Source organism: Kitasatospora sp. A2-31 (assembly GCF_022288725.1).
In the GTDB taxonomy this organism is placed as follows: Bacteria; Actinomycetota; Actinomycetes; order Streptomycetales; family Streptomycetaceae; genus Kitasatospora.
In genome coordinates, this window is record NZ_JAKNTA010000001.1 from 114,375 (window position 1) to 169,560 (window position 55,186).

A 55,186-nucleotide genomic window follows, 5' to 3' on the forward strand; every position below is an offset into this window, starting at 1 on the left:
CCGTGGCGGTCGTACTCGCGCCAGCGGGACCGGCCGGCGGCGGTCGCGGGCAGCCGCTCGACGTGCGACAGGCCCGGACGCCAGGCCGGGTAGAGGTCGATGTCGGTCAGCACGTCCCAGACCGCGCCCGGCGGCTGGGGCAGGTCCAGACCGCCCTCGGTGACGTGCTCCACCGGCAGGCGCCGCCCGAGCGCCGAGGCCGCCAGCACCGCGGTGCCGAAGGCGGCGGCGACCGCGCCGGCACCGATCCACAGCCATCTGTTCATCCGTCCGGCTCCTCACGCCCGCCGCCCGGCCCCGTCTCCATCATCACGCCGCCCGGGCGGGCGGGCACGACGTGGCCGGGCCCGGCCGGCGCGGGGCGGGGGCCGGCCACGTCGCGCAGCGCGTCCGGATAACCGCTGGATCGCCGGGCCGCCCTCCCCCAGACTGTCCCGGTGCCCGGCCGCCGGGCGCTTCAAAGCCCGTAGGCTGGGCAGGTAGGGACCATGGGGCGAGCCGTTCCATGGGAGACGAGAGGTTCGACAGTCGGCAGCCGGACCGCCGGCGCCCCGGCAGGCCAGCCGGGGCGTGGTGCGGCCCGCCGCCGACCGGAGGGAGACGCTGGGTGATCGAGCTGGAAGATGTTCCCGAGTTGATCGACCCGGTCATGGTCTGCGCCTTCGAAGGCTGGAACGACGCCGGAGACGCCGCCTCCGCGGCCCTGGCGCATCTGGACGACACCTGGGGCGGCAAGGTGTTCGCCGCCCTGGACGCGGAGGACTACTACGACTTCCAGGTCAACCGGCCCACGGTGTGGCTGGACGGCGGTGTCCGCCGGATCACCTGGCCCACCACCCGGCTCTCGGTGATCCGGGTGACCGAGCCGAAGACCCGGGACGTCGTCCTGGTCCGCGGCATCGAGCCGAGCATGCGCTGGCGCTCGTTCTGCAACGAGCTGCTCGGCTTCGCCCACGAGCTGGGCGTCGAGCTGGTGGTGATCCTGGGCGCGCTGCTCGGCGACACCCCGCACAGCCGCCCGGTGCCGGTCAGCGGCGTCACCTCCGACCCGGACCTCGCCCGGCGGCTGGACCTGGAGGAGAGCCGCTACGAGGGCCCGACCGGGATCGTCGGCGTGCTGCAGGAGGCCTGCACCCACGCCGGGGTCCCGGCCGTGACGCTCTGGGCCGCGGTGCCGCACTACGTCGCGCAGCCGCCGAACCCGAAGGCGACGCTGGCGCTGGTCAACAAGCTGGAGGACCTGCTGGACCTGCGGATCCCGCCGGGCGAGCTGGGCGAGGACGCGCGCGCCTGGCAACTGGGCGTGGACCAGCTGGCCGCCGAGGACAGCGAGGTGGCCGAGTACGTCCAGCAGCTGGAGGAGGCGCAGGACACGGCGGAGCTGCCGGAGGCCTCGGGCGATGCGATCGCCCGGGAGTTCGAGCGGTACCTGCGGCGGCGGGAGAACGTCGGCCCGACGGGCGAGAAGCCGGTGGCCGGGCACGCCACGGCCGAGCGGCCGAGCGAGCCGGAGCCGCCGACCGCGCGGGAGAGCCAGGAGGGCGCCGAGGAGGAGTGATCCTCCATGCGGTGTCCCGGACTCCCGGAGTTCCCGAGTCCCGGAGTTCCCGAGTCCCGGAGCACCGGAGCAGTGCGCGTGCCGGAGCAGCACGCCGAAGGGGCGTCAGGACCAGTGGTCCCGGCGCCCCTTCGGCGTCGTGTGCGGGTGTCCGCGGCGACCCGGTGTCAGAGCGCGACGCCGAGCAGCGCGTCGACCGTGCGCGAGACCAGGCCGGGCGCGCCGGTGTCCTCCCCGCCCCCGGCCTCCTGCCGTGCGGCCCAGGCGTCCACCGCGGCCAGCGCGGCGGGCGCGTCCAGATCCTCGGCGAGGGCGGCGCGGACCTCGGCGAGCACCGCCTCGGCCGGCGGGCCGTCCGGCCGGGAGACCGCGGCCCGCCAGCGGGCGAGCCGCTCGACGGCCTCGTCGAGGGTGGCCTTGGTCCACTCCCAGTCCTCGCGGTAGTGGTGCGAGAGCAGGGCCAGGCGGATCGCCGCCGGGTCGACGCCCTCGCGACGCAGCGCGGAGACGAAGACCAGGTTGCCGCGGGACTTGGACATCTTGTGCCCGTCCAGGCCGACCATGCCGGCGTGCACGTAGGCCTTGGCGTACGGGTGGTCGCCGGTGGCCACCTGGGCGTGCGCGGCGCCCATCTCGTGGTGCGGGAACGAGAGGTCGCTGCCGCCGCCCTGGATGTCGAAGGACATGCCGAGGAACTTCAGCGCGATCGCGACGCACTCGATGTGCCAGCCGGGGCGGCCGTGGCCGAGCTCGGTGTCCCAGGCGGGCTCGCCCGGACGGGCGGACAGCCAGAGCAGGGCGTCCAGCGGGTTGCGCTTGCCGGGGCGGTCCGGGTCGCCGCCGCGCTCGGCGAAGACCGGGCGCATGGCCTCGCGGGTGAGGCCGGAGACGGCGCCGAACCGCGGGTCGGCGTCGACCGAGAAGTAGATGTCGCCGTCCAGCTCGTAGGCGGCCCCGGCGGCCAGCAGCTTCTGGACCAGCGGCACGATCCACGGGATCGACTCGACGGCGCCGATGTAGTGGGCCGGCGGGAGCAGCCGCAGGGCGGTCATGTCCTCGCGGAAGAGCGCGGTCTCCCGCTCGGCCAGCGCCGTCCAGTCCTGGCCGGTGGCCACGGCGCGCTCCAGCAGCGGGTCGTCCACGTCGGTGACGTTCTGGACGTACAGGACGTCGTGACCGGCGTCCTTCCACACCCGCTGCACCAGGTCGAAGGCGTTGTAGGTGGCGGCGTGGCCCATGTGGGTCGCGTCGTAGGGGGTGATGCCGCAGACGTAGATCCGGGCGGTGCCGTCCTGCGGCACGACCTCCCGGACACCGCCCGCTGCGGTGTCGAAGATACGAAGGGGGAGCCCCTGACCAGGCAGGGCGGGAACCTCGGAGGCGGGCCAGGCATGCATGGGACCGACTTTAACCTTGCGAACATTTGAAAGCCTAACCAGTGCGCAAGATCGACCGGATTCGTTGTCCGATCGGTTCCCGACGGATAAGGACCGGCCATTGACGGATTTCTGGCGACTCTCGGGAATAACCCGACGGTGTGCCAGATACACGGATGAGCGCCCGGCCGGCCCTGCCGCCGACCGGGCGCCCGGCCCCCTCGGGGACGCGGCCGGAGCCGCTACAGCCGCTGCCAGAGGGCCGGCACGTTCGGCGGCTCCCAGCCGGTGATGGCGGTGTGCCCCTGGAGGCACCGGTAGGAGACGCCGGCGTAGGTGACGCGGTCGCCCGCGGTGTAGAGCGTGCCCGCCGCCCAGGTGCCGCCCGGCTGGCCGGTCGGCGTGGCGGTGGGCGTGGTGGTGGGCGTGGCGGTCGGGGTCGTGGTGGGGGTCGCGGTGGGGCTGCCGGTCGGGCCGGGCGTCTGGGGCACGTTCAGCACGAAGTCGTAGGTGCCCTCCTTCCCCGAGCCGATCTGGCGGACGTTCATCAGCAGCCGCGCGTCGTAGATGGTGTCGGTGCTGTTGCGCGGCTCGCCGGGGAAGTAGAGCTGGGTGGTGAGCACCGGACGGCCGGGCGCCTGGAGCTTGACGTGGATGTGCCGGGTACGGCCCGGGTAGAGGCCGGGGACGATCGTGGTGAGGCTGAAGGCGCCCCGGGCGTCGGTGAACTGGTGGCCGCGGAAGGCGAAGCCGGTGTTGTCGTACGCGCCGTTCACGTCGGCCTGCCAGAAGTCCAGCAGCACACCGGGAATCGGCAGGCAGGCCCGGCCGAAGACATAGCCGCTGACGGTGAGCCGGGTGCCCGGGGTGCCGTCGGTGACCAGCGAGGTCCGCAGCGGGGAGTCGGGCTTGAAGTAGGGGCCCTCGGTCTGCTCGACGGTGGGGCCGTCGCCGTCGTGGCAGGCGGGGGTGAGGCCGGGCGCCTCTCCGGTGCCGGCCCGGTCGCGGGCCAGGGCGACACCGCCGCCGATCAGCAGCGGGGCGGTGCCGAGCACCGCGGCGGCCTTGAGGACGGACTTGCGGCTGATCCGGCGGTCGATCAGGCCCTCCCGCCCGGGGGCGGGCTCTTCGGACGCGGTCATGCGCCGACTCCTTCGGTGTGGGGTGGGGGCTGTGCGGAACGCCGCGCCGGGCCGTGCGGAGCACGGCGCGCGGACGGTGCGGTGGACGGGGGTGGCCCTTGTCATGGTGGGGGCATGACAAGGGCCGGGCCGGCGGTCGCCCGCGCGGAACGGACCGCTCGCCGGCGGCCAGCAGTCAACCTACGGGGCGTCCGGACCGGCCGCGATGGACGCGATCCGGGGATCGTGGTGATTTCCTCCGACCCCCGCCCGGAACTCCCCCGGCGTCATCCCGGTCTCCCGCCGGAAGAAGCGGCAGAAGTACGCCGGGTCGCCGAAGCCGGCCTCCCGGGCGACCTGGCGGACGGTCAGGTCGGTGCAGGCGAGCAGCCGTTTGGCCTCCAGGGTCTGCTGCTGGCGGATCAGCCGACCGGGCGTGCGGCCGGTCGCCTGCTTGACCAGGGTCTGCAGGTGCCCGGGCGAGACGCCCAACTCCTGGGCGCAGGAGGCCACCGAGCGCCACCCCCGGCCCGGCTCGGCGATCAAGCGGGTGAAGGCGGAGGCCAGTTCGGCCGACCGTCCGGGCGCCGCGCCGTCCGCACCGGGAAGGGCTGCGCGCAGCGCCCGGACGATCAGGATGTGCAGGCTGGCCCGCAGCACACCCGGGTAGCCGGGCTCGCAGCTGCGGTACTCGTGCTCCATGTCGGCCAGCAGGGTGCCGATCGGCCCGGCCCGGTCGCCGAGCGGCAGCCCCGGCCGGACGGCCAGCGAACGCAGGGCGGCGAGGTCCTGCGGGTGCCCGAGCAGGAAGTCCTCGTTGAAGAGGACCACCCGGCCGGTCAGACCCTCGGCGTCGGCCCAGTGGTGCACCTGGCCGGGTGCGATGACGCACAACTGCGGCGGATGCAGCGGGAGGTGGACCAGGTCCAGCACGTGGGCGCCGCGGCCGCCGGTGACGTGGACGATCTCGAAGAAGGAGTGCCGGTGGGGGAAGCCCGCGCGGGAGAGCGGGCCGATGGCCTCGAAACTGCCGATCGCGAAGGGCAGCAGGTGCGGCAGGGGGACCTGCAGGCGGTGCAGCGGCAGGTCCAGGTGGGGGGTGGTCCGTCGCTCGTCCATCGGAGCAGTGTGCGGCCGGAGCACCACGCAGGTCCAGACCAATGCCGGCGGCCGGGGACGCGACGGCGGTGCTCCCCCCGGCCGGCGGCTCGCCCGCCGGCCGGATCGGCAGGGTGGGATCGGCAGGGTCAGATCGGCAGGGTCAGATCGGCGGCCAGGGGATGGCCGGCCAGTCCTCGGAGGGCAGCGGGTGGCGCCCGGTGCCGCGTAGCTCGGCCACCCGCTCCCGGGCGGCCGCGAGCTCGGCAGCGGTCAGGTGCGGCGCGAGCCGCTCGCCGAGGTCGGCCGCCAGCCGCCCGGCCAGCCCCGCCAGCATCTCCAGGGCCTCCGCCGGCAGCGGCTGCCCGGCCCAGCCCCAGAGCAGGGTGCGCAGCTTGCCCTCGGTGTTAAAGGTGACCCCGTGGTCGATGCCGTAGATCCGGCCGTCGGCGGCGCAGATCAGGTGACCGCCCTTGCGGTCGGCGTTGTTGAGGACGGCGTCCAGCACGGCCAGCCGCCGCAGCCGCCGGTCGTCGGGGTGCACCAGCAGCGCGGTGCGTCCGCCGCCGACCTCCGCGCGGGTGATCGGCAGCCAGCCCTCCTCCGGCCCCTGCGGGTCCTGGAGGGCGAGCAGCGGGGCGGCACCGGGGTCGGGCTCGATCCAGAGCTGGACCATGCCGGGCCCGTGCGGGCCGTCCCGCAGCACGGTCGGCGGGACCAGCGCCCAACCGGTGGCGGCGGCGAGCTCGTACGCGGCGACCTCACGGCCGGCCAGGGTGCCGTCCGGGAAGTCCCACAGCGGGCGCTCGCCGGCCACCGGCTTGTAGACCGCCTGCGCGGTCCGGCCGTCCAGCGCGACGCTGCAGTACAGGGCGGCGTTGGAGGCGTCGGCCAGCCGGCCGTGCACCGTCAGCTCCCCCTCGCGCAGCAGGCGCAGCGCGGTGGGCGCGTCGGCGGCCAGCGCGGCGGCCGCCGCCGGGTCCGCCTGCGGCGGGGTCTCGGTGTTCAGCGCCGGTAGCCGTTCGCGCGCGGGCACAGGTGGCCCTCCGGGTCGAGCGGCAGGTTGCAGAACGGGCAGGGCTTGCGGCCCGCGGCGACCAGGTCCAGCGCCCGCTTGGCGAACACCCGGGCCATCGCGCCGGTCAGCCGCACCCGCAGCATGTCGGGGCCGTCCTCGGTGTCCTCGAAGACGGACTCGGCGTCCTCCTCGTCCTCGTCCTCGATCACCGCCTGGGCCTCGACCACCAGGCAGCTGTCGATGCTGTCCCACGCCAGCGCCATGGTGCCGACCCGGAACTCCTGTTCCAGGGGCAGGTCCAGCGGCGCGGTGTCCAGCAGGTCGGCCGGCGCGGTGGCGGGGATGGCCGCGTCGCCGCCGCTGCGCCGCAGCGCCTCGTCCAGCACCTCCTCGATCCGCTCGGCGAGCGCGGCGACCTGGGTCTTCTCCAGCAGCACGCTGGTGATCCGCCCCCGGGCGCTGGCCTGCAGGTAGAACGCCCGGGCGCCGGGCTGGCCGACGGTGCCGGCCACGAACCGTTCGGGCTGGTCGTAGAAGAAGACCTGACGGGGCACGCTTCTCGCTCCGGATCGTCGATCGTGGTGGTCGATCGGGGTAGGAATCGGACGGGTCGGGCATCGATGGGGCTCGTAAGTCACCCTACGACCTTCGGGCCCGGCCCGGGGAGCCGAAGCCGGGGAGCCGGGCGGGCGAGCCGGGTCGCTCAGGCCGCGCCGGTCGCGCCGCCGACCACCGCGTCCCCGGCCGGAGTACCGCCGCCCCCGGCGGAGCGGCCGCCCGGCTTCGGGGCGAGCGGGGAGAGATCGCCGGTGTCGCCCATCCTCAGCACGAAGGGCCGCTGCGGGGTGTAGCGGATCGCGGTGACCGAGCACGGCTCGACGCTGATCCGCTGGAAGTGGTCGAGGTGCAGGCCCAGCGCATCGGCCACCACGGCCTTGATCACGTCGCCGTGCGAGCAGGCGATCCAGACCGCGTCCTCGCCGTGCTCGGCGGCGATCTTCGCGTTCCACTCGCGGACCGCGCCCACCGTACGGTGGCTCAGCTCGCGCAGCGACTCGCCGCCGGGGAAGGCCGCGGCCGCGGCGTGGTCCTGGACGGTGCGCCAGAGCGGCTCCTTGGCCAGCTCGGCCAGCGGCCGGCCGGTCCAGTCGCCGTAGTGGCACTCGCCGAGGCGCTCGTCCCCGGCGGGCGGGCCGAGTTCGGGCCGGGCGGCGAGCAGCGGCTCCAGCGTCTGCCGGCAGCGCTCCAGGGGGCTGCTCACGGCCTGGACCAGCGGGATCCCGGCGAGCCGGTCGGCCAGCGCGGCGGCCTGGGCGCGGCCGGTGTCGTCGAGGTCCACCCCGGGCGTCCAACCGGCCAGGATCCCGGCGGTGTTCGCGGTCGAGCGGCCGTGGCGGACGAGCAGCAGGGTGGGCATGGGGCCCAGCCTACGGCCTCCCGGGCGGCGGCGTGCTGCCCCGCCCTCCGGGGTCCCGTCCCCGGCCTCCGGGGTGGCGGCTCAGGGCCTCGCGGGTGGCGGCTCAGGGCCTCCGGGAGTGGCGGCTTCCGGCCCCGGGCCGGGAGTAGGTCCTGCCGTCCCGGCCGCGGAGGGGCCACAATGGCCCGCGTGATCGTCCATTGCGCAATCTACCGCGACGGCCGCCGGACCGAGTGCCCCGAGGGCCACGCCGGCGCCCTCGCCGCCGCGCGCGCGGCCGGCCGGGGCTCCTTCGTGTGGATAGGCCTCTTCGAGCCGAGCGCCGAGGAACTGGAGCAGGTGGGCCGGGAGTTCGGCCTGCACCCGCTGGCGGTGGAGGACGCGGTCCGCGCGCACCAGCGCCCGAAGGTGGAGGCCTACCAGGGCTCGCTGTTCGTGGCGCTCAAGACGCTGGGCTACCACCCCGGCGGCCACGCGGTGACCGGCGGCGAGGTGATGGTCTTCGTCGGCGAGGACTTCGTGATGACGGTCCGCCACGGCGCCGACAGCCCGCTCGGCGAGCTGCGGACCGAGCTGGAGCAGCAGCCGGAGGTGCTGAAGTACGGGCCGAGCGCCGTCCTGCACGCGGTCTGCGACGCGGTCGTGGACGGGTACGTGGACGTGGCGGTCGGCCTCCAGGCGGACCTGGACGAGCTGGAGGCGGACGTGTTCGCCCCCGGCCGGGTCGGCCGCGACACGGCCGGCCGGATCTACGGCTACAAGCGCCAGCTGGTGGCCGTCCGCCGGGCCACCGGCCCGCTGCTGGAGCCGATGCTGCGGCTGGAGGGCGGCGGCGTGCCGTTCGTCCGCCCCGAGGCGCTGCCGTACCTGCGGGCGGTCGCCGACCACCTGGCCCGGGCCAACGACCAGGTGGACGCCATGGACCGGCTGCTGTCGGACATCCTGAGCGCCAACCTGGCACAGGTCAGCGTCCAGCAGAACAACGACATGCGGAAGATCTCGGCGTGGGCGGCGCTGGCCGCGGTACCGACCATGATCGCGGGCGTGTACGGCATGAACTTCGAGCACATGCCGGAGCTGCACCAGCCATGGGGGTACCCGGCGGCGGTGGCGCTGATGGTGCTGGTCTGCGTGGCGCTGCACCGGGTGTTCAAGCGCCACGACTGGCTGTAGGGGCCGGGCCGGCGCCGGGCCCGGGCCCGGCGGGGCCGGAACCCCCGCGGGGCCGGACCCCGTTCGCACGGCCCGGGCCCCGCGGGGCGTCCCTCCCGGTCAGGCGAGCCCGGCGCGCTCCAGGGCCTCGACGCCGGTGCGCAGCGCGAGCACCCGCTCCTCCAGCGTGAAGCCGGCCGGCGCCAGGGTGAGCGTGGTGACGCCCGCGTCGGCGTAGGCCTGCATCCGGTCGGCGATCCGCGCGGTGTCGCCGAGCAGCGAGGTGGCGTCGATCAGGTCGTGCGGAACGGCGGCCGCGGCACCCGCGTAGTCCTTGGCCAGGTACTTCTCCTGGATCTCGTCCGCCGCCTGCTCGTAGCCCATCCGCCGGGCGAGCTGGTTGTAGAAGTTCTTCTCCCGGCTGCCCATGCCCCCGATGTAGAGCGCCGCGTAGGAGCGCAGCGCGTCGGCGCCGGCCTTGGTGTCCTCGCCGACGGCGATGTTCACGGTCGGGCAGAGGTCGAAGCCGTCCAGGCCCTGCCCGGCCTTCGCCCGGCCGGCCTTCAGCGGGTCGAGCGAGAGCGCGGCGTGCTCGGGCGAGAAGAAGATGCCCAGCCAGCCGTCGGCGATCTCGCCGGTCTGCTCCAGGTTCTTCGGGCCGATCGCCGCGATGTACAGCGGGATGTGCTCGCGCACCGGGTGGACGGTCAGCTTGATCGGCTTGCCCGGACCTCCCGGCAGCGGCAGGGTCCAGTGCTCCCCCTCGTGGACCAGCCGCTCGCGCGACATCGCCTTGCGGATGATCTCCACGTACTCGCGGGTGCGGGCCAGCGGCTTGTCGAACTTCACCCCGTACCAGCCCTCGGAGACCTGCGGGCCGGAGACGCCGAGGCCGAGCCGGAACCGACCGCCGGAGAGGGTGTCCAGGGTGGCGGCGGTCATCGCGGTCATGGCCGGCGTCCGGGCCGGGATCTGGAAGATCGCGGAGCCGACGTCGATCCGCTCCGTCCGGGCGGCGACGAAGGAGAGCACGGTGGCGGCGTCCGAGCCGTAGGCCTCGGCGGCCCAGCAGACCGAGTAGCCGAGCCGGTCGGCCTCCTGCGCGACGGCGACGTTGTCGGCGTCCATGCCGAGTCCCCAGTAGCCGAGGTTGATACCGAGTCGCATCTGCCATGCCTTCCAGTCGGGTTGCTCGCGAGGGTAGCCGTGCTCGCGGCGGTCACGCTACTGGCCGGTAGGTGTGGCCCGGCGCGCAGTGATCGTCCTGCGGGTCTGCACACCAGCCCGGGCCCCGGCCGCTACGCTCAGCCGACGTGGGGACGCCTGTCCCCACCTGCGCGTTCGCCGGGCGGGCCGGTCCCCCCGACGGCCCGCCGTCCCGGCCAGCGAAGGGACCCGTCCGATGGAAAAGCGTCACCTCGGCCGTACCGGGCTGCAGGTCTCCCGGCTCGGCCTCGGCACCATGACCTGGGGCCGGGACACCGACGAGCACGAGGCCGCGGAGCAGCTCAAGGAGTTCGTCGACGCCGGCGGCAACCTGGTCGACACCGCCGACGTGTACGCGGACGGCGGCGCCGAGTACCTGCTCTCCCGGCTCACCGACAGCCTGATCCCCCGCTCCGAGCTGGTGATCGCCACCAAGGCGGGCAGCGTCCCGGAGTCCGGCCGCCGCTTCGACGGCTCGCGCGGCCACCTGCTCGCGGCGCTGGACGCCTCGCTGCGCCGGCTCGGCACCGACTACGTCGACCTCTGGCAGGTGCACGCCTTCGACCCGGCGACCCCGGCCGAGGAGACCCTCAGCGCCCTGGACATCGCCGTCGCCTCCGGGCGCGCCCGGTACGTCGGGGTCTGCGACTACAGCGGCTGGCAGCTCGCCCAGGCCGCCACCTGGCAGCGCGCCCACCACGGGCGGGTGCCGCTGGCCGGCGCGCAGCTGGAGTACTCGCTGCTCCAGCGCGGCATCGAACGGGAGGCCCTGCCGGCCGCCCGGGACGCCGGGGTGGGTCTGCTCGCCTCGTCGCCGCTCGGGCGCGGCGTGCTCACCGGGAAGTACCGGCACGGCGTCCCGCAGGACTCGCGCGGCGCCTCGCCGTACCTCTCCGGCTTCGTCCAGCCGTACCTCGGGGAGCGCTCGCGCCGGATCGTGGACGCGGTCGCCACCGCCGCCGACGGCCTGGCCAGCAGCCCGCTCGCCGTGGCACTCGCCTGGGTGCGGGACCGGCCCGGGGTCGCCTCGGCGCTGGTCGGGGCGCGGACGGTCGGGCAGCTGCAGGCGGCGCTGTCAGTGGAGGCGCTTACCCTTCCGGGTGAGATCCGCGGTGCGCTCGACGACATCTCGGCGCCGGTCCACCGCTACCCGGACGAGGGGTGGAGCGAGCTGTAGGCGCGCGCCGGCCCGTGGTGCGGGTGCCCGATCTGCCCCTGAACGACCCGACCGACCCGACCGACCCGACCCGACCACTACCGACCCGGGCAGAACGACCGGACACGACGTGACCTGACCCGCCCGGCCGACCAGCCCGACCGACCGACCGGTGCCGCCGCCCGCAGCGGCCGGACCGACCCGACCATGCCGACGGCACCCCGGCGCGCCGGCAGCCCACGGCTGCCCCGCGACCGGCGCCGGCCGGCGCCCAGCAGTGGAGTGACCTTTCTTGGAGCGAACGATGAGTGCCACGGAGAACAGCGCTTCGGAGGAGAACTCGACTGCCCCCGACGCGGCCGGGGCCCCCGGCGGCGGATCCGGCGGCGCTCTCTCCGGCGCCGAGAAGGCCGCCGCGGTGGCCGCCCTGGCCGAGCGGATCCGGACCATCGGACAGCAGGACGGCGACCGGGCACCGCGGAAGCCGCAGTCCCCGCGGCCGAGCCCCGAGGGTGACCGCGCGGCCGAGGCCGAGGCTCCGGGCGCGCAGGCCGACCACGGGGCTCCGGGCGGCCAGGACGCTCCGGCCGGGGACGCGGGCGCCTCGGCGCCGGCTCCCGCCGCCAGGCCGGCCCCGGTCCTGGCCCAGACCGACGAGCAGCGCGCGCAGGCGCTCGAGGACACCGCCGAGGTGCTGGCCGCCGGCGGCGCGCCCACGGACCTCGCGCCCGCCGCCGTGGCCGCGTTCGGCGACGGCGCCGCCGAACAGCTGCGCGCGGACCCGTGGGCCGTGCTGTCCCTGCCCGGCGTCCGCCCCGAGCACGCGGACGGCTTCGCACGCGGCCTGCTCGGGCCCGCCGCCGGTCCGGGCGACCAGCGCCGGGCCCAGGCGCTGGTGCCGTGGCTGCTGGAGCAGTCCGCCCTGCGCGGCCACTCCGCCGTCGAGATCGGCGAGGTGACGGCCGGTCTCGACCGCCTCGGCCTGCCCGACGCCGGCGCGGCCCTGCAGGCCGCCGTGCTCGACGGCCGGGCGATGCCGTTCCAGGAGGAGCTCACCGGCCCCGAGGCCCACGCGGCGGGCGGCGACGAGGACGAGCCGCCGACCCGTACCGTCCTCGCACTGGAGCGGCTCGCCCTGGCGGAGGAGAGCCTCGCGGACGGCCTGGTCCGGCTGATGTCGACCTTCGTCCCCGGCGAGGACCGGGACGAGACCGTGAGCGGGAGCGAGGGCGGGAGCGAGGGCGGGAGCGAGGGCGGGAGCGAGGGCGGGAGCGAGGGCGGGACGGCGACGGCCGAGGCCGAGGCCGAGGCCGACGTGGACACCGGCGCCACCGAGGGCACCGCCACCGCCGACAGCGCCGAGCCCACCGCGCCGGCCGACCCCGGGCCCTCGGCCTGGGAGGCGGCCGCCGCCGCGGCGCCCACCACCTCCGCCACCGCCCTGATCCGGGCCGCCGCCGCGCACCCCCTGATCACCCACACCGGCGGCGAGGCCGCCCGGGCCGAGCCGGCCGCGCTGGTACGAGCCGCCGCCGGCCTGGGGCTCCGCGCCTGGGCCGCCACCTGGACCGACCAGGGCCGGGACAGCCTCGCCGCGCTCGCCGACGGCCCGCTGCAGGTCGTCACCGTCGCCGAGCTGCTGGCCGGTACGGCCGGCCCAGGGCGCTCCCCGGACGGCACGCTCGCGCTGGACCTGCTGGTCGTCCTGGACGCCCCGCTCCTGGACGTCGAGCTGGCCGCGACCCTGCTGGAATCCCTTGCCGACGGCACCCGGCTGGTCCTCAGCGGCGACCCGGGCCAGCTCTGGTCCGCCGGCCCCGGCCGGTTCTTCGCCGACCTGCTGACCGCCAAGGTCTGCCCCGCGGTCGCCTCCCGGACCCCGGACTTCGGTCCCATCGGCGAGCTGGTCTCGGGCGTCGGCATCGGCGAGCTCCAGCCGGTCGAGGCGCCGGACAAGGAGGTGGTCATCCTGACCGCCAAGGACGGCGCCGAGGCCGTCCACCGGGCGATCCAGCTGCTCACCGACTCGATCCCGCGCGCGCTCGGCATCCCCGCCGAGCAGGTGGTGCTGCTCACCGCCGGCCACGGTGGCGCCGCCGGCACCCGGGCGCTCAACGCGGCCGCCAAGGCCCGGCTCAACCCCGGCCCGGGCCGCTTCGGCGGCTTCGACCCGGGCGACCGGGTGGTGGACTCGCCGGCCCCCGGCACCACTCGCCCGGCGCGCGTCCTCGACGGCGACGCCGCCGGCCTGCACCTGGAGTACGCGGACGGCACCCGCCGCACCGTCCCGCCCGCCGAGGCCGCCCGGCTGCGACACGGCTGGGCGCTGACCGTCCACCAGGCGGTCGGTCGCCGCTGGCCGGGCGCCGTCGTGGTGGTGCCGGGCGACGCGGGCGCGGCACTGACCCGGCAGTGGGTCTACACCGCGTTCGGCCGCGCCGAGCGCCACCTCTCGGTGGTCCACGCCGCCGGACCGGCCCTGCCGCAGGCCGTCGCCGAGCGCCCGGCCCCGCCCCGGACCACCCGGCTGCGCGCCATCCTGGCCGAGAACGCCGCGCAGACCTACTGACGGCTGCCCCGTCCCACCCCGGGCGCCGACGGCGGGGCAGCCCACCCGACCCGCCGTCGGCGCCCGGGTGCCAGGTGGTGTCCGGTCGATCCCGTCGGATCGGCGCGCGGCTCCCCAGCCCTCGGCCGGGAGGTGCCGCCACTGCGCGCCCGGGCGGGCGTGCGCCCGGATCGTCGTCGCGCCGGGCGTACTCGCCCGCTTCAGGTGTGTGTCCGGACGGGGGCACCGCGACCGAGGGCTGGGGCAGCGGATGCCCGGCGTCGGGCTCCCGGCAGGATCGACCGGACAAGGCCTAAGCTGCGGCCCGGGCCCCCGGAGCAGGGGCCGCCCGGCGCACGAAGCGCAGCCAGGCAAGACCAGGCAAGACCAGCGAAGTCCAGGCAAGGGGAGAGCATGACCACTCTGGAGAACCGGCCCCGCACGGCCCTGCTCGTCATCGACGTGCAGAACGACGTCGTCGCGGCTGCGTACGAGCGCGACACCGTCGTCGCCAACATCGCCGCCCTGGTGGACCGGGCCCGGCAGGAGCAGGTGCCGGTCGTCTGGGTCCGGCACTCCGACGAGGAGCTGGTCCTCGGCAGCGACGGCTGGCAGATCGTGCCCGAGCTGGTGCCCGCCGCGGGGGAGGCGATCGTGGAGAAGCTCTTCCGCGACTCCTTCGAGGCCACCTCGCTGGAGGCCGAGCTCGCGGCCCTCGGGGCCGGGCGCCTCGTCGTCTGCGGCGCGCAGACGGACTTCTGCGTCCGCTCGACCCTCCACGGCGCGCTCGCCCGCGGTTACGACGCGCTGCTGGTCAGCGACGCGCACACGACGGAGGACCTGACCGCCTGGGGCGCGCCGGCGCCGGCGCAGGTCATCGCGCACACCAACATGTACTGGTCCACCCAGCGGGCGCCCGGGCGCACCGCCGGGACCGCCGAGACCAAGAACGTGGACTTCGCCGCGGCACCCTGACCTCCGCCGCGGGGCGCCGAGGGCCCCGGGTTCCCGCGCCGCCGCGTGCGCCCCGCTCGCACGGAGCGGAACGGCCGAAACCATGCGCCCGCGGAAGCGGCCCGGCGGCCCCGGGGCCGCCGGGCGCACTGCCCGCCGAACGCCTCGGAGGCGGCCGCGAACGGCGCGGGGCGGCGGCGGGACGAGGTCCCGCCGCCGCCCCGGGCTGCGCTCAGTCGTCGAGGTCCTCGTCGTCGTAGACCTCGCTGACGTCGAACCGGCAGATCAGCAGCCGCGGATCGGCGTGCTCGAAGGGCTCCGGCAGCCACTCCCCCGGCTCGCTCGGCTCGGCCGCGGCGACCCAGAGCGTCGAGTCCGCCTCCTCCAGACCGAACTCCTCGCTCCGGGCGGCGATCTCGTCCGGTTCGTACTCGCCGAACAGCACGCCGATCGCCGCGTTCACGCCGCCGGTCTCGCCCCCGCCGGGGGTCAGCGAGTCGTCCAGCCGCTCGGCCTGGGCGCGCAGCCGCTTCGGGTCCACCACGTGGTAGTCGCGACGGATCAGCACGCTGATCGCCTCGGGCTGTTCGGGGCCCTGGAACCCGCCCGGGCCCTCGTCTCCGGGCACCTCGAAGGGGGTGACCTCGTCGTAGGCCTCGTAGAGGAGTTGGTCGTACGCGATGGCCGCCGTCGCGAGCTGCTCGTAGGCGGCGAACACGGCGGGATCATCCGCCGTGCTGGGGCTTGACACCGCTTCCAGATGACGGTCGATGGCGGCCTTGACCGCCTCGGCGGCGGCGCGTACCTCGGCAAGGGTGGGCTGCGCGGCATCAGACATGGTGCAGACGCTATCTCCCCGCGGTGTCGGTACGCACAGTGGTTGTCACCTACACCCGCGATTTCACCGCAACTTCCGCCCCGATGTCCGATCCGGGTGGTTCTGTGCCCGCGCACGCCCCGCGCACGGCCCCCTCGGCACACCCCGCACCTGTCAGCACCCCGGGCACCCCCGCCGCCGCGCGGTGGCACGGCCGGGCCGGCCGGGTGCCGCTTGGCGCACCGTGATCCGGGTATTCCGTCAGCAGGAGAAACGGATCTGATGCCGTGTCATCGCTCCGGCCGGGCTGCGGGTGGGACCGTGCCGCGGCCGGCGCGCGAGCCCGGCCGAAAATACCCGGGCCCGTTGTCGGAGGCAGGCCGTAGGCTTGCCTCCAGGTGTCCTTCAGGAGGAGCGTCTTGACCCCAGCGAAGCCCGTCCGGCAGCCGGAGTACGAGTACCAGTCGCTGCGCATGCCGCGCGGCACCTCACGCAACGCGGCCCGCCAACTGCTCACCGACCATGCCGAGTACGGGCATTGGGAGCTGGACCGGCTGAGGCTGTTCCCGGACGGCAGCCGGACGGTGCGGCTGCGCCGCCGGATCATCCGCCAGGTGCGGAGCTGGTGACGGGCCTCGCCCCCACCACCCGGGCCGCACTCACCCCACGCCGCAGGCGTCGAGGTCGGCCCGGCCGCACCGACCGCTGAGCACCCGCCGAACGCGCGCGCCCGCGGCCGTCGGACCAGACGACGGCCGCGGGCGCGCGGCGTTCACCGCCGCCCGGGCCGGCTCCTCCAGCCGGCCCGGGCGGCCTCAGCGGCTCAGCGCACTCCGGCGCGGGCCCGCCGGTACAGGACGCCGCCTCCGACCAGCAGGGCGACGCCGGCCGCACCGAGCAGCTCGGTGCCGCCCGCGCCGGTCGAGGCCAGCTGGCTCCCGGTGGCCTCCGGCGCGACCGCCGCGGGGCTCGCGGTGTGGGCCGCGGCCGGGACGGCCTGGCTGCTCGGGGTGACCGCCGGGGTGGCCGGCGCGGTGGACGGGCCGCCCGTCCGCGGGTTGCCCGGGGTGGTCTCACCACCGCCGGGGGACTGCGACGGCGGCGTGGTCGGAGTGGCCGGGGTCGAGTGGGTGGGCGGCGGCGGGCTGGGGGTGCCGTGCTCCTCCGGGCAGTCGTCCGCGGGCTTGCCCGGCGGGTTGGGGGCCGGGGTGCCCTCGTTCGCGCAGGTGTTCCCGAAGGCCGGGTTGCCGACGCCGACCACGTTCACCGAGTTGCCGCAGGCGTTCACCGGCACGTGGACCGGCGCCTGGACGCTGTTGCCGGAGGCCACGCCCGGCGAACCGGCCGCCGTCCCGGAGGCGGAGGAACCGGAGGCTGCGCTCTTGCCGCCGCCGTGCCCGCCCTCGTGACCGCCCTCGTGACCGCCGCCGGCCCGGCCGTCGATGTTGGCGCAGCGGTTGCCGTAGGCCGGATTGAGCACCCCGACGACGTCGGCGGTGTTGCCGCAGGCGTTGATCGGCACCTCGACCGGCACCTGCACCGAGTTCCCGGAGGCCACACCCGGCGACCCGGCAGCCCCGCCCTGCGCCTCCGCACCCGCGTGGGCGTAGCCGGCGGTCGAGGCCAGGACGCTGCCGGTGGCCACGACCGTGAGGAGCCCCTTCTTGGCTACATTCCTCATATATTCCCCTGACGTATCGAGACGAGGTAAGACCTACCGAAAGTCGGAATTTCCGAATAACTGGCCCGGCCTTTGAGTGCACAGGCTTAACGAAGCGCCTGCGGCCGGGTTGAGCCGAACGAACCAGCTTCACCCGATCGAGCGACTTCATCGACCGGCCTCGAACAGACAAGCGCCCCCGGTGCGGCGCGTCCGCCACCCGGGGGCCAAGCGAGTCGACCCGACAACCGGCCGGTCAGCCGGCCGGGAGGTCAACCCCGCGCTCAACGGCGCCCGGCGGGATTCCGCGGGCGCCCGGGGAGCGGCGCGCCTCGTGCGCGGCTCAGAAGTTGGCGCAGTGGTTGCCGAACGCCGGGTTCAGCACGCCGATCACGCTGACGGTGTTGCCGCAGACGTTCACGGGGATGTGCACGGGGATCTGCACCTGGTTGCCCGCGACGACGCCCGGGGAGCCCGCGGCCACACCCTCGGCGGCGGCACCGCCGTGAGCGGACGCGACACCGGCGGCGGCCAGCACCAGACCACTGGTGACGGCGGTGACGGCGGCGATCTTCTTGACCTTCATCATTCCTCCTGTATGGACAACGCAACCCGTTCGGCGGGCTGCACAGGAATGAACGAGGGTGTGGCAAACGGGGTACGGACCGGATTCCCCATTCACCCGCAACGGTGAAGGTGCGCACATACGCTCGAAGCTGGATCCCCGGGAGAATCGTTTCTCTCGATCTCTGTTCCGCCGTCCCAAATCATTAGCTCCGACAATGCGGACGGCCCGCCCCCGGCACTCCGGGAGCGGGCCGCGGGCGACGTCTCAGCAGGCGTCGATGAACCGGTCCAGCACCCGGACGCCGAACTTCAGCCCGTCCACGGGCACCCGCTCGTCCACGCCGTGGAACATCCCGGCGAAGTCCAGCTCCGGCGGGAGCTGCAGCGGCGCGAACCCGAAGCAGCGGATGCCGAGGTCCTGGAAGGACTTGGCGTCCGTCCCCCCGGAGAGGCAGTAGGGCACCGCGCGAGCGATCGGGTCCTCGGCCCGCAGCGCGGTCTGCATCGCCTCGACCAGGGCGCCGTCGAAGCTGGTCTCGATCGCCTTGTCCGAGTGCACGCTCTCCCGCTTCACCCGCGGGCCGAGCACGCTGTCCAGCTCGGCCAGGAACTCCTCCTCGTAGCCGGGCAGGAAGCGTCCGTCCACGTGCGCGGTCGCCTGGCCGGGGATCACGTTGACCTTGTAACCGGCGCCGAGCATGGTCGGCTGGGCGGTGTTGCGCAGCGTGGTGCCGATCATCTTGGCGATGCCGCCGAGGACGCGCAGGGTCTCGTCCATGTTCTCCGGGTCGAGCTCGACGCCGAGGGCGTCGGACAGCTCGTCCAGGAACGCGCGGACCGTCTTGGTGATCCGCAGCGGGAACTGGTGGCGCCCGAGCCGGGCGACCGCCTCGCACAGCTCGGTGATGGCGTTGTCGTCGTTCTCCATCGACCCGTGCCCGGCCCGGCCCTCGACCGTGAGCCGCATCCAGTGCATGCCCTTCTCGGCCGTCTCGATCAGGTAGAGCCGGGCCCGGTCGTTCACGGTGAAGGAGAAGCCGCCGACCTCGCCGATCGCCTCGGTCACGCCCTCGAACAGCCCGGGGTGCTTGTCCACCAGGAAGCGCGCGCCGAACGTGCCACCGGCCTCCTCGTCCGCCAGGAAGGCCAGCACCAGGTCGCGCGGGGGCTTGCGCCCGGTGCGCAGCCGGTCGCGGACGACGGCCAGCGTCATCGCGTCCATGTCCTTCATGTCGACCGCGCCGCGCCCCCAGACGCAGCCGTCGGCGATCTCCCCGGCGAACGGGTCGTACGTCCAGTCCGCCGCGTTGGCCGGCACCACGTCGGTGTGCCCGTGGATCAGCAGGCCCGGACGCGACCGGTCCTCGCCCTCGATCCGGACCACGGTCGAGGCGCGTCCCTTGGCCGACTCGAAGATCTGCGGTTCGAGGCCGAACTCCGCGAGCTGCTCGGCCACGTACTCGGCGGCCTTCCGCTCCCCCGGGCCGGAGCCGTCGCCGTAGTTGCTGGTGTCGATCCGGATCAGATCGCGGCAGATCTCGGCGACCTCCGACTCAGCCGTCACCTTCGGCGCCGCAGCCCGCCCCGTCGTCGACTCGCTCCGCTCGCTCACGGTCACTCCTCGTCTCTGGCCCGCACCGACGCACCAGCGCGCCACCCCCGGGACCTGCACCCGGGCCGTACGAGCACGTCCGCCCATCCTCCCCCAGCCCCCTGGCCGGATCCACCCCGCACATCCTGCGGAAACCGGGGGAAACCCGCTGGTCACACCCCCGCCACGGATCGACCCCGCCCCCGGCCACCGGCCCGGCTCCCCCGCCCGGAGGCGTTTTGGGACCACAAGCCGATCTTTGCTACAGTTACATCTGTCAGCGCGGCCGACGAGGCCGAAGAGACAACACCCGGTCCGGGTGGCGGAATGGCAGACGCGCTAGCTTGAGGTGCTAGTGCCCTTTATCGGGCGTGGGGGTTCAAGTCCCCCCTCGGACACAGATGACATCCCCTCGGGGCTCCCAGGAGCGCCGAGGGGATTCGTCGTTTTCACGGCCTGCCCGGCCCTGCACGGCCCTGCCGGCTGCTCGGGGCTGTGGCTCGGGACCGGTCCGCCGCCGTGGGAGGCGGCGGGGCGTCAGCGGGCAGCCCAGACCGGGCAGGCCGGGCGGTGGTGGCGGGTGCGGATGACGGTGCCGCCGAGGGCGCGGTGCTCGGTGGTGGCGGCGTCGCAGCAGCGGGGCGGCGGGGCGACCGCTTGCCGGGAGGGTGGCGACGGCGCGACGGCCGTGCGGGGGGCGGCGGCCGGGGCCGGGGTGGGCGGGCGGCGGCGCCGGCGGCGGCGGGGCGTGGAGGTGGTCACGGGGCGAGGTTGCCCCGGCCGCGGCGGATGAATCCGGGTGTCACTCGGACGAGGGACACCCGCGGCGGCCGGGCCGCGCGGCCACAGGCCGGGGAGGGACCCTCAGAAGGTGATCGTCCGCCCCTCGGCGGCCGCCTGGCGGGCGGTGTACGCGACACCGTGGACCTTGAGGCCGCTGGGATCGAGCAGGGTGATCGACCCGCCGTGATTGCCGAGTTCGAAGCCGTTGCCGCCGTGCACGACGAGCGTGGCGCCGGCCTCCAGCGGGCCGGCGGGCAGCGCGAGCCGGTGCTTGGCCCGGTCGGCGAGGTGCCAGCCGGTCAGGTCGACCGGGGCCGCCGACGTGTTGAGCACGGTGACGGTCTCGTCCTCGGGCGCCGGGCCCACCGGGTTGACCACGGCGGCGACGATGCGCAGCGGGGCGTCCTGGCCGGTCGGGTCGGTCGGCCGGGGCGCAGTGCCCGGCAGCGTGTGGCCGGTGACGTCGTCGGTGTGCCACGCCTGGGACTGGAAGGCGAGGAAGACCGCGACCCAGCGGTCCTCGGCGGGCAGGTGGATCAGCAGACCGCCGTCCTGGAAGACGCCGTCGTCGGAGCGGAAGCGGCCGCTGTTGCCCTGGTTCATGTGGACGTCGTGGACGCCGTTGCCCGGCAGGAAGCCGAAGACCTTGTCGGGGACCGTCGGCTCGGGGCCGAAGCGCTGGCCGATCAGGTACACGGCGGCGGGGTCGGCGATGGCCCGCTGCACGTAGTGGTCGAGCAGGTCGGCCAGGTCGTTGTCGGCGCCGGGCAGGTCGGGCGGCAGGGTGCGCAGGGCGGCCGGGTCGAAGAGGTTGCCGCGGATGAAGTCCAGGCTCGCCGTGCCCGGCTTCGAGGAGAGGTCGGTCCAGCCGCTGCCGGCGTCCGGGAGCTGCGCGGTGAGCGGGTGTCTGAAGTCGTCGACGACGACGTAGAGCAGGTCCGAGGGGGCCTGCTGCGACTGGACGTTGACCGCCGCCCGGTAGTCGGTGCCGTGCGCGTCACGCAGGTGGATCTGGTAGTGCGGGGTGTCGGTGGCGCCTTCGCGGCGGCGGTCGACGGCGGTGGCGGCGAGCACGCCGTAGTTCTTCAGGGGCATGGGTGAGGTCCTTCGGCCGGTCCGGTGGGCCCCGGTGGCCCGGGAGCCCCCTCCGTGGTGCGGAACCCCTCCGTTATGCCGCACCGGCGGGCCCGGCCATGCGGGAATCGACTGATGTTCACCGCCTGTCCGCCGAACGGACCTACCGGACCGCAGGCCCTGCCGACGGAGCTGCTGCGAGGCTGCGAGGTGAGCCGCCGGGAGGGGCGGCCTCCTCCGGGAACGCCCGGAGAGCCGCGCGTACGCGGTGGTGCGCGCCCCGGCGGGACCGGGCGTCAGGCCTGCGCGGCGGGCCGGGTGTCCTGCGTCGCCCCGGGTACCCGGCGGGTGTCGCCCAGGGCGCTCTCGATGCCCTGCACCATCCGCCAGAGCGGGGCCCGCCGGCTGGCGACCAGCACCACGACGTCGTCCGCCGCCCCGGTCTCCGGTGCGGCCTCGGCGGGCCGGTCGCTCCAGGTGCCGGTGACGAAGGCCATGGCGGTGTCCACCTCGGCGACCCAGTCGCTCTCGCCGCCCGAGCGCAGCCAGGTGCGCAGCGCGTGGTTGTGCGCGGAGACCACCGCGGCGGCGATCACGTCGGCGCGCAGCGCGCCGTCCGGCCGGTCGGCGAACCGGCCGCGCAGGTAGTGCGCGAGCGTGTGCTCGTAGCGCCAGACCACCGACAGCTCGTACGCGCGCAGGCCGGGCACCTTGCGGGTGAGGCGGTAGCGCTGCACCGAGAAGGACGGCTGCTCGGCGTACATCCGCAGGACGAGCCGGGCGGCGCCGCAGGCGTGCCGCACCGGGTCCTCCTCGCCGCTGCCGGACTCCAGGAACTCGGTCATCTCGGCCAGGCTGCGCTCGTGGTCGGGGAAGACCACGTCCTCCTTGGCCGGGAAGTACCGGAAGAAGGAGCGCCGGCCGACCCCGGCCAGGGAGACGATGTCGTCGATGGTGGTCTGTTCGAAGCCGCGTTCCAGGAAGAGCTCGAAGGCGGCGGCGACCAGCGCCTCACGCATCGCCGGCTTCGGCGGCCCGTCGTTCATGGGCTGGTCCTGCTCTTCCTTCTCGCTCATTCCCGGAACATAGCATCGGCCTCGAACAGCCGGACTGGCGTGCGGTACCGCCCTACGGCAGGTTGCGGGCCATCACGATGCGCTGGATCTGGTTGGTGCCCTCGTAGATCTGCGTGATCTTCGCGTCCCGCATCATCCGCTCCAGCGGGTAGTCCCGGGTGTACCCGTACCCGCCCAGCAACTGCACCGCGTCCGTCGTGATCTCCATCGCCGCGTCCGACGCGAAGCACTTCGCCGCCGCCCCGAAGAACGTCAGGTCCCCGTCCGAACGCTGCGACCTCGCCGCCGCCGCGTACGTCAGCTGCCGCGCCGCCTCCAGCTTCATCGCCATGTCCGCCAGCATGAACTGCACCCCCTGGAAGTCCCCGATCGGCTTCCCGAACTGCTTGCGCTCCCGCACATAGCCCTTCGCGTAGTCCAACGCCCCCTGCGCGATCCCCAACGCCTGCGCCGCGATCGTCACCCGCGTGTGGTCCAGCGTCCGCATCGCCGTCGCGAACCCCGTCCCCTCCGCACCGATCATCCGGTCCGCCGGAATCCGCACGTTGTCGAAGTACACCTCACGCGTCGGCGACCCCTTGATCCCCAACTTCCTCTCCGGCGCCCCGAACGACACCCCCGCATCGCCCTTCTCCACCACGAACGCCGAGATCCCCCTCGACCGGGCCTGCGGATCCGTCACCGCCATCACCGTGTAGAACTCCGACACCCCGGCATTGGTGATCCACCGCTTCACCCCGTTCAACACCCAGAAGTCCCCGTCCCGCACCGCCCGGGTCTTCATCCCCGCCGCGTCCGAACCCGCCTCCGGCTCCGACAGGCAGTACGAGAACATCCCCTCACCCCGGGCCAGCGCCCCCAGGTACTTCGCCTTCAACTCCTCCGACCCCGACAGCTGCACCGGCAGCGAACCCAGCTTGTTCACCGCCGGGATCAACGACGACGAGGCGCACACCCGCGCCACCTCCTCGATCACGATCACCGTCGCCAGCGCGTCCGCCCCCGCACCACCGAACTCCTCCGGCACGTGCACCGCGTGCAGGTCATTGCCCTGCAACGCGTCCAACGCCTCCTGCGGGAACCGACCCTGCTCGTCCACCTCCGCCGCGAACGGAGCGATCTTCGCCTCGGCCAGCGAACGCACCGCCTCACGGAGCATCTCGTGCTCCTCGGAGATCCGGAAGAGATCGAAGTCCTGGCTCATGATCGGCACTCCTGTTTCACGACGGTACTCAGTACCCTTCATTATGCATGGGCGCAGCAAAAAGGGAACTCAGTGCCTTCACATGGCGGCACTGAGTTCCCTATCCTCTTTCTGCCGAAGCCGGTCCGAGCGCAGGGAGATGACACCGTGGTCCACTCAGCCATCGACGCCGCCACCGAGGGCACTCCGCTGTACTTCCAGCGCTGCGCCTGGTGCAGCAACCCGACCTTCCAGCGGCTGCTCTGCCCCACCTGCGGCTCCACCGACCTGCGGCTGGAGCGCAGCGAGGGCACCGGCGTCGTGCGCCGGTGCGCCGTGGAGCAGGCCCGTACGCCGCTGGCGCGGCAGAAGTCGCTGATCCGGATGGCCGAGGGGTTCGACGTCTGGTGCATCGTCAACGGGCTGCGCAGCACCGTGCCGGTGGGCACCAGGGTCCGGCTCACGCCCTCCGCCGACACCGACCAGCCGGAGCTGACGCTGCTGCCGCAGGACGAGCCGGAGCAGGTCCAGCCAGCCGAGCCGCGCCCGCTGCCGCCGAACCAGGGCGGCTTCACCCAGCACCTGGCGGCCTTCGCCGAGTAGGCCCCGGGCCGCAGGAACGCCGGAGGGCGTGGCACCGGGTACCCGGTGCCACGCCCTCCGGCGTCCGCCCCCGGCGGGGACGGCGTGCGTGTCGGTCAGGCCTTGCGGGCCTTCACCTCGCCGGTGAGCTGCGGCAGGACCTCGAAGAGGTCGCCGACCACGCCGTAGTCGGCCAGCTCGAAGATCGGGGCCTCGGGGTCCTTGTTGACGGCCACGATGGTCTTCGAGGTCTGCATGCCGGCCCGGTGCTGGATGGCGCCGGAGATGCCGTTGGCCACGTACAGCTGCGGGGAGACCTGCTTGCCGGTCTGGCCGACCTGGTTGGTGTGCGGGTACCAACCGGCGTCGACGGCGGCGCGCGAGGCACCGACGGCCGCGCCGAGCGCGTCGGCGAGCTCCTCGACCACGCCGAAGCCCTCGGCGGCACCGACGCCGCGGCCGCCGGAGACCACGATGGCGGCCTCGGTCAGCTCGGGGCGGCCGGTGGAGACGCGCGGGGTGCGCGAGGTGACCTTGGCGGCGTTGCCGGTGAACGCGACGGTGACGTTCTCGACCGCGCCGGCCGCCGGGGCGGCCTCGGGGGCGACGGCGTTCGGCTTGACCGTGATGACGGGCACGCCGGTGCTGACCCGCGAGTCGACGGTGTAGGAGGCGGCGAACACCGACTGGGTGGCGACCGGGCCCTGGTCGCCGGCGCGGACGTCGACGGCGTCGGTGATGATGCCGGAGCCGAGACGCAGCGCGACGCGGGCGGCGACCTCCTTGCCCTCGCCGGAGGAGGTGACCAGCACCGCGGCGGCCTCGGCGGCCGCGGCGATCTGGGCCAGCGCGTCGACCTTGGGGACGACCAGCTGGTCGGCGAACTCGGCGCCGTCGGCGACGTACACCTTCGCGGCGCCGAACTCGGCGGCCTTGGCGGCGATGTCGGCCGCGGCCGCACCGGCGCCCAGGACGACGGCCGACGGCTCGCCGATCCGGCGGGCCAGGGTCAGCAGCTCCAGGGCCGGCTTGCGGACCGCGCCGTCGGCGTGGTCCACCAGGACGAGAATCTCAGCCATTGCTCAATGTCTCCGTACTTCGCTGTGGGCTGGGGGTGGGGGGTTCGGGCGAGCGGCTCAGATGAACTTCTGGTCGGCGAGGAACGCGGCGAGCTGCTTGCCGCCCTCGCCCTCGTCCTTGACGACCGTGCCCGCGGTGCGCGCCGGACGCGCCGCCACCGACTCCACCGCCGTCCAGGCACCCGCCAGACCGACCTCGTCCGCCTCGATGCCCAGGTCGTCCAGGTCCAGGGACTGCACCGGCTTCTTCTTCGCCGCCATGATCCCCTTGAACGACGGGTACCGGGCCTCGCCCGACTGGTCCGTCACCGAGACCACCGCCGGCAGCGGAGCCTCCACCAGCTCCGTCGCCGCGTCACCGTCGCGCCGGCCCTTGACCACACCGCCCTCGACCGACACCTCCGACAGCAGCGTCACCTGCGGCACACCCAGCCGCTCCGCCAGCAGCGCCGGCAGCACACCCATCGACCCGTCCGTCGACGCCATGCCGCCGACCACCAGGTCGAACCCGGTCTTCTCCAGCGCCTTCGCCACGATCGCCGACGTCCCGATCACGTCCGTGCCGTGGATGTCGTCGTCGTTCACGTGCACGGCCTTGTCCGCACCCATCGACAGCGCCTTGCGCAGCGCGTCCTTCGCGTCGTCCGGCCCGACCGTCAGCACCGTCACCTCGGCGTCGCCGTGCGCCTCCGCGATCCGCAGCGCCTGCTCCACGCCGTACTCGTCCAGCTCCGACAGAAGGCCGTCCACGCCCTCCCGGTCGGTGGTGTGGTCGTCCGCGAACCGACGGTCACCCGTCGCGTCCGGCACGTACTTCACACAGACAACGATCCTCAAGCTCATGAGCGGTTCTCCTGATACGGGTGCGCTGGTCCATGGGCCTCGGGTCATGCCGAGGGTACTGAGTGCCAAACCCGGTCCGGCCGCTGCCCGCGCGCCCGGGGCGCCACCTGGACCGGCATGCCGTGTCGGCTCTCTTCGACTGGCGTCAGAGGCCTACCGGAGACAATACGGTACTGAGTACCCCGCGTAAAGGAACTCAGTACCCTTCGGTCGTTCGTTCACCGATCACCGAGCACGACGGCGGCCTCGGCGGTGTAGAGGCGGAAGGTCAGCGACTCCTGGAGGTAGAGGGAGACCGACTCGGCGTCGTGCGAGAGGTAGCCGACCGAGACGTCCTGGCCGAGGAGGAGCTCGAAGTCGCCGCCCCGGGCGGAGAGGAGGTAGGCGCCCTCGATCGCCGGGGCCCAGATGATCTCGCCGTCGAGGAGGCGGGCGATGTGGGCGGCCACGGGGTAGCCGTGGTCGCTGGTCTCGCTGACCGCGGTGAAGGCGTCGGCGCCGAGCAACAACGAGTACGGACCGCCGACACCGGCCAGGCGCAGCGCGGTGAGGGCCTGGCTGACCGTGGTCGGGTAGGCGCGGACGTCGTCGGGCAGCGGGATCGGCGGGTTGCTCGCACCGGCGCGGATGCCCTCGACGGCGGCGGCCGGGTAGCCCTCGAAGATCGTGCGGTCCTCGGCCAGGGCGAGGGTGCGCGCCGCGTCCTTCACCGGTTGCCAGTCGGAGTCGCGGGAACCGCGCTCCACGTCGTCGACGGCCGCGCGGCTCACGGTGAACGGCACCCGCAGCTCGACCACCGGCCGGGCGTCGCGGGCGTGCGCGAGGACGCCCTCGGCGGGCGGGTCGATCCGGGTCAGGTGGCCGGTGCCGACGGCGGCGAGGGTGGCGCCCTCGGGGCCGCTCAGGTCGACCACCCGGCGGCCCGCCACGTGGAGCGTGAAGGTCTGCCGGGCCTCCTCCTCGATCTCCGCCCAGGCGGCGGCGGACACGGGGGCCAGGTCGCGGTGGAGGTTGCTCATCGTGCGGGGGTCCTCTTCAGACTGCCGATGGCGAGCGAGCCGTCGGAGGCGGTGGCGGGGATCTCGGCGGGAGCGCCGGTCGGCGCGTCCGCGGCCCGGGCTCCGGCCCTGGACTCGGACACGGGCGCGGACGCGGACGCGGACGGCGGTGCGGGAGGCGGGTCGGCCAGGAAGTCGGCGGTCGGCACGTGGAAGAGCGAGCCGGTGACGGCCGTGGAGAAGTCGAGCAACCGGTCGTGCCCGCCCGGCGGGCGCCCGAGGAACATGTTGCGCAGCATCTCCTCGGTCACCGCGGGGGTGGCGGCGTAGCCGATGAAGTACGTCCCGAACTCGCCGCCCTCGGCGAAGGAGCCGAACGGCATGTTGAAGCGCATGATCTGCAGCTCCTCGCCGTCCGGGCCGGTCACACCGGTCAGCGCGACGTGCGAGTCCGGCGGCTTCACCGCGTCGGGCAGCTCCACGTCGGTCAGCTTGGTGCGGCCGACGGCCAGCTCCTGCTGCTCCACCGTGAGGGCGTTCCAGGCGTCCAGGTCGTGCAGGTACTTCTGCACGATGACGTAGCTGCCGCCGGCGAAGGCCGGGTCCTCCGCGCCCACGGTCACGGCCGCCGCGGCCGCCCGGCCCTCGGGGTTCTCGGTGCCGTCGACGAAGCCGAGCAGGTCGCGGTTGTCGAAGTAGCGAAAGCCCTCGGCCGAGTCCACGACGGTGGCGGCGCCGGCGAGCCGCCCGGTGAGCAGGCCGGCCAGTTCGAAGCAGAGGTCCATCCGGGCGGCCCGCAGGTGGAGCAACAGGTCGCCCGGCGTAGCGGGGGCCCGGTGGCGGGGGCCGACCAGCTCGCGGAAGGGGTGGAGCTCGGCAGGCCTGGGGCCGGCGAAGAGCCGGTCCCAGGCGTCCGAGCCGATCCCGGCGACGCAGGCCAGCCCGCCGTCCGGGGCCCTGAAGCCGACCGAGCGGCGCAGGCCGGCCAGGTCGGGCAGCAGGTCGCGGACCGCCCGCTCGCCCCCGGGGTCGATGGTCAGCACCAGGAAGACGGCGGCGCCGGTGAGCGGGGTCAGGACGTCCTGCGGTTGCGGGGGCGGTGCAGGCGCAGGCCCGCCGGTCGCGCCGGACGGCGGGGCGGGCTCGGGCAGCAGGGGGGACGCGGACGGGACGGGCTCGGACTCCACCTCAGGACTCCCGGGAGGGCAGGGCGCAGCGAAGCAGCGGAGATCTGATCATCCGTACGATTACACCGCAGAGCGGACATTCGGGCGCGCCGAGCGGCCACGGGTCGGCCGCTCGGGCCGCACGGGCGGGTGATCGCGGCGGCGTGGGCGGGTGATCGGGCCGCACGGGCGGGTGATCGCGGGGGCGTGGGCGGGTGATCGCGCGGCGCGGGCGGCGTACGACGCGCGCGAGGCCGCCGGGCGGGCATGACGAAGGGGCGGGCCGTTTCCGACCCGCCCCTTCCGTGCCTCCTGCGCCGCCGCGCCGCCGCCGCGCCGCACACCGCCCGCGGGCGCTCAGGCCCGCAGGGCCGCCAGCTGCTCGGCGAACGGCACCACGGCCGCCGGCTGCTCCGCGGCGGCCGGGCCGCGCCCGGCCAGCAGCGCCGCCAGCTCCTCCGCCGCCCGGTCGATCCGACCCGCCAGCCCGCCGGTGTGCCGGTCCCCCGTCGCGCCGAAGTCGTCGGTGGCCGCGTAGACCGCGGTGGGGACGACGACCGACCGCAGGTAGGCGAAGAGCGGCCGGACGGCGTGCTCGAGGGCGAGCGAGTGCCGGGGGGTGCCGCCGGTGGCGGCGATCAGCACCGGCTTGCCCGCGAGCGCGTCGTGGTCGATGACGTCGAAGAAGGACTTGAACAGGCCGCTGTAGGAGGCGGTGAAGATCGGCGTGACGGCGATCACGCCGTCCGCGTGCGTCACCGCCTCGATCGCCCCGCGCAGCGCCGCGCCCGGGAACCCGGTCACGAAGTTGTGCGCGATGTCGGTGGCGAGGTCGCGCAGCTCGATCACCGTCACCTCGGCGGCGCCGCCGAGCCGGCGCACCGTCGCGTCGGCGAGCCGGTCCGCCAGCAGGCGGGTCGACGACGGCTTGCTGAGCCCGGCACTGACCACGACCAGCTTGAACGTGCTCATTCGGACACCTCCACGAGCTCCTGGGCCGCAGCCGCGGCCACCCGGGCCGCGTGCGTCGGCCCGTCCGGGACGTCGGCCGGCCGCCCCTTGGCGAACTCCTCGCGCAGCACCGGCACGACCTCCTCGCCGAGCAGGTCCAGCTGCTCCAGCACGGTCTTCAGCGGCAGGCCGGCGTGGTCCATCAGGAACAGCTGGCGCTGGTAGTCGCCGAAGGACTCGCGGAAGGTCAGCGTCTTCTCGATGACCTCCTGCGGGCTGCCGACGGTGAGCGGCGTCTGCTCGGTGAACTCCTCCAGCGACGGCCCGTGCCCGTACACCGGAGCGTTGTCGAAGTACGGCCGGAACTCGCGCACCGCGTCCTGCGAGTTCTTCCGCATGAAGACCTGCCCGCCCAGGCCGACGTACGCCTGCTCGGGCGTGCCGTGACCGTAGTGGGCGTAGCGCGTGCGGTAGAGCTCGATCAGCTTCTGGAAGTGCTCCTTGGGCCAGAAGATGTTGTTCGCGAAGAAGCCGTCACCGTAGTAGGCGGCCTGCTCGGCGATCTCCGGGCTGCGGATCGAGCCGTGCCACACGAACGGCGGGACGCCGTCCAGCGGACGCGGGGTGGCGGTGAAGGACTGCAGCGGGGTCCGGAAGCGGCCCGACCAGTCGACGACCTCCTCGCGCCACAGCTGGTGCAGCAGCGCGTAGTTCTCCACGGCGAGCGGGATGCCCTGGCGGATGTCCTTGCCGAACCACGGGTAGACCGGGCCGGTGTTGCCGCGGCCCATCATGACGTCCACCCGGCCCTCGGCGAGGTGCTGGAGCATCGCGAAGTCCTCGGCGATCTTCACCGGGTCGTTGGTGGTGATCAGCGTGGTCGAGGTGGAGAGGATGATGCGCTCGGTCTGCGCGGCGATGTAGCCGAGCATGGTCGTCGGCGAGGACGGCACGAACGGCGGGTTGTGGTGCTCGCCGGTCGCGAAGACGTCCAGGCCGACCTCCTCGGCCTTGCGCGCGATGGCCACCATCGCCTTGATCCGCTCGTGCTCGGTCGGGGTGCGGCCGGTGGTGGGGTCGGGGGTCACGTCGCCGACGGTGAAGATTCCGAACTGCATGCTGCTCACCACACTCCTGGTGAATCCCGGCTTCAGGATCCGATCGTCAAAGTTTCAACCACCTTAGCACCGGGCGGTCCGGGGTTATTCCGGGAGCGTGCACAGCCCCTGTTCCCCGCGCGCACGGCCGGGCGCGGCACGCCGGTGCCCGGGCTTCCGGGCGTGCGTGGGCGGGCGTGGGCGGGCGGGCGCGCAGGAGGAGGGCGCTCAGCGGACCGCGGTGGCGGCGGTGACCCGCCCGGCCGCGTCCACGGTGATCTCCACCCCGGGGGCCTGTGGCGCGCCGTCCGGGCCGGTGCGGTGGTAGCGGAGCGTGCGCGAGGCTCCGTCGGCCCCGCTCGGGGTGACCGTCGGCGCCACCGAGGCGGTCAGGTCGGCGAACCACTCGGCCGCGAACCGCGCACCCGCCGCCACCTGTTCCTCGGATCCGACCGGCACGACCGGCACCGCGCCGTCCGGGCCCGGGACGCCGTCGGCGGCGCCCGGCGAGGCGGTGAAGGAGAGCAGTCGCCCCGCCGGCCAGTCGGTCCGGAAGCTGCCCGCGTCGGTGGTGACCGCGAAGCGCGGCGCCGGGAGCGCGGACGTGGTCAGCACCCGGGCCCGCGGGCCGTACAGCCGGGCGGTCAGCGCGCTCGCCAGCGCGAGACCGCCGTCCCCGGCCGGGACCGACCCCGCACCGGCGGCGGAGGTCCGGGCGCCGAGGTCCCGGTGGACCGGGACGGCGATCTGCAGCACCACCGCGACCGCCGCCAGTCCGGCCGCCCCGAGGCCGAGGCCGCCGAGGGCGTCCCGCAGCAGCGGGGAACGCAGCCCGGTCCGGCGCAGCGCCAGCCAGCCGGCCGCCAGCACGACGCCCAGCAGCGCGCCGGCCGCGTTGGCCAGCAGGTCGGCCGCGTCGCAGGCCCGTCCGGTGCGGAGCAGGGCCTGCGCGGTCTCCAGCGCGGCGGAGGCCACCACCGCGCCGGCGGCCACCGCGAAGGGGCGGCGCAGGGCCAGGACGGCGAAGAAGGCGGGCACCCCGAAGAGCGCGGCGTTCAGCGACCCCTGCGGGCCGAGCGCGTCCTGCCAGGCGCCCGGACCGTACGCGCAGCTCGGCGCCGGGTGGGCGCCCGCGATCGGGGTCAGGGTGACGGCCAGGACGCCCGCCCCGCCCAGGGCCCAGAGCACCGTGGCCGCGGGCGGGAGCTTCCGGCGGCCGCCCTGCCACCGGGCGAGCGGCACCAGCAGCAGGGCGAACACGAGGAAGAACGGGAGCAGGTCCGGCACGGCGGACAGGCTGACTTCGAGCATCAGGGCACGGCTTCCGGGCGAGGCGGGAACGGGCGGGCGTCGCTCACGGCTCCGCGCACAAGCTTGCCGCCCGCCGCCTGCGGCCCGCGTGGGCGGTCGGCGGCTCCCCCGGGAACGGCGGCCAGCGTACGGGTCGGGCCGTCCCGCCATCAAGGTCCGCGCGCCGCAAGGGAGAAGGGCCGATCGCGGGCACCGTCGCGGCGGTGCCCGCGACGGCCGGCGGGCTGCCCGGGGCGGGCCCGGTCCGGGCAGTCGCCGGAGGGCACGGGTGGCCGGACGGCGGGCCGCCGGAGCTGCGGCGCGCGACAATGGGAGGGCAAGGACGGCCGGCCCGGACCTCCGGAAGGGCGGCGAGCCGATGGCGGCCTACATCGCGGTGAGCGCCCTGAGCCACGAGGGCCTGGTGCGGGAGCGCAACGAGGACAGCCTCACGATCGGGCCGTGGACACTCTGCGCGACCGTGACCACCAATCCGCAGACCCTGCTGTTCCCGCTCGGCGTGCCGTGCGTGGTCGCGGTGGCGGACGGCCTCGGCGGGCACCCCGGCGGCGAGGTGGCGAGCGCGCTGGTGGCACGGGAGCTGGCCGCGGCCGGCCCCGTCCTGGACGGTGAGGAGGCCGTCCGGGAGACCCTGCAGGCCTGCAACCGCGCCGTGTTCGCGGCGGCGGCCGGCGATCCGGAACTGGCCGCGATGGGGACGACGGTGGCCGGCCTGGTGCTGCTCGCGGAGCGGGCGGTGGTCTTCAACGTCGGCGACAGCCGCGTCTACCGGATCGCCGGCGACGGGCTGCGCCGGGTCAGCGTGGACGACAGCCCGCCCCTGCCGCCCGGGCGCCGTACCACCACGATGGTCACCCAGAGCCTCGGCGGGTCGTTCGGCCCGACCTTCGTCGAACCGCACGTGCGCAGCGCCCCGCTCGCGGCCGGCGACCGCTACCTGGTCTGCAGCGACGGCCTCACCGACCCGGTCCCGGAGGAGGAGCTGGCCGAACTGCTGGCCCGCCGCCGCGCGGACGTCGAAGGGGGCGACGGGCGGGCGGCGTTCGAGCTCTGGAAGGCGGCGATCGAGGCGGGTGGACCGGACAACATCACGCTGGCGCTGGTGCGGATCGGCGCCTGACGGCCGGGGTCGGTGCGCCCGCCCGGCCCGCCGGGGCCCCGGCGGGCGCGGGTGCGCTCCGCCGGGGCCGCGGGTGTGCGGACGGTCGGGGGATCAGTACTCGGCCTTGATGTTCACCCCGCTGAAGCCCTGCTGGGCGTAGAGGCTGAAGTAGACGTAGCCGGTGGGCGGGTTGGTGACGGTGAGGGTCTCGGTGTTGTTCGCCAGGTTGGTGGACCTGGCGGTGTAGGCGTCGGTGTACGCCCAGCCGCCGGGGTTGTAGTAGAGGTCGGCGTTGCCGGTGCCGCCGGTGCTGCTGACCTTGAGCTGCTTCGTCCCGGCCGGGACGTACAGGTAGAAGTGGGCGTAGTTGCCGGTGGCCGCCGCCGCGTTGCTGCGCCGGCAGTTGCGGTCCAGCTGCCGGGTGTCGGCGCCGGAGCACTCGGGCAGCCGGGCGACCGTGACGGACTGGCTGGTGCGGGCGGTGGCGCCCTTGTCGTCGGTCACGGTGAGGGTGACGGTGTAGGTGCCGGCCGTGGAGTACCACTTGGTGGGGTTGGCGGCGGTGGACGTGGTGCCGTCACCGAAGTCCCAGGCGCGGGAGGCGATCCTGCCGTCCGGGTCGGTGGACCGGTCGACGAAGGTGACGGCGAGCTCGCCGACCGCGGTGGTGAAGGCCGCCGTGGGCGCCTGGTTGCCGGGCGGGGTGGTGCCGGAGCAGGTGCCGGCGGCGCACGTGGTCAGCCAGGCGTCGAACTCGGCGTCGTACCGGGTGCCGACGGTCTGGGTGAGGTGGTTGCGGGCGCCGTTCCAGTCGCCGGCGCGGTACTTGGCGAGCACCGCGTCCATGTCCGCGCGGTGCTTCTCCAGCATGAAGCGCACGGCGAGGTAGCCCCAGCGGTAGATCCGCTCGGAGTCGGCGTTGTCGTAGGTGGTGTCGAACAGGGTCCGGAGGGTGTAGGTGTGGCGTCCGGCCGCGGTCATCGCGGCGTCGTACGGCACCTTGCGGTAGGTGTAGGAGACGTACTCGGCGAAGCCCTCGACCCACCAGACGGTCGGCGTCGCCGTGCCGGCGCTGAAGTCGCCGTACATGTCGAAGCGGCCGTCGAGGTAGTGGGTGTACTCGTGGTTGAGGTTCCAGATCTGGAAGTCCGGGCGCACCCACTCGGCCTCGTAGGCGAGGAAGCGCGGCTGGTTGCCGGCCGCGGCCGGGTTGCCCTCCAGGTACATGCCGCCGTTGTTGGTGTTGATGCCGTAGATCATCGCCGCGAACACGCCGTAGTCGAAGCGGCCGTGGAAGACCACCACCTCGATGGTGGTGTTGCGGTCGTCGGCGACCGGGCCGTTGTCCCGGGCCACCGTGTGGAAGTACGCGTCCTGGCCGTTCAGGCTGGTGCAGGCGGTGTTCAGCTGAGTCGCGTCCAGGGCCTGGGCGATGATCCGGATGCTCGGGCTGCAGGTGTGGCTGACGGTCAGGTTGGCCGCCTTGAGCCGGTTGGCGGCGTCACAGGTGCCGTAGTAGGAGCAGTTGCCGCCGTCGTACTCGTCCGCCATCTCGGCGGCGGCGGCCCACTGGTAGGCGGTGCGGCCGCCCACCGAGGACCGGTCGGCCAGTCCCTTGACCATCGGGCGGGCCTTGGCCTGCAGCGGGGCGTACTGCAGGAAGCGGCCCAGCTCACGGGCGCCGTTGTAGACCAGGTAGGTGTAGTCGCCGCCGAGTTGGGCGTTGTTGGCGACCGCGAAGTCGTACAGCGAGTCGAGGACGCTCGGGTCGGCCTGGACGGCGCTGACGAACGCGGGCAGCTGGTGGCCGCGCCACAGCACGGTGAAAACGCCGTTGAGCGCGCTGCCCATGCCGACCGGGTTGTGGGTGGCGGCGTCGTAGTCGGCCAGCATCCGCTTCACGACGTAGAGGTAGCGGGCGTTCTCCTGCGCGCTGTCGATCAGGGTGACGGCCTCGCCGAGAGTGCCGGCGTTCTCCGAACTGACGTCCCGGGAGTGCGGGTTGGCGAAGAAGGCGTCCAGTGCGGCGCGGCTGGAGGTCTGCAGCGCGGTGCCGTACTGGCCCACGTCGGCCGGGTGGTACCACTGCACGAAGTAGCCCGCGCGCAGGTAGAGCACCAACTGCTCCGCGGACGTGGTGTTGTTGCCCGGGTAGCTGCCCGCCGTGTCGCGCAGGGCGTCGGCCACGGTCACCATCTGGGCCTCGCGGAAGGCCTTGTTGGCGTCGGTGCCGGTGAGCGAGAAGAGCTCGTTCACACAGCCCACCTCGGCGGACTTGATCTGCTGGACGAGGGCGGCGCCGGTACGGCTGGTGAAGTCACCGACGTTGCAGGTCGCGGCGGCCGCCCCGACCGCCGGCGGGGCGCTGCTGCCAAGGGACTTGACGGCGGCGCGGCCGCCCTCCTCGGTCGGCGCGGTAGCCGAGAGCGGTGCGCGGTCGCTGGCCGGCACCGGCCGGTTCTTGCGGCCGTCCTCGGGTGCGGCGCCGATGCCGGGCTGCGGCGCGGGGCCGGCGGGGGCGGTGGTCGCCGCGCCTCCCGGCTGCGGCGGGACCGGAGCGGGGGCGGCCTGGCTGCGGGGCGCGAACAGGCCGATCGCCAGCAGCATCGCCATGGCGATCGTCAGCAACCTTGCTATGCCGGCCAGTTGCGGAAAGGGTCGTGCGGTTCTCACGTGGGGGCCTCCGAACCTTGGCGGCCGCGTTGGGGGCGCGACCGTACGGGGAGTGAGGACCGTTGCGCCGAGGCCGTGGGGCGGCCCCGTCGAGCACACGGTGGGGAGTGTGACATGTACCATTACACACATCACACGACGCCGGGAAGCCCTCGGACGTGACTTGCCTTCAGGCGGCCCGATATCCCTCCGGGCGCGCGACGAAAGGCCGTTGCGTTCACGGCCGCACCCGAGGGATCGGCCGCGACAGGGGTGCACTCCCCTGCCGCAGCCGCCCCGTCGGGCGCGCCCTCCGCCCGCTACTTGCGCAGCAGCAGGACGACCCCCGCGGTCACCAGACCGACCGCGACGGCGGCCGCGCCGTACACGAGCCGGTGTGCGCGCAGCACGGGCAGGTGGCGGTCCACCGCGTAGCGGCCGGGCCCGGTCAGCGCGAGCGCGGCGGCACCGGCGGTCAGCAGCCACTCGTACTCGCTGCCCTTGGGCGCGAAGAACCCGCCGCCCCAGGTGACGGCGAGCGCGTTGACCATGGTGCCGAGAATGGCGGCGGCGGCCAGCGGGGTCAGCAGGCCGGCGGCGAGGGCGAGCCCGCCGAACGTCTCGCTGAGGCCGGCCACCACGGCCATCGCGTCACCGGCCGGGTAGCCGCTCATGGTGAAGAACTGACCGGTGCCGTCGATGCCGCCGCCGCCGAACCAGCCGAACAGCTTCTGACTGCCGTGTGCGGCCATGGTGAGGCCGAGGACCAGGCGCAGCAGGAGGAGGCCGGCGTCGTAGGCGTGCGGCGAGGTCGCGGCGGCATCGGGGGCAGCCCGGTCCGGGCGGGCGGTGGCGGTGGTGGCGGTCGTGCTCGGGCTGGTGCTCGGCATGCGCGTCTCCATCGGTCGAGGTCAGTCCAGGGGATGAGGGTGGCGCGGCGAGCCACCCGGCAAGGTTGTTCAAATTCGAACGGCCGCAGCTCGACCGTACCCGGCCGTTCGAATTTGAACAACTTCGTCCGGTGGTTGCCCGGTCGGGCTGGGGGCCACCGGCGGGGCCGCGGTCGCGGCGGGGCGGGAGTCCGGGGCAGGGTGGAGGTATGGCTCACCGCAGGGAACACCGACGGTCCGCACGACCCGGCACGCCGTACGCCGAGGCGCTGCACGAGTTCGGCGAACGCGTCCGGCTGATCGCCCCCGACCAGTGGGACGCACCCACGCCGTGCGTCGACTGGTCGGTCCGCGACCTGGTCAACCACCTCACGTCCGAGCAGCTCTGGGTGCCCGAGCTGCTCATGGGCTCGACGATCTCCGAGGTCGGCAGCCGCTTCGACGGCGACGTGCTCGGATCCGACCCGGTCGGCGCGTGGACGGCCGCCGCCGAAGCCGCCCGGACGGCGTTCGAGGTGCCCGGCGCGACCGAGCTGACCGTGCACCTCTCGTTCGGTGACGTCTCCGGCCAGTACTACCTGGACCAGCTCACCGCCGACGCCGTCGTGCACACCTGGGACCTCGCCGAGGGGATCCGCCGCCGTACGCGGCTTCCGGCCGCTCTGGTGGAGTACGCGCTCGGCGAGTACGCCGGCTACGGGGACCTCTCCGGCAGCGGACTGTTCGACCCGCCCGTCCCGGTTCCCGCGGACGCGGGGCCGCAGACCCGGCTGCTCGCCCTCACCGGGCGTCGCGACCGACCCTGAGCAGGCACGCAGCAGGGCCGCGGTGCGCGGGTGACCCGGAGCAGGGCCCGAGGGCCGTGCCGCGCCGTGTCCGGGCCCGTCCGGGCTGGTGGCGCTGCGCCCGGAAAAGGGCCTGACCAGCGGTGATTCCCCGCCGCCCGCCGGTTCGGCGCGGCGACGCCGGATACTGGAGGTGGCGGGGGGCCACCGGACGAGAGGCGGGCGTGCCATGAGCCGCAGGCCGGACATCCTCGGCGAGTTCACCGCCGACCACCGGGCGGTGACGGAGCTGCTCGCCCGGATCGAGGCCGCGTCCACGGACGACCGGCAGCGCAACGAGCTGGTCGATCAGCTGACCGACCTGCTGTTCAGCCACTGCGCCGCCGAGGAGGAGCACCTCTTCCCGGTGGTCCAGCACGACGTGCCGGACGGCGGGGCCCTGGTGTTCGCGTGCATCCACGACCACCTCACGATCGGCCAGTACCTCTCCGACCTGCAGGGTCTCGGCGCCGACGAGCCCACCTTCGGCACCCTCCTGCAGGGCCTGGCGGACACCGTCCGCCGGCACCTGGCGACGGAGGAGAAGGGGCTGTTCCCGGCCGCGCGCAAGGCGCTGCCGGCCGGCTCGCGGGCGGCGCTCGGCGAGCACCTGCGGAACGAGCGGGCGGCCGTCGCGGAGGCCGGGCCGCCGGCCGGAACGGAGGCGGGAACGGACACCGGCGGCTGAGCCGGGGCCCGACCGGCGGCGGGGGCGTTTGCGGGGGCGTTCTGCGGGCGCGACGCCCGCGAGCGCCCCGGGCCCGGCCGCTCAGCCCTTGGGGCTGATCACCGCGAAGCGCCCGCCCTCCGGGTCCTGGAGGCGCGCCACCCGGCCGTACGGGGAGTCGAAGGCCGGCCCGAGCGACGATCCGCCGAGCGCCTCCGCCCGGGCCAGGGCCGCATCGGTGTCCGGTACCGCGAACGACACCTCCCAGTGCGGGGGCATGCCGGCCGGACCGGCCGACTGCTCCCGGGCGAGGGCCGCCACGCTGTGGCCCTCGGTGCGCAGCACCACCCGGTCGTGCTCCCAGCGCACCTCGAACCGCTCCGGGTCCCGCCCGTCCCAGCGGAACACCTCGCCGTAGAAGAGCGCCGCCGCGAACGGGTCCGGCGTGCGCAGCTCGATCCAGACCGGTGCGCCCGGCAGGTCGAGGCGGCGCGCCCGGCCCAGCGGGCCCTCCCAGATGCCGAAGACCGCCCCCGCCGGGTCCGCGGCGAACGCCACCCGGCCGGCGTCGAAGGAGAGCGGCCCCACCGCGAGGGTCGCCCCGCGTTCGCGGACCGCATCGGCGGCGGCGTCGGCGCTCTCGGTGCCGAAGTAGCTGGTCCATGCGACCGGCATGGCCCAGCCGCTGCCGGCCACGCCCAGGCCGGCCACCGCCTCGCCGCCCGTCACCGCGTGCACGTAGGGGCCGAACCGGTCCGGCCCGGGCTCGAACTCCCAGCCCAGCAGCGGGCCGTAGAACGCCTTCGCGGCGTCGAGATCGTGCGCCATCAGGCTCACCCAGCACGGAACGGCCGCCACACAGCGCACCGTGGCACCCTCGCCGCTGCCCATCGCGCACCTCCTCGAACCCGGCCGCCGGGCCCCTCCCGACTCCCGCGGCCGACCGGCCGCCCGGGCGAGTTCAGCGTAGGCCCTGTCCCGGGGAACGGCCCGGGGCCGCGCCGCCGCGGCCCGCACTCCACCGGGCTTCGCCCGGGGCACACCCCGGCGCCGCCGCCTCTCCGCCGGAGCGTCGGTGCCCGTTCGGAGCCGCCGTGGCCCGCGCGGGGGACGTCGGGGCGCGCCGCCCGTGCCCGGGGGCCGGCGCGCGGCGCCCCCGGGGCGGAGGTCCCCTCGGGCGGCCGGGAGGAGATGCCGTCGCGGACGGTGACGGGTGTCCGGTCAGGCCCCCTCGTCCGCCGTCTCGGCGAGCCGCGAGGTGACGCGGGCCGGGGGCCGGCCGACGCGGGTGGGCACGGCGGCGGTGCCGAGCCGCGCGACCAGGTGGAGGCGGTCGTCCTCCGCGGTGTCGGCCGCCTCGGCACCGTCGGTCCACGGCGGCTCGGTCCGCGGGCCGGGCCGGTCGTACAGGGCGAGGACGGTGAAGCCGTGGGCGGCGAGCAGGTGGCGCAGCTCCTGCGGGAAGAGCAGCCGCCAGGCGGAGTGCTGCTCGACCGGCGGGGCGCCGTCGTCGGTGGTCCAGATCCGGATGCGGCGCAGGAGTTGGGCGGCGTGGTCGATCCGGAGGGTGGTGTGCGAGGTGTAGGTGGTGCCGTCGCGGGTCACGGTGTCGGTGCGCGGGGCGTCGAGGAGTTCGGTACGGCCCAGGAAGAAGGCGCCGTTGCGCATCTCGGCGACCAGCAGGCCACCGGGGCGCAGGTGGCGGCGGAGCCGGCCGAGCACGGCGTCGAGGTCGTCGTTGGTGTGGCAGTGGAGCAGCGCGCTGTCCAGGCAGAGGGCGGCGTCGAAGCGCCCGGGGAGGCGGAAGTCCCGCATGTCGGCGACGTGGTAGTCCGGCCCGGGGTGGTGGGTACGGGCGTGGGCGATCATCGCGGGGGAGCTGTCCAGGCCGGTGACGGTCCGCCCGGCGGTGCGGTGCAGCCAGCCGGCGTCCCGGCCGGTGCCGCAGCCGAGGTCGAGCACGGCGGGCCCGGCGCGGTGGTCGCGGAGCACCGACTCGGCCCATCGCGCGGCGGTGAACCCGGGGTCGGGGAAGCGCAGTTCGTACAGCTCGGGGGTGTCGGTGAGCAGGTTGCGGCCGTTCATCGGGCCTCGCTGGGGAGTGGGCCGGCGGGGGCGGGGAGCCGCCCGGCGCGGTGCAGCCGGGCGACGGCGGTGGCGGAGCCGAGTCCGAGGGCCGCGCAGAGCAGCCAGGGCGCGGCGGCGGTACCGTCCATGGCGCGGCCGACCGCCGTGTTGCCGAGGGCCGCGGCGACACCGGAGACCACGTAGTACAGGCCGTAGTACGTGCCGGTGAGGCCGCCCCGGGCGAAGGCGGGGATCAACGCCAGGACGAAGGGCTGGGCGGTCATCAGGCCGAGTTGGAGCATCAGCACGCCGCCGAGGACGCCCGGCAGGCCGGGGGCGGCGAGCGGCAGCAGGAAGCCGGTTCCGGCCACGGCGAGGCCGGGCGCGATCCAGCGGGCGGGCGGGCCCGCCCGCTGGAGCCGGGTGGTGATGCGCAGTTGGAGCGCGAGGTTGGCCAGGGTGCTGGTGAGGAAGACCAGGCCCACCGCGCCCGCCCAGCCGGTCGCACGCCGGGCCGCGTCGGGCAGCAGGAGGTAGAGCTGGCTCTCCATGCCGAACTGGCCCACCATGGCGAACGCGAAGGCCAGGAACCGCCGGTCGGCGGCCGCCTCCCGCCAGCCGGCGAGGACGCCGCGCGGAGGCGGCGGGACGGCGCGCTCGGGCAGGACGAGCGCCTGGGCCGCGGTCAGCACGGCGAACACGCCGGCGGCGGTGAGCGCGGCGGCCCGGAAGTCGACCAGCAGCAGGAGGGCGCCGAGCAGCGGTCCGGCCAGCGCCCCGGTGGTGGCGAACACCGCGAACAGCGCGAAGGCGTCGGCCTTGCGGTCGGCGGCCTCCTGCGCGACGTAGGTGCGGACGGCCGGGTTGAACAGCGCGCCGGCCAGCCCGCTGAGCGCCGAGGCGGCGAGCAGCACGGTGAGCGAGTCGCCGAGCGCGAACAGCCCGAAGCCGGCGGTCCGCAGCGCGCAGCCGGCGATGATGACCCGGCGGGCACCGAGCCGGTCGGCGGCCGAGCCGCCGAGGATGAACAGGCCCTGCTGACTGAGGGTGCGCAGACCGAGCACGGCGCCCACGGCGAGGGCGGAGAGCCCGAGGTCGTGGGTGAGGTGTCCGGCCAGGTACGGGACGAGCAGGTAGAAGCCGGTGTTGACGCCGAGCTGGTTGACCAGCAGCAGCCGCAGGGGCACCGGGAAGCTCCGTACGGCGTGCAGCACCCTCACCGGCCGGCCGCCGCCGGCGCCCCGCCCGGGGCGGGGCCGGCGGGCGCCGCTCCGCCCGCCCGGGGGCGGGCCGCTGCGGCCGGATCGACGGCCGGATCGGGTACCGGCAGGACGCCCAGGCCGGCCCGGTCGGGCGTGCGGACGGTGCCGTCGGTGCCACCGATGCCCTGCCACGGGTCGTGGGCGAGCAGCAGGTGCCCGTCCAGGTCGATCCAGCGGGCTCGGTCGGCCAGGTGGACGGCCGGCGCGATGCCGAGCGAGCTGGCGGCGAGACAGCCGAGCATCAGCTCGGTCCCGCTGCCCCGGAGGGCGGCGTGGATGCGCAGCACCTGGTGCACGCCACCGCACTTGGCCAGCTTGAGGTTGATGCCGTGGACCCGCCCGGCGAGCCGGCAGGCGTCCTCGAGGTCGACGGCGTCCTCGTCGGCGATCACCGGGACCGGGGAGCGCCCGGCGACCGCGGCGAGCACGTCGGGCGTGCCGGGTGGGATGGGCTGTTCGACGGCCTCGACGCCGGCGGCGGCGAAGGCGGGGATCAGCCGGTGGGCCTGCTCCGCGGTCCAGGCGCCGTTCGGGTCGAGCAGCAGGCGGGCGCCGGGGGCGTGCTCCCGGACGGCCCGCACCCGGGCGAGGTCGTCCGCGGGGTCGGCCGAACCGGCCTTGACCTTGAGGACGGTGAACCCGGCGGCCGCCAGCCGGGCGGCCAGGACGGCGGCCCGATCGGGCGGCTCGATGCCGATGGTGCGGGCGGTGGCGGCGGCCACCGGGGCGAGTCGGCCGAGGAGCTGGTGGACGGGAGCACCGGCCCGCTTGCCGACCAGGTCGAGCAGGGCGGCCTCCACAGCCGCCAGCACACCGGCCGGCACCCCCTTGAACGGCGCGGCGCCGCGCTGGACTTCGGCCAGGGCGGTCTCCGGGTCCGGGTAGCGCTCCAGAGCCGGGCGGAGCGCGTCGGCCGCACGCCGGATCAGGTCGGCGGGCAGCCGCAGGTAGGCGCTGGCGACGGCCTCGCCGTGGCCGGTCGACCCGCCGTGGCGGACGGCGAGGTGGACGGCGTCGCGTTCGGTGGTCACCGAGCGGGAGATCCGCAGCGGCTCGGCGAGCCGGAGCCGCACGGTGCGCACGTCGACCCTCATCGCTCCCCCTCGGGTCGGTCGGTGGTCCGGCCGGGCCGGCCGGCGCGCTCGGTGCGCTCGGTGCGCTCGGTGCGGTCCGCACGGGCGCTGCAGCTCGCGGGATGCGCCGGGGCCGTGCGGCCGGTGCGGCAGCGGGCCCACCCGGTGACCTCGACGGCGGCCGGGTGCGGGATCTCGATCGGCCGCGGCGCGGCCCGGTCCGGCTCCAGGCCGTGCCGCCGGCAGAACCCGTCGTCGTACACGGTGCCCAGGTAGCGGTGCGGACCGTCCGGGAAGACCGTGGCCACGGCGGCGCCGGGCCGGACCCGGGCCGCCCATGCCGCGACCAGGGCGACCGCGCCGGTGCTCCAGCCGCCGCTGACGAAGGCCCCGCGGGCCAGCCGCCGGCAGGCGTCGACCGCCTCGGCGGGGCCGACCCAGTGGATCTCGTCGAAGGCCTGGTGGGCGACGTTGCGCGGGTGGATCGAGCTGCCCAGCCCGCGCATCAGCCGGGGCCGCGCGGGCTGGCCGAAGATGGTGGAGCCGACCGAGTCGACGCCGATGACCCGCAGGGCCGGCCACCGCCGCCGCAGCGGCTCGGCGAGCCCGGCGCTGTGGCCGCCGGTGCCGACGCTGCACACCAGCACGTCCAGGTGGTCGAGTTCGGCCCCGATCTCCTGGGCCATCGCCAGGTAGCCGGCCGCGTTGTCCGGGTTGTTGTACTGGTCGGGCCAGTAGGCGTCCGGGAGTTGGCCGAGCACCGCGCGCAGCCGGGCCAGCCGGGCGGCCTGCCAGCCGCCGTGCCGGGCCGGCCGGTCGACCAGCTCCAGCCGGGCACCGTGGGCGTGCAGCAACTGCCGCATGGAGGGCTCGAGTTCCTGGTCGCCGATCAGCACCACCGGGTGGCCGAGGGCCTGTCCGGCGAAGGCCAGGCCGATGCCCAGCGTGCCCGAGGTGGACTCCACCACCGTCGCTCCGGGCCGCAGTTCGCCGCGGGCGCGGGCGCCGCGGAGCATCGCGACGGCGGAGCGGGCCTTCATGCCGCCGGCGCCGAGGCACTCCAGCTTGGCCCAGAAGCCGGGGTGCGGGTGCGGCAGCGGGGTGGTGATCCGGGCCAGCGGGGTGCGGCCGAGGAGGGGCAGGAGGTCGGGGTTGCCGACGGCGGCCGAGGTGAGCAGTGCGGTCACCGGCCCTCACCGTCCACCGGGGCTGCGTCGCGGCCGGGGGCGCGGGCGGGGCCGTGGCCGTCGCCGCCGTACAGGTGGATCGTGCTCGGGCCGCCGTCGAGCCAGAAGAAGGGGTAGGGCTCGGCGCTCACGGCGCTCACCCCCTGGCCGAGCAGCCGGGGCAGCACGGCGCTGCCCGTCTGGGCGAACAGCACCAGCGGCTTGCCGGTGGCGCGGGCGTGGGCGAGCAGCGGGTCGAGCGTGCCGTTGCCGAGCGTCATGCCGGAGGCCAGGATCGCGTCGCAGGCGTCCAGCAGGCCCGGGGCGTCCCGGTGGACGGGTTCGCCCCACTCCGTGGCGCCGCCCTTGAGGTCGCAGGGCAGGTAGCCGACACCGTGCGAACGGAGCTGCTCCAGGAGCGAGTTGACGACACCGACCACCAGCACCCGGCGGACCCGGGCGAGCGGGAGCAGGCCGACCACGGCGCCGGCCCGGGTACGGGACTTCTCCAGCGAGCCGCCGGCCGGGACGGTGACCCGGCGGGCGGCGTGGGCCCAGCCGTGCGGCAGGCAGTGCGCCAGGTAGGCGTCCAGGGCTGCGACCCGGACGGGGGTGAGCGGGTGGTCGAGCAGTTCGGCCACGGTCGCACCGACGCAGTCGGCGAGCGTGTCGGCGGGCAGGTCGCCGGGCTCGACGGCGCAGGAGCCGACCGCTTCGCCGAGGCGCAGGCTGAGCACCTCGTTGCGGTATCCGCAGGCGCGACCGGGGTGCCGGACGGCCTGGGCGGTGCTGAAGGCGAGGGCGATCCGCTGCCCGGCCGGATCGGGCCCGTACGCCCCGGCGCGGGCCTGGGCGACGATCCGGCCCAGCGCCGAACCGGCAGCGCCGGCAGTCCCGGCGGCGCCCGGTGCCCCGGCCGCACCCACCGCCCGCGGATCGGCGGCGAGCCCCGACGGGGCCGCGGTGCCCGGAGCGGCCGCGGTCACGCGGGCACCGCCGTGGCCCGGTCCGGACGGTCCGCGGCGGGGGCCGCAGCCGGGGCGGCAGCGGCAGTCGCGTCGGATCCACCGCCTCCGGCAGCGGACTCGAAGCGCGCCGCCAGCCCGCCCACCAGCTGCTCGGCCACCCGGCGCGCCCCGGCCCCGACGGCGTCCGCCGTCATCACGTGCCCGAGGTACTCGTTGTTGCTGGTCGCGGGCCGCACCTCACGTCCCGGCTCGGCCAGCGCCAGCTCGACCACCGCGGGATCGCGCCGGACGGCGGCCTCGCCGTCGAACCCCACCAGCGGGCCGGCCTCCTCCCCGTCGGGGACGAGGAAGGCGATCGCGGCGCTGGCGACGCCGGTGGCGCGGACGGCGAGGTCGGGCCGGCGGCCGAGGGCGACGTCGACCGCGGCGGCGGCGAGGTCGACCCCGGTCACCCGCCGGACCAGCTCGGTGATCCGGTTGCCGGCCGGCCGCGGGTTGACCTCGACCACCCGGGGTCCGGCGGGGGTCAGCTTGATCTCGGTGTGCGCGACCACCTGGTCGAGGCCGAGCGCCGCGAGTGCCGCCACGGCGGTGTCGGCCGCCGACGCCGCCTCGACCGGATCGAGCGCGGCCGGGAACATGTGGCCGGTCTCGATGAAGGCGGGAGCGCCCCCGACGCTCTTGTCGGTGACCCCGACGACGTGGGCGGTGCCGCCGGCGGAGACCGTCTCGACGCTGACCTCCGGCCCGGTCAGCAGCTCCTCCAGCAGCACCACGGACGCCCGCCGCTGACCCCGGGCGTTGACCGGGAACTCCTCCAACGCCTGCAGCGCGGAGGCCAGTTCGCGCTCGTCGGCAACGGCGCGGACCAGCATCCCGGCGCACAGGTCGACCGGTTTGACCACCAGCGGGAAGCCGAGCGCCCGCGCGGCGGCGACCGCCTGCTCGCGGTCGGTGCAGAGCGCGTACGCGGGACCGGGGACGCCGGCTCCGGCGAGGGCCTGCCGGGCGAGGTCCTTGCGGCAGGCGGCGGTGACGGCCTCCGGCGCCGGCCCGGGCAGGCCGAGCCGCCGGGCCACCCGGGCGACGGTCGGCAGGTAGTAGTCGCAGGAGGAGAGCACGCCGTCGAAGCCGAGCACCGCGTGCATCCGTTCGGCGTACGGGAGCAGGGTGTCCGGGTCGTTGGTGTCGGCGGTCAGGACGTTCTCGGCGGCGAGCAGCGGGTGCGGGCCGCCGGCGGGGGCGGACCGCAGGTAGTGGTGCAGGTCGCGGGTGAGGAAGGTGAACCGGTGGCCGCCCTCCCCCAGTGCCCTGGGCAGCAGCCTGCTCATGGAGCCGACCCAGCTCTCGATCACCAGCAGATGCGCCACGGCTCTCCCTCTCGACGGCGGTCACGGCAGACCGGCCCGGCATACCGAGGGAGAAGGTAACGGCATTCGTTTTCATTTTCAACACGCCTCGACCGGCCGCCCGGCGAAGCGTCAGATGAAAGTCGTTTTCATGTAGGGTTCCGATCACCCGCCCGCGTCCAGCCCTCGGGAGTCCGCTGATGCACCGTCAATCCCCTTATGAAATCCGGCCCGCGAGGCCCGGCGACGTGCCGGGTGCGCGCCGGCTGATCCTGGACACGCTCTACCGCGAGTTCGGCTACGGGTACGTCCCCGAGTGGCACGCCGACGTGGTCGACCTCCAGGGGCACTACCTCGACCACCCCCGCCACACCCTGCTCGTCGCCGCGCACGGGGGCGAGGTGGTCGCCACCACCGCACTGCACTCGACCGGGCCGGCCCACCCGCCGCATCCGCTCGAGCTCGCGGAGCGCTACCCGTCCGGCACCACCGCACAGCTGGTCCGGGTGTACGTACGGGCCGGACACCGGCGGAACGGGCTGGCCCGCGAGCTGGTGCGCCGGGCCCGCGACTTCGCCGCCGCCGAGGGCGGCTACCGGCGGCTCTACCTGCACACCAACACCGCCGTCCCGGGCGCCGAGGTGTTCTGGCGCAGCCTCGCGCAGGAGGTCCACGACGCCCGCCCGACCGGCGAGCACGGACCCGGCGTCGAGACCGTCCACTTCGAGATCCCACTGCGACACCCGGCCACCGTCTGACGGGCCGGGCCGCGGGCCCCCGACCGGCCCCTCTCGCCCCCCACCCAAAGGAATGTGACGCAGGTCACATCCCGGACCGAAATTTCCGGGGACGGATTCCCCGTTTGCTCCTTCGAAGGCCTAAGCGGGGACACCATCCCCGGTACGCCGGTAAGTGGGGAGAGTTTCCCCGGTACGATGGAAGGAGCACGCAGTGAGCAGCACCGCCGCCACCACACCGGTCCGCACCGCGGAGCCCGCCCGCACGCCCAAGCTGCGCGCGGACGCGACCCGCAACCGCGAGCGGATCATCATGGCGGCGCGGGACGCTTTCGTCGAGCACGGCGCGGACGCGCCGCTGGACGAGATCGCCAAGCGGGCCGGGGTCGGCAACGCGACGCTGTACCGGAACTTCCCGGACCGCACCGCGCTGATCCGCGAGGTGGCGCTGCTGGTCAAGAACCGCGTGCTGGCCGGCGCCGAGGCGGCGCAGGCCGAGGGCGGCAGCCCGTTCGACGCGCTCCAGCGGTTCGTGCACGCGACGGTCGAGGAGAAGGTCGGGGCCCTGTGCCCGATCCTCACCAACCGGGTCGACGTGCACGACCCGGACCTGGTCGGCGTCCGCGAGCGGATGACGACCGCGGTGGTGGAGCTGATGGACCGCGCCAAGGCGGCCGGCGAGCTCCGTCCGGACGTCGACCACGGCGACCTGTTCATCGCGATCAGCCAGCTCACCCGCCCCCTCCCGGGCACCTCCTGCCAGCTCCTGGACGAGTTCGTCCACCGCCACCTGCAGCTGTTCCTGGACGGGCTGCGGGCACCGGCGCCGTCGGTCCTGCCCGGCCGGGCCGCGACCTTCGAGGACTTCCACTCCGACCACTGACCTCCGGCCGCTCCGGCGGCCGGCCCCGATGACCCGACCGCCGTGCCCCGCGCGGCCGGTCCTCTGCACACCGACTGCCCCTACCGCGCACGCACCGCACCGTGAAGTGAGTACCCCCATGCCCAAAACCGACGCCCTGCCCGCCGCCACGCAGCCTGATCCGCGGCGCTGGAAGGCACTGATATTCATCGGCCTCGCGCAACTGATGGTCGTCCTCGACGCCACCATCGTGAACATCGCGCTGCCCTCGGCCCAGAAGGACCTCGGCATCACCGACGGCAACCGCCAGTGGGTGATCACCGCCTACGCCCTGGCCTTCGGCGGCCTGCTGCTGTTCGGCGGCCGGGTGGCGGACCTCTGGGGCCGCAAGCGGACCTTCGTGGTCGGCCTGACCGGCTTCGCGCTGGCCTCCGCCCTGGGCGGTGCCGCCGCCAACACCGCCATGCTGCTCGGTGCCCGCGCCCTCCAGGGCGTCTTCGGCGCCCTGCTCGCGCCGGCCGCGCTCTCGCTGCTGGCCGTGATGTTCACCGAGGCAAAGGAGCGCGCCAAGGCGTTCGGCATCTACGGCGCCATCGCCGGTGGTGGCGGCGCGATCGGTCTGATCCTCGGCGGTCTGCTGACCGAGTACATGAACTGGCGCTGGACCTTCTTCGTCAACATCCCCTTCGCCATCGTCGCCGCGGCCGGTGCCGTGCTGGTGATCCGCGAGCCCGCCGAGGGCCGCAACCGCAACCGCCTGGACGTCCCCGGCGTGCTGCTGGTCACCACCGGTCTGGTCGCCCTGGTCTACGGCTTCACCCGCGCCGAGTCCGACGGCTGGTCCGCCGGCATCACGATCGGCCTGTTCGTCGCCGCCGCGGTCCTGCTGGCCGCGTTCGTCCTGGTCGAGCGGAAGGTGAAGGCGCCGCTGCTGCCGCTGCGCGTCGTCCTGGACCGCAACCGCGGCGGGGTCTACCTGTCGCTGGGTCTGGCCGTGATCGGCATGTTCGGTCTCTTCCTGTTCCTGACCTACTACCTGCAGATCGTGCTCGGCTACAGTCCGGTGCTCACCGGCGTCGCCTTCCTGCCCATGGTGGCCGGCATGATCACCGGCTCCACCCAGATCGGCGCCCGGCTGATGACCCGCGTTCCCGCGCGGTTCCTGATGGCCCCCGGGTTCCTGGTCGCCTCGATCGGCATGCTGCTGCTCACCCAGATCGGCCTGGACACCTCGTACCCGGCGCTGATCCTGCCCGGCCTGATCCTGATGGGCCTCGGCATGGGTACCGCGTTCATGCCGGCGATGAGCCTGGCCACGCACGGCGTCCAGCCGCGCGACGCGGGCGTGGCGTCCGCCATGGTCAACACCTCCCAGCAGGTCGGCGGCGCCATCGGCACCGCGCTGCTGAACACCATCGCCGCCAGCGCCACCACCACCTGGCTGGCCGCCCACGCGGGCGCCGCGACCAGCCCGGCCGCCGCCAAGGCGGTGCAGTTCCAGGGCATGGTGCACGGCTTCTCGACCGCGATCTGGTGGTCGTTCGGCATCCTGGTGACGGCCGCGGCGATCGCCTTCGTCCTGGTCAACGCCGGGCGCCCCGGTACCACCGTCGCCGCCTCCAGCGCCGGCACCACGGAGAGCAACGACATCCCGGTGCTGGTGCACTGACGGCCGGGGGTCCACTCGGGTGCGAGCGGCCCGTCGGTTTTCCCGACCCCGGGCGGGCCGCTCGCCGTTCCCGGGCGCGGGACCGGACCCGACGCCGCCGCCCCACGAGCAGCCGCATCCCCCTCGAACCGGAGGTCCCGGTGGACGAGAATGGAGTGACCCACCCGGCCGGTGCTCACGGGCACCCGGGCGAGTCCGTCCCGTGCATGAAGCACGGCGACGGCAGCCGGCGGCCGCGCCGCGACCGCCCACCGCCCCCGACGTGGAACGGGAGGACCTCGTGCACCACCGCACCGACGATCTCGCCGACAGCAGGTACCTCCTGCTCACCACCTTCGGCGACGACGGCAGCCGGGTGGAGTCGCAGAGCTGGGTGGTCGCCGACGGCGCCGCCCTCGGCATCTGGACCACGACCCACTCCGGCGAGGCCGAGCGCATCCGGCGCCACCCCCGGGTCCTGGTCGGCCCCTGTGACTCCCATGGCCGCCCCACCGGCCGCCGGTTCCCGGCCCGCGCGGCGGTCTGCGACGCGGACGCGACCGCCCGCTACCGCATCTCACTGCTCAACAAGTACGGCATGCCGGCGCTGATCGTGCTGGCCCGCAGCCGGCTGCGGCTCGGTCTGGCGGGGACCGTCGGCATCCGGATCACGATCAACGAGCCGGCACCGCGGCTGATCGGGCCGGAGTGGCCGCCGCCGACGACGTTCTGCCCGAACTGAACCCCCACCCGACCGTTGAACCGCGACCGGACCGTCCGCCGGCCACCGTCCGCCGGCCGCCGTACGGACACGGGGCACGCGGGTGGGTGCGGGACGGACCGGGTGACCGGTGCCCCGCGCCGCATCAGGCTCCGTCCTCCGGGGCCCTGGCGAGGTCGCCCGGCTCGCACGCCTCCCGGCCGGTGCCGACGTGCACCACCCGCACCGCGCGCTGCGGGCCGCCCGGCACCACCCGCTGCTCGTGCCCGCAGCGCGGGCAGAGCAGCGGCGCCCGCGGCTTCCGGGACTTCTGCTCGGGCGGTACGACCGGCGCGGAGCGGGCGGCGCCGCCGCGTTCCGCCGCCGTCACGTCAACGGGTGGGTCGGGATCGGGCTGGCCTCCTGGATCTCGCCGTGGGCCTTGGTGAGCAGCTGCGAGGCGAGGTCGTTGAGCGCTCGGGCCGCCGCGATCTCCTCGCCGACCCGCAGCTGTTCCGGGTCGGACGGGTGGCGACTGGTGTACCCGTGGGCACGCAGCTCCGTCCCGTCGCCCAGCCTGAGCAGAGCGGCGGCGGCTGTCCGCGCCCCTTCCTCCCGGAACTCCATCTCGATGTGCCAACCGACGAGAGTCTGCATGGCGGATCACCTCCAGCGGTTACTCCTCCAGGGTGCGCCGCACCCCGCGGGAACACCAGGCCAGAGCCCCCCGCGCCTCCGGGGCGCTGGCCCGGTGGGCTCGTCCGGCGATCGGAGCGGCGCCCCTGCCGGCCGTCGGTCCGGCCCGATCCGGGCGGGTCGGGCGGGTCGCCGCAGTCCTCTCCGGGTGGGTCCGCGCGGGCGGGCCGGTCGGCGCCGCCGATCGGGTGCGGCCGGCGGGGCTGCGGCCTCAGGCCGCCCGGTCAGGTCCGGTAAGCGGGGACGGTGACCAGCACGGTGGCGCCGTCCAGGGTGCGGACCTCGAAGCGGTCGATCTCGCCCGGCTGCAGACCGGTGCCGCCGGTGGTGTGCAGCACGGCGCCCGGGGCGCCCGCGGTGCCGTAGCCGGCGGCCGGGACGCTCCAGGTGGTGACGGTCTGGCGCGCGCCGGTGTCCGAGACGGCCACCAGCTCGCAGCTCAACGGTCCTGGTACGTGGGAGAGTTCGAGACTGACCCGACTCCCCCACGCCGCGCCGCCGAGGCCGACCGTGGCGCTGGCGCCGGTGGTCGGATCGGTGGCGCTGAACTTCTGCTCGGCGACGGCGACCACGCCGGGAGTGGAGTCCGCCCCGACGACCACGGCGGTGACGGCCGGTCCGGCCACCACCATGACCGCCGCCGCCGCGACCAGCACCAGCCGGCGGACCCGGCCCCGCCGGCGGACGACCGCGACCTCGGCGACCAGCCGGTCCAGCAGCAACGGGTCCGGCTGCGGCGCGGGGTCGGCGAGGTCGAGCCCGGCGGCCCCGGCGGATGCCGCGTACTCGGCCAACAGCGGCTCGATGAAACCGAGTTCGGCGACCTGTGCGGCGCACTCCGGGCAGGTCCCCAGGTGCGCGGCGAAGGCGGCCCGCTCCTCCGGTTCGAGCAGGCCGAGGACGTAGGCGCCGGCGTCCACGTGGTCGGCCCCGCGGCCGGCCGGCTGCCCGGGGGGCTCGGGGCCGCCGGCCCGCTCCGGGCCCGCGGGCGTCCGCCCGGGGACGGCGGGCTTCCGCTCCGGGCCGCCGGACTTCCGCTCCGGGCCGCCGGACTTCCGCTCGGGGCCGCCGGGACCGGGCTCGGACGCTGTCACGATGTCACTCCCCGTTCCTCCAGCGCCAGCTTGAGCGAGCGCAACGCGTAGAACACCCGGGACCGGACGGTACCGGCCGGGATGCCGAGTACGGCGGCAGCCTCATTGGCCGTGCGGCCCATCAGATAGGTCTCGACGATCACCTGCCGATGCGCCTCCGAGAGGTCGCCGAGCGCCTCGGAGATCGTCATCAGCCTCAGCGCGCGGTCGAGTTCGTCCTCCGCGGGCAGCATCTCCAACGGCGCCGGGTCCACCTCTTCCGGCCGGGCCAGACGGCTGCGGTGGCCGTCGACGACGATCCGCCGGGCCACCGTCACCAGCCAGGGCCGCAGCGAGCGGGCCTCCGGGTCGAGCCGGTGGATGTTGCGCCAGGCGCGGACCAGCGTCTCCTGCACGACGTCCTCGGCGCGCTGGCGGTCCCCCGCGACGAGGTGCAGCACGAAGCCGAAAAGCGGCCCTGCGTGGTCCCGGTAGAGGGCGCGCATGAGGTCCTCGTCCGGGGCACCGCCGCCGCGTGCGGCCGCACCGCCGTGCGGCTGCTCCTCGGTCACGACGCCATCTTCGCGCACCCCTGCCTCCGGGTCGAGATCTCCGCGTCCGGCCGGCGGACGCACCCTAGTAGGCGCCGTAGCCGCCGCCCGGGGTGCCGGACATCGAGCCGCCCGACGGGGAGCCCGCGGGCGCGCCCGCCTTGGCGCCGGTCGGGGTCAGCACGAACCAGGTGCCCTGGACACCCTGCCCCTTCGTGTCGCCCGGCTTGGTGTCCGGGGCGTAGCGGTAGACCGGCCAGCCGTTCAGGGTGAGCTGCTTGCTGCCGTCGGCCCGGGTGACGGTGCCGACCAGCTTGCTGTCGATGCCCTTGACCGCGGCCCCGCCGGAGGCCGGGACGGGCGGCCAGGTGGAGGCGCAGGTGCCGTTGCAGTCGGACATCGACGGGTTGGCGGTGTCCCGGTCGAAGCGGTACACGGTGAAGCCCGCGCCGTCGGTGACGATGGCGCCGAGGGTGGGGTCGGTGGCGGTCTGCAGGGCGACGGTGCCGGTACCGCTCCCGGTACCCGAGCCGCCGGTACCGCTCGGCGCGGCGGGGGCGGTGGTGGCCGCCCCCGAACCGGAGCCGGACGGGGACGAGTAGCCGGACGACCCGCAGCCGGCGGCCAGGGCGCCCGCGGCGATCCCGGCCGCGGCGACGACGGCGATCCGGCCGGGGCGGCCGATCCGGGCGGTGCGATTCGAACGACTGGTACGGCTGGTGCTGTGCATGGTGTGCTCCCCCGTCGGACAGGGCCCCGGCGGACGCGCCTTCCGGAGGCCGCGCGGTGTACGGACACCCTCCTGTACGGACGGGGCCGGCGGAGTGCTCAACCGGCCGCCGGACGTCTTCGGAATAGCCCGCGGGCGGCGGCGGTTGTCGCGGGCACACGGCCTGGACCGCCGCCTCCGGAAGGGCAGGAATCGCGAGATGAGCAACACGGTCGAGCTGACCAAGGAGAACTTCGACGAGATCGTCCCCGGTACCGAGGGGAAGGACTTCGTCTTCATCGACTTCTGGGCGGAGTGGTGCGGCCCGTGCCGGCAGTTCGCCCCGGTGTTCGAGAAGGCTGCGGAGCGCCACCCCGACCTCGTCTTCGCCAAGGTGGACACCGAGGCGCAGCAGGAGCTGGCCGCGGCGTTCGGCATCCAGTCGATCCCCACGCTGGCGATCATCCGTGAGGGCGTCCTCGTCTTCTCACAGCCCGGCGCCCTGCCGGAGGCCACGTTCGAGGACCTGATCGGCCAGGCGCGGAAGCTTGACATGGCCGAGGTGAAGCGCAAGGTCGAGGCGGAGCAGAAGGGTGCCCCGCAGGCCTGACGACACCACTCGTGGACGGCGGTAGGCCCGGGCGCGCAGCGCGCCCGGGCCAGTCGGCGTTTCCGGGCCCGTCCGTCGGGCGGGCGGCGGCGGTCCGGCAGCGGACTCGGGAGGCCGCCGGCTCGGGTGGGCCGGTCCGGCCGGGGCGCTCCGGAGCCGGTCGGCCTCAGGCCGGACGGGCGGCCAGGCCGTCGAGGAGGAGTCGCAGCGCGAGTTCGAAGCCGCGCTCGTCCAGCCCGGGCGCGTCCCCGCCCGGCCCCCCGCTGCGCTCGGCGGACGCCTCCAGCGCGCCGGCCAGGGCCGGGTAGCCGGGGCGGTACTCGGCGGCGGGCCGGGCGAAACCGGCGGTGAAGGTCTCCAGCGCCGAGCCGAGCACCAGGTAGTCGAGCGCGGCGGCGGCCTCGGCGGCGTCGGCGGGGGTGAGGCCGGCCCGGCCGAGCGCGGCGAGCAGGGTGTCGTAGCCGAGCAGCTGGCGTTCGGCCCCGACCCGGCGGCGGGCGAGCAGCGCGATGGTGTGGGGGTGGCGCAGGAACGCGGCACGGTAGCCGCGGGCGTAGGCGGCGACACCGGCCCGCCAGTCGTTCCCGCGGTCCGTCGCACCGCCGGCGCGACCCGCGTCGGCGTCGGCGTCGGCGCCGGCGCCGCCATCGGAACCGGAACCGACACCGGGACCGTGCGCGCCGTCCGGACCGGCCGCGGGTGCGAGCGGGCCCAGGTCGATCTCCGCGTTGACGAGCTCGGCCAGCGCGTCGATCAGCTCGTCCTTGCCGCTCACGTGGTTGTAGAGCGAGGCCGCCTTCACCCCCAGCCGGTCCGCGACGGCCCGCATCGTCAGGCCGTCCGCTCCCTGCTCGTCGACCGTGTCGAGGGCGGCCCGGGCGATGCTCTCCCTGCTCAGCAGCGGCCTGCTCGGTCGTCCCACGCTGTTCGCCCCTCCCTGCCGGCTGCGGTCGCCCCACGTTATTACAGACCGGTTTCGACTCTTCCGATGCCCCGGGCCGACGGGCTACCGTCCCGGACTAACAAAGTTAGTTTTCCATGTCGGGCCCGGTGCGGGCTCGCCCCGGACGACGGCAAGGTGGACGCCCCGTGACCGAGAACCCCTCCAGAGCCCGGACCTCCCCGGCTCCCCCGACCTCCCCGACCGCAACCCCCGTAGCCGCCGCGGGCGCCGCGCCGGTAGCCGACGCCGACCGGCTGGCCGCCCTCGGCTACCGCCAGGAGCTGCGGCGCAGCCTCGGCGTCCTCGGCAACATCTCGATGGGCTTCGCCGTCGTCTCCCCCGTGGTCGGCCTCTACGCCGTGAGTCAGGTCGGCCTCGGCGTGGCGGGCGGCGCCTGGGTCTGGGCGCTCCCGGTCTGCCTGCTCGGCCAGCTGCTGGTGGTGGCCGTCTACTCCGAGCTCGCCTCCCAGTGGCCGCTGGCCGGCGGCGCCTACCAGTGGAGCCGGCGCCTGGCCGGGCCGACCTTCGCCTGGCTGACCGGCTGGATGTGGCAGTTCGCGGTGATGTTCGCCAACACCACCGTGGCGTACCTGGCCTCGCCGTGGTTCTTCGCCCTGTTCGGCCTGACGCCCACTCCGGCGCAGCTGGTGCTGGTCTCGGCGGTGTTCATGCTGTTCTGCGCGCTGGTCAACGCCTACGGGATCAACCTCCTGCGGTGGTTCGTCTCGCTGGGCATCGCCGCCGAGGCGGTGGCCTCGGTCCTGGTCGGCTTCGCGCTGCTGCTCTTCTTCCGGGCACACGGCGTCGGCCTGCTCACCGACCTGCTGGACGCGCCCGCGACCGCGGGGATCTCGACCGGCGGCGCCTTCCTGGCCGTGGTCGCCGTCGGCGGCTGGGCCTTCATCGGCTTCGACGCGTGCGTCTCCACCGCCGAGGAGACCAAGGACGCCGGTCGCCAGGTGCCGCGTGCCATGTGGTGGGCGCTGCTCAGCGTGGGCGCGGTGGTCGTGCTGAACGCGATCGCCGTCGAGCTGGCCCATCCGGACCCGGCCGCCGTGGTCCGCGGGGAGGACCTCGACCCGGTGACCACCGCCGTCACCGCCGGTTTCGGCGACTGGGCCGCCAAGCCGTTCGTGGTGGTCGTCCTGATCTCCTTCACCGCCTGTCTGATGGCCTCGCAGGGCGGCGCCGCCCGCGGCCTCTACTCGCTCGCCCGGGACGGCGTCTTCCCGTTCGCCGCCGAGGTCCGCAAGGT

The 55,186-nt window shown here is 74.8% G+C and carries 54 protein-coding genes and 1 tRNA gene (2 of these 55 only partly in view); 17 read left to right on the forward strand and 38 right to left on the reverse strand.

Annotation, left to right across the window (positions count from 1 at the left end):
* On the reverse strand, positions 1-266 hold the 5' portion of the coding sequence (locus MCM47_RS00510; RefSeq protein ID WP_238739930.1) for an SRPBCC domain-containing protein. Its footprint begins 250 nt before the window's first position; only the first 266 of its 516 coding nucleotides appear in the window; it begins with the start codon at positions 264-266; its stop codon lies off the left edge, out of view.
* Between the two features lie 341 nt (positions 267-607).
* Here MCM47_RS00510 and MCM47_RS00515 point away from each other — a divergent pair, with 341 nt between their 5' ends.
* Positions 608-1,558 carry a PAC2 family protein gene (locus MCM47_RS00515; protein ID WP_308222265.1) on the forward strand — a complete coding sequence of 317 codons (951 nt, stop codon included), beginning with the start codon at positions 608-610 and terminating at the stop codon, positions 1,556-1,558.
* A 167-nt stretch (positions 1,559-1,725) separates the two neighbouring features.
* Here the strand turns inward: MCM47_RS00515 and mshC are convergent, their stop codons facing one another.
* The 6 genes from mshC to MCM47_RS00545 all read right to left on the reverse strand — a co-directional run bounded on the left by mshC (position 1,726) and on the right by MCM47_RS00545 (position 7,588).
* A complete protein-coding gene (gene mshC / locus MCM47_RS00520; RefSeq protein WP_238739931.1) occupies positions 1,726-2,955 on the reverse strand; it encodes a cysteine--1-D-myo-inosityl 2-amino-2-deoxy-alpha-D-glucopyranoside ligase in 1,230 nt (409 codons plus the stop codon).
* 221 nt (positions 2,956-3,176) lie between these two features.
* Entirely contained in the window at positions 3,177-4,076 is a 900-nt protein-coding gene (locus MCM47_RS00525) for a carbohydrate-binding protein (RefSeq protein WP_238739932.1), read from the reverse strand.
* Positions 4,077-4,256: 180 nt separating this feature from the next.
* A complete protein-coding gene (locus MCM47_RS00530) occupies positions 4,257-5,174 on the reverse strand; it encodes an AraC family transcriptional regulator (RefSeq protein WP_238739933.1) in 918 nt (305 codons plus the stop codon).
* 142 nt (positions 5,175-5,316) lie between these two features.
* A complete protein-coding gene (locus MCM47_RS00535; protein ID WP_238741409.1) occupies positions 5,317-6,114 on the reverse strand; it encodes an SCO1664 family protein in 798 nt (265 codons plus the stop codon).
* Between the two features lie 44 nt (positions 6,115-6,158).
* On the reverse strand, positions 6,159-6,725 hold the full coding sequence (locus tag MCM47_RS00540) for a DUF3090 domain-containing protein (RefSeq protein ID WP_238739934.1): 567 nt from the start codon (positions 6,723-6,725) through the stop codon (positions 6,159-6,161).
* 149 nt (positions 6,726-6,874) lie between these two features.
* Complete coding sequence (locus MCM47_RS00545) at positions 6,875-7,588, reverse strand: histidine phosphatase family protein (RefSeq protein ID WP_238739935.1); 714 nt, start codon at positions 7,586-7,588, stop codon at positions 6,875-6,877.
* Positions 7,589-7,768: 180 nt separating this feature from the next.
* Here MCM47_RS00545 and MCM47_RS00550 point away from each other — a divergent pair, with 180 nt between their 5' ends.
* Positions 7,769-8,761: a magnesium and cobalt transport protein CorA gene (locus MCM47_RS00550; protein WP_238739936.1), complete on the forward strand. Its 993-nt coding sequence runs from the start codon at positions 7,769-7,771 to the stop codon at positions 8,759-8,761.
* 99 nt (positions 8,762-8,860) lie between these two features.
* On the opposite strand, the gene MCM47_RS00555 is transcribed toward MCM47_RS00550, so the two are convergent.
* Positions 8,861-9,907 carry an LLM class F420-dependent oxidoreductase gene (locus MCM47_RS00555; RefSeq protein ID WP_238739937.1) on the reverse strand — a complete coding sequence of 349 codons (1,047 nt, stop codon included), beginning with the start codon at positions 9,905-9,907 and terminating at the stop codon, positions 8,861-8,863.
* A gap of 235 nt (positions 9,908-10,142) precedes the next feature.
* Here MCM47_RS00555 and MCM47_RS00560 point away from each other — a divergent pair, with 235 nt between their 5' ends.
* From MCM47_RS00560 to MCM47_RS00570, 3 genes are all read left to right on the forward strand, one after another.
* Positions 10,143-11,123, forward strand: coding sequence for an aldo/keto reductase (locus tag MCM47_RS00560; protein ID WP_238739938.1), 981 nt, complete (start codon positions 10,143-10,145; stop codon positions 11,121-11,123).
* A 283-nt stretch (positions 11,124-11,406) separates the two neighbouring features.
* Positions 11,407-13,671: an ATP-binding domain-containing protein gene (locus tag MCM47_RS00565; RefSeq protein ID WP_238739939.1), complete on the forward strand. Its 2,265-nt coding sequence runs from the start codon at positions 11,407-11,409 to the stop codon at positions 13,669-13,671.
* Between the two features lie 393 nt (positions 13,672-14,064).
* Positions 14,065-14,625 carry a cysteine hydrolase family protein gene (locus tag MCM47_RS00570; protein WP_238739940.1) on the forward strand — a complete coding sequence of 187 codons (561 nt, stop codon included), beginning with the start codon at positions 14,065-14,067 and terminating at the stop codon, positions 14,623-14,625.
* A gap of 211 nt (positions 14,626-14,836) precedes the next feature.
* On the opposite strand, the gene MCM47_RS00575 is transcribed toward MCM47_RS00570, so the two are convergent.
* Positions 14,837-15,442 carry a hypothetical protein gene (locus MCM47_RS00575; protein WP_238739941.1) on the reverse strand — a complete coding sequence of 202 codons (606 nt, stop codon included), beginning with the start codon at positions 15,440-15,442 and terminating at the stop codon, positions 14,837-14,839.
* 398 nt (positions 15,443-15,840) lie between these two features.
* On the opposite strand from MCM47_RS00575, the gene MCM47_RS00580 reads away from it, so the two are divergent.
* On the forward strand, positions 15,841-16,050 hold the full coding sequence (locus MCM47_RS00580) for a DUF5703 family protein (protein WP_255751555.1): 210 nt from the start codon (positions 15,841-15,843) through the stop codon (positions 16,048-16,050).
* Between the two features lie 194 nt (positions 16,051-16,244).
* Here the strand turns inward: MCM47_RS00580 and MCM47_RS42470 are convergent, their stop codons facing one another.
* The 3 genes from MCM47_RS42470 to MCM47_RS00595 form a co-directional block, all read right to left on the reverse strand.
* Positions 16,245-17,102 (reverse strand): chaplin, encoded by an 858-nt coding sequence (locus tag MCM47_RS42470; RefSeq protein ID WP_238739942.1) that lies wholly within the window; start codon positions 17,100-17,102, stop codon positions 16,245-16,247.
* A gap of 322 nt (positions 17,103-17,424) precedes the next feature.
* Positions 17,425-17,670, reverse strand: coding sequence for a chaplin (locus MCM47_RS00590; protein ID WP_238739943.1), 246 nt, complete (start codon positions 17,668-17,670; stop codon positions 17,425-17,427).
* A gap of 243 nt (positions 17,671-17,913) precedes the next feature.
* The gene (locus MCM47_RS00595; RefSeq protein WP_374209039.1) at positions 17,914-19,260 is read right to left on the reverse strand and encodes a M20/M25/M40 family metallo-hydrolase; all 1,347 of its coding nucleotides are present in this window, start codon (positions 19,258-19,260) and stop codon (positions 17,914-17,916) included.
* Between the two features lie 292 nt (positions 19,261-19,552).
* On the opposite strand from MCM47_RS00595, the gene MCM47_RS00600 reads away from it, so the two are divergent.
* Positions 19,553-19,637, forward strand: a tRNA-Leu gene (locus tag MCM47_RS00600).
* A 139-nt stretch (positions 19,638-19,776) separates the two neighbouring features.
* On the opposite strand, the gene MCM47_RS00605 is transcribed toward MCM47_RS00600, so the two are convergent.
* The 4 genes from MCM47_RS00605 to MCM47_RS00620 all read right to left on the reverse strand — a co-directional run bounded on the left by MCM47_RS00605 (position 19,777) and on the right by MCM47_RS00620 (position 23,376).
* Positions 19,777-20,001, reverse strand: coding sequence for a hypothetical protein (locus tag MCM47_RS00605; protein ID WP_238739944.1), 225 nt, complete (start codon positions 19,999-20,001; stop codon positions 19,777-19,779).
* A gap of 102 nt (positions 20,002-20,103) precedes the next feature.
* Positions 20,104-21,117 (reverse strand): DUF2278 family protein, encoded by a 1,014-nt coding sequence (locus MCM47_RS00610; RefSeq protein ID WP_238739945.1) that lies wholly within the window; start codon positions 21,115-21,117, stop codon positions 20,104-20,106.
* Between the two features lie 275 nt (positions 21,118-21,392).
* Positions 21,393-22,172 carry a TetR family transcriptional regulator gene (locus MCM47_RS00615; protein WP_374209040.1) on the reverse strand — a complete coding sequence of 260 codons (780 nt, stop codon included), beginning with the start codon at positions 22,170-22,172 and terminating at the stop codon, positions 21,393-21,395.
* A 52-nt stretch (positions 22,173-22,224) separates the two neighbouring features.
* Positions 22,225-23,376: an acyl-CoA dehydrogenase family protein gene (locus MCM47_RS00620; RefSeq protein ID WP_238739946.1), complete on the reverse strand. Its 1,152-nt coding sequence runs from the start codon at positions 23,374-23,376 to the stop codon at positions 22,225-22,227.
* Between the two features lie 147 nt (positions 23,377-23,523).
* Between MCM47_RS00620 and MCM47_RS00625 the strand changes: the two genes are divergently transcribed.
* Positions 23,524-23,958, forward strand: coding sequence for a hypothetical protein (locus MCM47_RS00625; RefSeq protein ID WP_238739947.1), 435 nt, complete (start codon positions 23,524-23,526; stop codon positions 23,956-23,958).
* A 95-nt stretch (positions 23,959-24,053) separates the two neighbouring features.
* Here the strand turns inward: MCM47_RS00625 and MCM47_RS00630 are convergent, their stop codons facing one another.
* From MCM47_RS00630 to MCM47_RS00660, 7 genes are all read right to left on the reverse strand, one after another.
* Complete coding sequence (locus MCM47_RS00630; protein WP_238739948.1) at positions 24,054-25,016, reverse strand: electron transfer flavoprotein subunit alpha/FixB family protein; 963 nt, start codon at positions 25,014-25,016, stop codon at positions 24,054-24,056.
* Between the two features lie 57 nt (positions 25,017-25,073).
* Positions 25,074-25,859 carry an electron transfer flavoprotein subunit beta/FixA family protein gene (locus MCM47_RS00635; protein WP_238739949.1) on the reverse strand — a complete coding sequence of 262 codons (786 nt, stop codon included), beginning with the start codon at positions 25,857-25,859 and terminating at the stop codon, positions 25,074-25,076.
* Positions 25,860-26,077: 218 nt separating this feature from the next.
* A complete protein-coding gene (locus MCM47_RS00640) occupies positions 26,078-26,878 on the reverse strand; it encodes a family 1 encapsulin nanocompartment shell protein (RefSeq protein WP_238739950.1) in 801 nt (266 codons plus the stop codon).
* Entirely contained in the window at positions 26,875-27,933 is a 1,059-nt protein-coding gene (locus tag MCM47_RS00645; protein ID WP_238741417.1) for a Dyp-type peroxidase, read from the reverse strand. The genes MCM47_RS00640 and MCM47_RS00645 overlap by 4 nt, the downstream gene beginning before the upstream one ends.
* Before the next feature lie 447 nt (positions 27,934-28,380).
* On the reverse strand, positions 28,381-28,995 hold the full coding sequence (locus tag MCM47_RS00650) for an FMN reductase (RefSeq protein ID WP_238739951.1): 615 nt from the start codon (positions 28,993-28,995) through the stop codon (positions 28,381-28,383).
* Positions 28,992-30,092: an LLM class flavin-dependent oxidoreductase gene (locus MCM47_RS00655; RefSeq protein ID WP_238741420.1), complete on the reverse strand. Its 1,101-nt coding sequence runs from the start codon at positions 30,090-30,092 to the stop codon at positions 28,992-28,994. The genes MCM47_RS00650 and MCM47_RS00655 overlap by 4 nt, the downstream gene beginning before the upstream one ends.
* A gap of 207 nt (positions 30,093-30,299) precedes the next feature.
* On the reverse strand, positions 30,300-31,382 hold the full coding sequence (locus tag MCM47_RS00660) for a VanZ family protein (protein ID WP_238739952.1): 1,083 nt from the start codon (positions 31,380-31,382) through the stop codon (positions 30,300-30,302).
* Positions 31,383-31,740: 358 nt separating this feature from the next.
* Between MCM47_RS00660 and MCM47_RS00665 the strand changes: the two genes are divergently transcribed.
* The gene (locus MCM47_RS00665; protein ID WP_238739953.1) at positions 31,741-32,502 is read left to right on the forward strand and encodes a PP2C family serine/threonine-protein phosphatase; all 762 of its coding nucleotides are present in this window, start codon (positions 31,741-31,743) and stop codon (positions 32,500-32,502) included.
* A gap of 93 nt (positions 32,503-32,595) precedes the next feature.
* Here the strand turns inward: MCM47_RS00665 and MCM47_RS00670 are convergent, their stop codons facing one another.
* Positions 32,596-35,091, reverse strand: coding sequence for a collagenase (locus MCM47_RS00670; protein ID WP_374209069.1), 2,496 nt, complete (start codon positions 35,089-35,091; stop codon positions 32,596-32,598).
* A gap of 365 nt (positions 35,092-35,456) precedes the next feature.
* Positions 35,457-36,026: a DoxX family membrane protein gene (locus MCM47_RS00675; RefSeq protein WP_238739954.1), complete on the reverse strand. Its 570-nt coding sequence runs from the start codon at positions 36,024-36,026 to the stop codon at positions 35,457-35,459.
* A gap of 209 nt (positions 36,027-36,235) precedes the next feature.
* Here MCM47_RS00675 and MCM47_RS00680 point away from each other — a divergent pair, with 209 nt between their 5' ends.
* Both MCM47_RS00680 and MCM47_RS00685 read left to right on the forward strand, forming a co-directional pair.
* Complete coding sequence (locus MCM47_RS00680) at positions 36,236-36,832, forward strand: TIGR03086 family metal-binding protein (RefSeq protein ID WP_238739955.1); 597 nt, start codon at positions 36,236-36,238, stop codon at positions 36,830-36,832.
* 208 nt (positions 36,833-37,040) lie between these two features.
* Positions 37,041-37,538 carry a hemerythrin domain-containing protein gene (locus MCM47_RS00685; protein WP_238739956.1) on the forward strand — a complete coding sequence of 166 codons (498 nt, stop codon included), beginning with the start codon at positions 37,041-37,043 and terminating at the stop codon, positions 37,536-37,538.
* An 81-nt stretch (positions 37,539-37,619) separates the two neighbouring features.
* On the opposite strand, the gene MCM47_RS00690 is transcribed toward MCM47_RS00685, so the two are convergent.
* The 7 genes from MCM47_RS00690 to MCM47_RS00720 all read right to left on the reverse strand — a co-directional run bounded on the left by MCM47_RS00690 (position 37,620) and on the right by MCM47_RS00720 (position 45,423).
* Positions 37,620-38,408 (reverse strand): VOC family protein, encoded by a 789-nt coding sequence (locus MCM47_RS00690; protein WP_238739957.1) that lies wholly within the window; start codon positions 38,406-38,408, stop codon positions 37,620-37,622.
* Positions 38,409-38,738: 330 nt separating this feature from the next.
* On the reverse strand, positions 38,739-39,602 hold the full coding sequence (locus MCM47_RS00695) for a trans-aconitate 2-methyltransferase (protein ID WP_238739958.1): 864 nt from the start codon (positions 39,600-39,602) through the stop codon (positions 38,739-38,741).
* Positions 39,599-40,804, reverse strand: a complete 1,206-nt coding sequence (locus MCM47_RS00700) for an MFS transporter (RefSeq protein WP_238739959.1) — start codon at positions 40,802-40,804, stop codon at positions 39,599-39,601. The genes MCM47_RS00695 and MCM47_RS00700 overlap by 4 nt, the downstream gene beginning before the upstream one ends.
* Positions 40,801-41,940, reverse strand: a complete 1,140-nt coding sequence (locus tag MCM47_RS00705; protein ID WP_238739960.1) for a dipeptide epimerase — start codon at positions 41,938-41,940, stop codon at positions 40,801-40,803. Before MCM47_RS00705 ends, MCM47_RS00700 begins: the two co-directional genes overlap by 4 nt.
* Complete coding sequence (locus MCM47_RS00710) at positions 41,937-43,106, reverse strand: PLP-dependent cysteine synthase family protein (RefSeq protein ID WP_374209041.1); 1,170 nt, start codon at positions 43,104-43,106, stop codon at positions 41,937-41,939. Before MCM47_RS00710 ends, MCM47_RS00705 begins: the two co-directional genes overlap by 4 nt.
* Positions 43,103-44,011 carry a Rossmann-like domain-containing protein gene (locus MCM47_RS00715; protein WP_374209070.1) on the reverse strand — a complete coding sequence of 303 codons (909 nt, stop codon included), beginning with the start codon at positions 44,009-44,011 and terminating at the stop codon, positions 43,103-43,105. Before MCM47_RS00715 ends, MCM47_RS00710 begins: the two co-directional genes overlap by 4 nt.
* A gap of 56 nt (positions 44,012-44,067) precedes the next feature.
* On the reverse strand, positions 44,068-45,423 hold the full coding sequence (locus MCM47_RS00720) for an ATP-grasp domain-containing protein (protein WP_238739961.1): 1,356 nt from the start codon (positions 45,421-45,423) through the stop codon (positions 44,068-44,070).
* 179 nt (positions 45,424-45,602) lie between these two features.
* Here MCM47_RS00720 and MCM47_RS00725 point away from each other — a divergent pair, with 179 nt between their 5' ends.
* The 4 genes from MCM47_RS00725 (at position 45,603) to MCM47_RS00740 (ending at position 49,391) form a co-directional block, all read left to right on the forward strand.
* Complete coding sequence (locus tag MCM47_RS00725) at positions 45,603-46,160, forward strand: GNAT family N-acetyltransferase (protein WP_238739962.1); 558 nt, start codon at positions 45,603-45,605, stop codon at positions 46,158-46,160.
* A 193-nt stretch (positions 46,161-46,353) separates the two neighbouring features.
* A complete protein-coding gene (locus MCM47_RS00730) occupies positions 46,354-47,022 on the forward strand; it encodes a TetR/AcrR family transcriptional regulator (protein WP_238739963.1) in 669 nt (222 codons plus the stop codon).
* A gap of 118 nt (positions 47,023-47,140) precedes the next feature.
* Positions 47,141-48,670 (forward strand): MFS transporter, encoded by a 1,530-nt coding sequence (locus MCM47_RS00735; RefSeq protein WP_238739964.1) that lies wholly within the window; start codon positions 47,141-47,143, stop codon positions 48,668-48,670.
* A gap of 262 nt (positions 48,671-48,932) precedes the next feature.
* The gene (locus tag MCM47_RS00740; protein ID WP_308222266.1) at positions 48,933-49,391 is read left to right on the forward strand and encodes a PPOX class F420-dependent oxidoreductase; all 459 of its coding nucleotides are present in this window, start codon (positions 48,933-48,935) and stop codon (positions 49,389-49,391) included.
* Between the two features lie 124 nt (positions 49,392-49,515).
* Here the strand turns inward: MCM47_RS00740 and MCM47_RS00745 are convergent, their stop codons facing one another.
* The 5 genes from MCM47_RS00745 to MCM47_RS00765 form a co-directional block, all read right to left on the reverse strand.
* The gene (locus MCM47_RS00745) at positions 49,516-49,740 is read right to left on the reverse strand and encodes a hypothetical protein (protein WP_238739965.1); all 225 of its coding nucleotides are present in this window, start codon (positions 49,738-49,740) and stop codon (positions 49,516-49,518) included.
* Positions 49,737-50,006 carry a DUF1876 domain-containing protein gene (locus MCM47_RS00750; protein WP_238739966.1) on the reverse strand — a complete coding sequence of 90 codons (270 nt, stop codon included), beginning with the start codon at positions 50,004-50,006 and terminating at the stop codon, positions 49,737-49,739. Before MCM47_RS00750 ends, MCM47_RS00745 begins: the two co-directional genes overlap by 4 nt.
* Before the next feature lie 263 nt (positions 50,007-50,269).
* Entirely contained in the window at positions 50,270-51,139 is an 870-nt protein-coding gene (locus tag MCM47_RS00755; protein WP_238739967.1) for a zf-HC2 domain-containing protein, read from the reverse strand.
* Entirely contained in the window at positions 51,136-51,690 is a 555-nt protein-coding gene (locus MCM47_RS00760) for a sigma-70 family RNA polymerase sigma factor (RefSeq protein ID WP_238739968.1), read from the reverse strand. The genes MCM47_RS00755 and MCM47_RS00760 overlap by 4 nt, the downstream gene beginning before the upstream one ends.
* 64 nt (positions 51,691-51,754) lie before the next feature.
* Entirely contained in the window at positions 51,755-52,399 is a 645-nt protein-coding gene (locus tag MCM47_RS00765) for a hypothetical protein (RefSeq protein ID WP_238739969.1), read from the reverse strand.
* Here MCM47_RS00765 and trxA point away from each other — a divergent pair.
* Positions 52,398-52,988 (forward strand): thioredoxin, encoded by a 591-nt coding sequence (gene trxA, locus MCM47_RS00770; RefSeq protein WP_255751556.1) that lies wholly within the window; start codon positions 52,398-52,400, stop codon positions 52,986-52,988. The genes MCM47_RS00765 and trxA overlap by 2 nt on opposite strands.
* A 166-nt stretch (positions 52,989-53,154) precedes the next feature.
* Here the strand turns inward: trxA and MCM47_RS00775 are convergent, their stop codons facing one another.
* Complete coding sequence (locus MCM47_RS00775; RefSeq protein WP_238739971.1) at positions 53,155-53,910, reverse strand: TetR/AcrR family transcriptional regulator C-terminal domain-containing protein; 756 nt, start codon at positions 53,908-53,910, stop codon at positions 53,155-53,157.
* A 167-nt stretch (positions 53,911-54,077) separates the two neighbouring features.
* Here MCM47_RS00775 and MCM47_RS00780 point away from each other — a divergent pair, with 167 nt between their 5' ends.
* Positions 54,078-55,186: the 5' portion of an APC family permease gene (locus MCM47_RS00780; protein WP_238739972.1), read on the forward strand. 469 nt of this gene lie beyond the right edge of the window; only the first 1,109 of its 1,578 coding nucleotides appear in the window; it begins with the start codon at positions 54,078-54,080; its stop codon lies beyond the right edge, outside the window.

Excerpts from the sequence above, each read along its gene's own strand:
- MCM47_RS00690 (WP_238739957.1), bottom strand. The coding sequence starts at position 38,408 with ATGGGCAGCGGCGAGGGTGCCACGGTGCGCTGTGTGGCGGCCGTTCCG.
- MCM47_RS00635 (WP_238739949.1), bottom strand. The coding sequence starts at position 25,859 with ATGAGCTTGAGGATCGTTGTCTGTGTGAAGTACGTGCCGGACGCGACG.
- MCM47_RS42470 (WP_238739942.1), bottom strand. The coding sequence starts at position 17,102 with ATGAGGAATGTAGCCAAGAAGGGGCTCCTCACGGTCGTGGCCACCGGC.
- MCM47_RS00695 (WP_238739958.1), bottom strand. The coding sequence starts at position 39,602 with ATGAACGGCCGCAACCTGCTCACCGACACCCCCGAGCTGTACGAACTG.
- mshC (WP_238739931.1), bottom strand. The coding sequence starts at position 2,955 with ATGCATGCCTGGCCCGCCTCCGAGGTTCCCGCCCTGCCTGGTCAGGGG.
- MCM47_RS00530 (WP_238739933.1), bottom strand. The coding sequence starts at position 5,174 with ATGGACGAGCGACGGACCACCCCCCACCTGGACCTGCCGCTGCACCGC.
- MCM47_RS00735 (WP_238739964.1), top strand. The coding sequence starts at position 47,141 with ATGCCCAAAACCGACGCCCTGCCCGCCGCCACGCAGCCTGATCCGCGG.
- MCM47_RS00590 (WP_238739943.1), bottom strand. The coding sequence starts at position 17,670 with ATGATGAAGGTCAAGAAGATCGCCGCCGTCACCGCCGTCACCAGTGGT.
- MCM47_RS00725 (WP_238739962.1), top strand. The coding sequence starts at position 45,603 with ATGCACCGTCAATCCCCTTATGAAATCCGGCCCGCGAGGCCCGGCGAC.
- MCM47_RS00560 (WP_238739938.1), top strand. The coding sequence starts at position 10,143 with ATGGAAAAGCGTCACCTCGGCCGTACCGGGCTGCAGGTCTCCCGGCTC.
- MCM47_RS00550 (WP_238739936.1), top strand. The coding sequence starts at position 7,769 with ATGGCCCGCGTGATCGTCCATTGCGCAATCTACCGCGACGGCCGCCGG.
- MCM47_RS00685 (WP_238739956.1), top strand. The coding sequence starts at position 37,041 with ATGAGCCGCAGGCCGGACATCCTCGGCGAGTTCACCGCCGACCACCGG.
- MCM47_RS00640 (WP_238739950.1), bottom strand. The coding sequence starts at position 26,878 with ATGAGCAACCTCCACCGCGACCTGGCCCCCGTGTCCGCCGCCGCCTGG.
- MCM47_RS00615 (WP_374209040.1), bottom strand. The coding sequence starts at position 22,172 with ATGAGCGAGAAGGAAGAGCAGGACCAGCCCATGAACGACGGGCCGCCG.
- MCM47_RS00570 (WP_238739940.1), top strand. The coding sequence starts at position 14,065 with ATGACCACTCTGGAGAACCGGCCCCGCACGGCCCTGCTCGTCATCGAC.
- MCM47_RS00705 (WP_238739960.1), bottom strand. The coding sequence starts at position 41,940 with ATGAGGGTCGACGTGCGCACCGTGCGGCTCCGGCTCGCCGAGCCGCTG.
- MCM47_RS00680 (WP_238739955.1), top strand. The coding sequence starts at position 36,236 with ATGGCTCACCGCAGGGAACACCGACGGTCCGCACGACCCGGCACGCCG.
- MCM47_RS00665 (WP_238739953.1), top strand. The coding sequence starts at position 31,741 with ATGGCGGCCTACATCGCGGTGAGCGCCCTGAGCCACGAGGGCCTGGTG.
- MCM47_RS00630 (WP_238739948.1), bottom strand. The coding sequence starts at position 25,016 with ATGGCTGAGATTCTCGTCCTGGTGGACCACGCCGACGGCGCGGTCCGC.
- MCM47_RS00660 (WP_238739952.1), bottom strand. The coding sequence starts at position 31,382 with ATGCTCGAAGTCAGCCTGTCCGCCGTGCCGGACCTGCTCCCGTTCTTC.
- MCM47_RS00650 (WP_238739951.1), bottom strand. The coding sequence starts at position 28,995 with ATGAGCACGTTCAAGCTGGTCGTGGTCAGTGCCGGGCTCAGCAAGCCG.
- MCM47_RS00670 (WP_374209069.1), bottom strand. The coding sequence starts at position 35,091 with ATGCTGCTGGCGATCGGCCTGTTCGCGCCCCGCAGCCAGGCCGCCCCC.
- MCM47_RS00750 (WP_238739966.1), bottom strand. The coding sequence starts at position 50,006 with ATGCAGACTCTCGTCGGTTGGCACATCGAGATGGAGTTCCGGGAGGAA.
- MCM47_RS00655 (WP_238741420.1), bottom strand. The coding sequence starts at position 30,092 with ATGCAGTTCGGAATCTTCACCGTCGGCGACGTGACCCCCGACCCCACC.
- MCM47_RS00565 (WP_238739939.1), top strand. The coding sequence starts at position 11,407 with ATGAGTGCCACGGAGAACAGCGCTTCGGAGGAGAACTCGACTGCCCCC.
- MCM47_RS00555 (WP_238739937.1), bottom strand. The coding sequence starts at position 9,907 with ATGCGACTCGGTATCAACCTCGGCTACTGGGGACTCGGCATGGACGCC.
- MCM47_RS00575 (WP_238739941.1), bottom strand. The coding sequence starts at position 15,442 with ATGTCTGATGCCGCGCAGCCCACCCTTGCCGAGGTACGCGCCGCCGCC.
- MCM47_RS00525 (WP_238739932.1), bottom strand. The coding sequence starts at position 4,076 with ATGACCGCGTCCGAAGAGCCCGCCCCCGGGCGGGAGGGCCTGATCGAC.
- MCM47_RS00765 (WP_238739969.1), bottom strand. The coding sequence starts at position 52,399 with ATGCACAGCACCAGCCGTACCAGTCGTTCGAATCGCACCGCCCGGATC.
- MCM47_RS00620 (WP_238739946.1), bottom strand. The coding sequence starts at position 23,376 with ATGAGCCAGGACTTCGATCTCTTCCGGATCTCCGAGGAGCACGAGATG.
- MCM47_RS00675 (WP_238739954.1), bottom strand. The coding sequence starts at position 36,026 with ATGCCGAGCACCAGCCCGAGCACGACCGCCACCACCGCCACCGCCCGC.
- MCM47_RS00610 (WP_238739945.1), bottom strand. The coding sequence starts at position 21,117 with ATGCCCCTGAAGAACTACGGCGTGCTCGCCGCCACCGCCGTCGACCGC.
- MCM47_RS00545 (WP_238739935.1), bottom strand. The coding sequence starts at position 7,588 with ATGCCCACCCTGCTGCTCGTCCGCCACGGCCGCTCGACCGCGAACACC.
- trxA (WP_255751556.1), top strand. The coding sequence starts at position 52,398 with ATGGTGTGCTCCCCCGTCGGACAGGGCCCCGGCGGACGCGCCTTCCGG.